The 56,021-nt window shown below is 66.6% G+C and carries 53 protein-coding genes and 1 riboswitch (2 of these 54 running past the window's edge); of the genes, 34 read left to right on the top strand and 19 right to left on the bottom strand.

Annotated elements, in window-relative coordinates:
* Positions 1-414: the beginning of a TPM domain-containing protein gene (locus ACMHYJ_RS05145; RefSeq protein ID WP_414245129.1), read on the bottom strand. 585 nt of this gene lie to the left of the window's left edge; the window shows 414 of its 999 coding nt (coding positions 1-414); it begins with the start codon at positions 412-414; the stop codon falls past the left edge of the window.
* Positions 411-1,031 (bottom strand): LemA family protein, encoded by a 621-nt coding sequence (locus tag ACMHYJ_RS05140; RefSeq protein ID WP_414245204.1) that lies wholly within the window; start codon positions 1,029-1,031, stop codon positions 411-413. The genes ACMHYJ_RS05145 and ACMHYJ_RS05140 overlap by 4 nt, the downstream gene beginning before the upstream one ends.
* A 371-nt stretch (positions 1,032-1,402) precedes the next feature.
* On the opposite strand from ACMHYJ_RS05140, the gene ACMHYJ_RS05135 reads away from it, so the two are divergent.
* From ACMHYJ_RS05135 to ACMHYJ_RS05110, 6 genes are all read left to right on the top strand, one after another.
* Complete coding sequence (locus tag ACMHYJ_RS05135) at positions 1,403-2,863, top strand: DEAD/DEAH box helicase (protein ID WP_414245128.1); 1,461 nt, start codon at positions 1,403-1,405, stop codon at positions 2,861-2,863.
* A gap of 31 nt (positions 2,864-2,894) precedes the next feature.
* A complete protein-coding gene (locus ACMHYJ_RS05130; protein ID WP_414245127.1) occupies positions 2,895-3,527 on the top strand; it encodes a LysE family transporter in 633 nt (210 codons plus the stop codon).
* A 17-nt stretch (positions 3,528-3,544) separates the two neighbouring features.
* The gene (locus ACMHYJ_RS05125) at positions 3,545-5,152 is read left to right on the top strand and encodes a peptide chain release factor 3 (RefSeq protein WP_414245126.1); all 1,608 of its coding nucleotides are present in this window, start codon (positions 3,545-3,547) and stop codon (positions 5,150-5,152) included.
* Positions 5,153-5,209: 57 nt separating this feature from the next.
* Positions 5,210-5,830, top strand: a complete 621-nt coding sequence (locus tag ACMHYJ_RS05120) for a hypothetical protein (RefSeq protein WP_414245125.1) — start codon at positions 5,210-5,212, stop codon at positions 5,828-5,830.
* A 37-nt stretch (positions 5,831-5,867) separates the two neighbouring features.
* A riboswitch (TPP riboswitch) is annotated at positions 5,868-5,959 on the top strand.
* A 50-nt stretch (positions 5,960-6,009) separates the two neighbouring features.
* Positions 6,010-6,789 carry a 3-oxoacyl-ACP reductase gene (locus tag ACMHYJ_RS05115; RefSeq protein ID WP_414245124.1) on the top strand — a complete coding sequence of 260 codons (780 nt, stop codon included), beginning with the start codon at positions 6,010-6,012 and terminating at the stop codon, positions 6,787-6,789.
* A gap of 9 nt (positions 6,790-6,798) precedes the next feature.
* On the top strand, positions 6,799-8,088 hold the full coding sequence (locus tag ACMHYJ_RS05110; protein WP_414245123.1) for an LLM class flavin-dependent oxidoreductase: 1,290 nt from the start codon (positions 6,799-6,801) through the stop codon (positions 8,086-8,088).
* 106 nt (positions 8,089-8,194) lie between these two features.
* Here ACMHYJ_RS05110 and bfr read toward each other — a convergent pair whose 3' ends face one another.
* From bfr to rpoN, 3 genes are all read right to left on the bottom strand, one after another.
* Positions 8,195-8,659: a bacterioferritin gene (gene bfr / locus ACMHYJ_RS05105; RefSeq protein ID WP_414245122.1), complete on the bottom strand. Its 465-nt coding sequence runs from the start codon at positions 8,657-8,659 to the stop codon at positions 8,195-8,197.
* A gap of 139 nt (positions 8,660-8,798) precedes the next feature.
* Positions 8,799-9,053 carry a bacterioferritin-associated ferredoxin gene (locus ACMHYJ_RS05100; protein WP_414245121.1) on the bottom strand — a complete coding sequence of 85 codons (255 nt, stop codon included), beginning with the start codon at positions 9,051-9,053 and terminating at the stop codon, positions 8,799-8,801.
* 79 nt (positions 9,054-9,132) lie between these two features.
* The gene (gene rpoN / locus ACMHYJ_RS05095; RefSeq protein WP_414245120.1) at positions 9,133-10,473 is read right to left on the bottom strand and encodes an RNA polymerase factor sigma-54; all 1,341 of its coding nucleotides are present in this window, start codon (positions 10,471-10,473) and stop codon (positions 9,133-9,135) included.
* Positions 10,474-10,491: 18 nt separating this feature from the next.
* Here rpoN and ACMHYJ_RS05090 point away from each other — a divergent pair, with 18 nt between their 5' ends.
* Both ACMHYJ_RS05090 and ACMHYJ_RS05085 read left to right on the top strand, forming a co-directional pair.
* Positions 10,492-11,046, top strand: coding sequence for a hypothetical protein (locus ACMHYJ_RS05090; protein ID WP_414245119.1), 555 nt, complete (start codon positions 10,492-10,494; stop codon positions 11,044-11,046).
* On the top strand, positions 11,043-12,149 hold the full coding sequence (locus ACMHYJ_RS05085; protein ID WP_414245118.1) for a PLP-dependent cysteine synthase family protein: 1,107 nt from the start codon (positions 11,043-11,045) through the stop codon (positions 12,147-12,149). The genes ACMHYJ_RS05090 and ACMHYJ_RS05085 overlap by 4 nt, the downstream gene beginning before the upstream one ends.
* Positions 12,150-12,425: 276 nt before the next feature.
* Here ACMHYJ_RS05085 and ACMHYJ_RS05080 read toward each other — a convergent pair whose 3' ends face one another.
* The 3 genes from ACMHYJ_RS05080 to ACMHYJ_RS05070 are packed head-to-tail and all read right to left on the bottom strand — an operon-like array spanning position 12,426 to position 16,623.
* Positions 12,426-14,192, bottom strand: coding sequence for an acetyl/propionyl/methylcrotonyl-CoA carboxylase subunit alpha (locus ACMHYJ_RS05080; RefSeq protein WP_414245203.1), 1,767 nt, complete (start codon positions 14,190-14,192; stop codon positions 12,426-12,428).
* Positions 14,192-15,862 (bottom strand): 5-oxoprolinase/urea amidolyase family protein, encoded by a 1,671-nt coding sequence (locus ACMHYJ_RS05075; protein ID WP_414245117.1) that lies wholly within the window; start codon positions 15,860-15,862, stop codon positions 14,192-14,194. The genes ACMHYJ_RS05080 and ACMHYJ_RS05075 overlap by 1 nt, the downstream gene beginning before the upstream one ends.
* Positions 15,859-16,623: a LamB/YcsF family protein gene (locus ACMHYJ_RS05070; RefSeq protein ID WP_414245116.1), complete on the bottom strand. Its 765-nt coding sequence runs from the start codon at positions 16,621-16,623 to the stop codon at positions 15,859-15,861. The genes ACMHYJ_RS05075 and ACMHYJ_RS05070 overlap by 4 nt, the downstream gene beginning before the upstream one ends.
* 71 nt (positions 16,624-16,694) lie before the next feature.
* On the opposite strand from ACMHYJ_RS05070, the gene ACMHYJ_RS05065 reads away from it, so the two are divergent.
* The 4 genes from ACMHYJ_RS05065 (at position 16,695) to ACMHYJ_RS05050 (ending at position 20,497) form a co-directional block, all read left to right on the top strand.
* Positions 16,695-17,366, top strand: a complete 672-nt coding sequence (locus ACMHYJ_RS05065) for a GntR family transcriptional regulator (RefSeq protein ID WP_414245115.1) — start codon at positions 16,695-16,697, stop codon at positions 17,364-17,366.
* Positions 17,367-17,645: 279 nt separating this feature from the next.
* On the top strand, positions 17,646-18,680 hold the full coding sequence (locus ACMHYJ_RS05060) for a TRAP transporter substrate-binding protein (protein ID WP_414245114.1): 1,035 nt from the start codon (positions 17,646-17,648) through the stop codon (positions 18,678-18,680).
* Positions 18,681-18,696: 16 nt separating this feature from the next.
* Entirely contained in the window at positions 18,697-19,206 is a 510-nt protein-coding gene (locus tag ACMHYJ_RS05055) for a TRAP transporter small permease (protein WP_414245113.1), read from the top strand.
* Positions 19,199-20,497: a TRAP transporter large permease gene (locus ACMHYJ_RS05050; RefSeq protein WP_414245112.1), complete on the top strand. Its 1,299-nt coding sequence runs from the start codon at positions 19,199-19,201 to the stop codon at positions 20,495-20,497. The genes ACMHYJ_RS05055 and ACMHYJ_RS05050 overlap by 8 nt, the downstream gene beginning before the upstream one ends.
* Positions 20,498-20,591: 94 nt before the next feature.
* Here the strand turns inward: ACMHYJ_RS05050 and ACMHYJ_RS05045 are convergent, their stop codons facing one another.
* A complete protein-coding gene (locus tag ACMHYJ_RS05045; protein WP_414245111.1) occupies positions 20,592-21,380 on the bottom strand; it encodes a siderophore-interacting protein in 789 nt (262 codons plus the stop codon).
* Between the two features lie 73 nt (positions 21,381-21,453).
* On the opposite strand from ACMHYJ_RS05045, the gene ACMHYJ_RS05040 reads away from it, so the two are divergent.
* The 6 genes from ACMHYJ_RS05040 to ACMHYJ_RS05015 all read left to right on the top strand — a co-directional run bounded on the left by ACMHYJ_RS05040 (position 21,454) and on the right by ACMHYJ_RS05015 (position 23,725).
* The gene (locus ACMHYJ_RS05040; RefSeq protein ID WP_414245110.1) at positions 21,454-21,894 is read left to right on the top strand and encodes a MarR family winged helix-turn-helix transcriptional regulator; all 441 of its coding nucleotides are present in this window, start codon (positions 21,454-21,456) and stop codon (positions 21,892-21,894) included.
* The gene (locus ACMHYJ_RS05035; protein ID WP_414245109.1) at positions 21,875-22,093 is read left to right on the top strand and encodes a BrnA antitoxin family protein; all 219 of its coding nucleotides are present in this window, start codon (positions 21,875-21,877) and stop codon (positions 22,091-22,093) included. The genes ACMHYJ_RS05040 and ACMHYJ_RS05035 overlap by 20 nt, the downstream gene beginning before the upstream one ends.
* Positions 22,094-22,346: 253 nt before the next feature.
* Positions 22,347-22,655, top strand: a complete 309-nt coding sequence (locus ACMHYJ_RS05030; RefSeq protein ID WP_414245108.1) for a transcriptional regulator — start codon at positions 22,347-22,349, stop codon at positions 22,653-22,655.
* A 4-nt stretch (positions 22,656-22,659) separates the two neighbouring features.
* Entirely contained in the window at positions 22,660-22,938 is a 279-nt protein-coding gene (locus tag ACMHYJ_RS05025; protein ID WP_414245107.1) for a BrnA antitoxin family protein, read from the top strand.
* A gap of 180 nt (positions 22,939-23,118) precedes the next feature.
* Positions 23,119-23,451 carry a type II toxin-antitoxin system RelE/ParE family toxin gene (locus tag ACMHYJ_RS05020; protein ID WP_414245106.1) on the top strand — a complete coding sequence of 111 codons (333 nt, stop codon included), beginning with the start codon at positions 23,119-23,121 and terminating at the stop codon, positions 23,449-23,451.
* Complete coding sequence (locus tag ACMHYJ_RS05015; RefSeq protein ID WP_414245105.1) at positions 23,438-23,725, top strand: helix-turn-helix domain-containing protein; 288 nt, start codon at positions 23,438-23,440, stop codon at positions 23,723-23,725. The genes ACMHYJ_RS05020 and ACMHYJ_RS05015 overlap by 14 nt, the downstream gene beginning before the upstream one ends.
* A 40-nt stretch (positions 23,726-23,765) precedes the next feature.
* Here the strand turns inward: ACMHYJ_RS05015 and ACMHYJ_RS05010 are convergent, their stop codons facing one another.
* Positions 23,766-24,812, bottom strand: a complete 1,047-nt coding sequence (locus tag ACMHYJ_RS05010; protein ID WP_414245104.1) for a hypothetical protein — start codon at positions 24,810-24,812, stop codon at positions 23,766-23,768.
* A 389-nt stretch (positions 24,813-25,201) separates the two neighbouring features.
* On the opposite strand from ACMHYJ_RS05010, the gene leuA reads away from it, so the two are divergent.
* Positions 25,202-26,905 (top strand): 2-isopropylmalate synthase, encoded by a 1,704-nt coding sequence (leuA, locus tag ACMHYJ_RS05005; protein ID WP_414245103.1) that lies wholly within the window; start codon positions 25,202-25,204, stop codon positions 26,903-26,905.
* A gap of 41 nt (positions 26,906-26,946) precedes the next feature.
* Here the strand turns inward: leuA and ACMHYJ_RS05000 are convergent, their stop codons facing one another.
* Together ACMHYJ_RS05000 and ACMHYJ_RS04995 are read right to left on the bottom strand one after the other, a co-directional pair.
* On the bottom strand, positions 26,947-27,264 hold the full coding sequence (locus ACMHYJ_RS05000; RefSeq protein ID WP_414245102.1) for a hypothetical protein: 318 nt from the start codon (positions 27,262-27,264) through the stop codon (positions 26,947-26,949).
* 73 nt (positions 27,265-27,337) lie between these two features.
* Positions 27,338-27,679, bottom strand: a complete 342-nt coding sequence (locus ACMHYJ_RS04995; RefSeq protein WP_414245101.1) for a DUF1840 domain-containing protein — start codon at positions 27,677-27,679, stop codon at positions 27,338-27,340.
* Positions 27,680-27,771: 92 nt separating this feature from the next.
* Between ACMHYJ_RS04995 and ACMHYJ_RS04990 the strand changes: the two genes are divergently transcribed.
* From ACMHYJ_RS04990 to ACMHYJ_RS04975, 4 genes are all read left to right on the top strand, one after another.
* Positions 27,772-31,479, top strand: a complete 3,708-nt coding sequence (locus ACMHYJ_RS04990) for a phospholipase effector Tle1 domain-containing protein (RefSeq protein WP_414245100.1) — start codon at positions 27,772-27,774, stop codon at positions 31,477-31,479.
* Between the two features lie 170 nt (positions 31,480-31,649).
* Positions 31,650-33,332, top strand: a complete 1,683-nt coding sequence (argS, locus tag ACMHYJ_RS04985) for an arginine--tRNA ligase (protein WP_414245099.1) — start codon at positions 31,650-31,652, stop codon at positions 33,330-33,332.
* Between the two features lie 5 nt (positions 33,333-33,337).
* On the top strand, positions 33,338-34,009 hold the full coding sequence (locus ACMHYJ_RS04980; protein ID WP_414245098.1) for an SPOR domain-containing protein: 672 nt from the start codon (positions 33,338-33,340) through the stop codon (positions 34,007-34,009).
* 111 nt (positions 34,010-34,120) lie between these two features.
* Entirely contained in the window at positions 34,121-34,741 is a 621-nt protein-coding gene (locus tag ACMHYJ_RS04975; protein WP_414245097.1) for a thiol:disulfide interchange protein DsbA/DsbL, read from the top strand.
* 60 nt (positions 34,742-34,801) lie between these two features.
* Here the strand turns inward: ACMHYJ_RS04975 and ACMHYJ_RS04970 are convergent, their stop codons facing one another.
* The gene (locus ACMHYJ_RS04970; protein WP_414245096.1) at positions 34,802-36,022 is read right to left on the bottom strand and encodes a trans-sulfuration enzyme family protein; all 1,221 of its coding nucleotides are present in this window, start codon (positions 36,020-36,022) and stop codon (positions 34,802-34,804) included.
* Positions 36,023-36,125: 103 nt separating this feature from the next.
* Entirely contained in the window at positions 36,126-37,202 is a 1,077-nt protein-coding gene (locus tag ACMHYJ_RS04965; RefSeq protein ID WP_414245095.1) for an MBL fold metallo-hydrolase, read from the bottom strand.
* A gap of 106 nt (positions 37,203-37,308) precedes the next feature.
* On the opposite strand from ACMHYJ_RS04965, the gene ACMHYJ_RS04960 reads away from it, so the two are divergent.
* The 6 genes from ACMHYJ_RS04960 (at position 37,309) to ACMHYJ_RS04935 (ending at position 45,891) form a co-directional block, all read left to right on the top strand.
* On the top strand, positions 37,309-37,734 hold the full coding sequence (locus ACMHYJ_RS04960; protein WP_414245094.1) for a MerR family transcriptional regulator: 426 nt from the start codon (positions 37,309-37,311) through the stop codon (positions 37,732-37,734).
* A 19-nt stretch (positions 37,735-37,753) separates the two neighbouring features.
* Positions 37,754-38,932, top strand: coding sequence for an isovaleryl-CoA dehydrogenase (locus ACMHYJ_RS04955; protein ID WP_414245093.1), 1,179 nt, complete (start codon positions 37,754-37,756; stop codon positions 38,930-38,932).
* A gap of 4 nt (positions 38,933-38,936) precedes the next feature.
* Positions 38,937-40,793, top strand: a complete 1,857-nt coding sequence (gene aceK, locus ACMHYJ_RS04950) for a bifunctional isocitrate dehydrogenase kinase/phosphatase (RefSeq protein WP_414245092.1) — start codon at positions 38,937-38,939, stop codon at positions 40,791-40,793.
* A 16-nt stretch (positions 40,794-40,809) separates the two neighbouring features.
* A complete protein-coding gene (locus ACMHYJ_RS04945) occupies positions 40,810-41,991 on the top strand; it encodes an acetyl-CoA C-acyltransferase (RefSeq protein ID WP_414245091.1) in 1,182 nt (393 codons plus the stop codon).
* A 167-nt stretch (positions 41,992-42,158) separates the two neighbouring features.
* Positions 42,159-43,760 (top strand): carboxyl transferase domain-containing protein, encoded by a 1,602-nt coding sequence (locus tag ACMHYJ_RS04940; protein WP_414245090.1) that lies wholly within the window; start codon positions 42,159-42,161, stop codon positions 43,758-43,760.
* A gap of 10 nt (positions 43,761-43,770) precedes the next feature.
* Positions 43,771-45,891, top strand: coding sequence for an acetyl/propionyl/methylcrotonyl-CoA carboxylase subunit alpha (locus ACMHYJ_RS04935; protein WP_414245089.1), 2,121 nt, complete (start codon positions 43,771-43,773; stop codon positions 45,889-45,891).
* 108 nt (positions 45,892-45,999) lie between these two features.
* Here ACMHYJ_RS04935 and ACMHYJ_RS04930 read toward each other — a convergent pair whose 3' ends face one another.
* Positions 46,000-46,908 carry a LysR family transcriptional regulator gene (locus ACMHYJ_RS04930; protein WP_414245088.1) on the bottom strand — a complete coding sequence of 303 codons (909 nt, stop codon included), beginning with the start codon at positions 46,906-46,908 and terminating at the stop codon, positions 46,000-46,002.
* A 30-nt stretch (positions 46,909-46,938) separates the two neighbouring features.
* On the bottom strand, positions 46,939-47,712 hold the full coding sequence (locus ACMHYJ_RS04925; protein ID WP_414245087.1) for an SDR family oxidoreductase: 774 nt from the start codon (positions 47,710-47,712) through the stop codon (positions 46,939-46,941).
* Positions 47,713-47,811: 99 nt separating this feature from the next.
* On the opposite strand from ACMHYJ_RS04925, the gene ACMHYJ_RS04920 reads away from it, so the two are divergent.
* Positions 47,812-48,114, top strand: coding sequence for a hypothetical protein (locus tag ACMHYJ_RS04920; RefSeq protein WP_414245086.1), 303 nt, complete (start codon positions 47,812-47,814; stop codon positions 48,112-48,114).
* 230 nt (positions 48,115-48,344) lie between these two features.
* Positions 48,345-49,961 carry a methyl-accepting chemotaxis protein gene (locus tag ACMHYJ_RS04915; RefSeq protein ID WP_414245085.1) on the top strand — a complete coding sequence of 539 codons (1,617 nt, stop codon included), beginning with the start codon at positions 48,345-48,347 and terminating at the stop codon, positions 49,959-49,961.
* Here the strand turns inward: ACMHYJ_RS04915 and ACMHYJ_RS04910 are convergent.
* Positions 49,895-51,142, bottom strand: a complete 1,248-nt coding sequence (locus ACMHYJ_RS04910) for an O-antigen ligase family protein (protein ID WP_414245084.1) — start codon at positions 51,140-51,142, stop codon at positions 49,895-49,897. The two genes, ACMHYJ_RS04915 and ACMHYJ_RS04910, sit on opposite strands and share 67 nt — an antisense overlap.
* A 46-nt stretch (positions 51,143-51,188) precedes the next feature.
* The gene (locus ACMHYJ_RS04905; protein ID WP_414245083.1) at positions 51,189-52,559 is read right to left on the bottom strand and encodes a DUF6056 family protein; all 1,371 of its coding nucleotides are present in this window, start codon (positions 52,557-52,559) and stop codon (positions 51,189-51,191) included.
* 63 nt (positions 52,560-52,622) lie between these two features.
* On the opposite strand from ACMHYJ_RS04905, the gene ACMHYJ_RS04900 reads away from it, so the two are divergent.
* The 3 genes from ACMHYJ_RS04900 (at position 52,623) to fabG (ending at position 54,793) form a co-directional block, all read left to right on the top strand.
* Positions 52,623-53,090 (top strand): DUF494 family protein, encoded by a 468-nt coding sequence (locus ACMHYJ_RS04900; protein ID WP_414245082.1) that lies wholly within the window; start codon positions 52,623-52,625, stop codon positions 53,088-53,090.
* Complete coding sequence (gene gluQRS / locus ACMHYJ_RS04895; RefSeq protein WP_414245081.1) at positions 53,068-53,979, top strand: tRNA glutamyl-Q(34) synthetase GluQRS; 912 nt, start codon at positions 53,068-53,070, stop codon at positions 53,977-53,979. The genes ACMHYJ_RS04900 and gluQRS overlap by 23 nt, the downstream gene beginning before the upstream one ends.
* A gap of 73 nt (positions 53,980-54,052) precedes the next feature.
* On the top strand, positions 54,053-54,793 hold the full coding sequence (gene fabG / locus ACMHYJ_RS04890; RefSeq protein ID WP_414245080.1) for a 3-oxoacyl-ACP reductase FabG: 741 nt from the start codon (positions 54,053-54,055) through the stop codon (positions 54,791-54,793).
* A 33-nt stretch (positions 54,794-54,826) separates the two neighbouring features.
* Here fabG and ACMHYJ_RS04885 read toward each other — a convergent pair whose 3' ends face one another.
* Positions 54,827-56,021, bottom strand: partial view of a GDYXXLXY domain-containing protein gene (locus ACMHYJ_RS04885; protein ID WP_414245079.1) — the end only. Its footprint extends 1,496 nt past the window's final position; the window shows 1,195 of its 2,691 coding nt (coding positions 1,497-2,691); the start codon falls outside the window, past its right edge; the stop codon is at positions 54,827-54,829.

Below are 56,021 nucleotides of genomic sequence, written 5' to 3'. Positions count from 1 at the left end.
CACGGCCCAGGTATCGAACACGCGGCGCGCGTATTGCTCGATTGTCTCCGGCCCGGTCGTGGGCACCAGCAGCACGAACAGTTGCGAGCCCTGTGTTTTTTCCCAATCGCGCAACTGGGTATCCAGATGCCGCAGCTGATCGGCGTCCAAAACACCGGCCAGATCCATGACCGGCGCGCGCCAGTCCGGCACCGCTACGATGGCCCCGGGCGCCGGTGATGCCGCCGTGTCGGCGCCGGGCGCCGACGGGGCCGCCGCCCAGGCGGACGCGGCGAGACACCAGGCCAGAATCGCGCACACCACCGCCCAGCGCCCCAGCCCCATCCAACCGGCCCGGGCGCGCCGGCAACGGCCCGCCACGAACCCCCGCGCCGATCCGCCGCCCGGCGCCGGACAAAGGGCCGCGCCGCTCATTGCGCCGCGCCTGTCGCAGGCAGGTCGAACTTGATCACGGGGTCTTGCATCACCGCATCGGCCTTGTCCAGCCCATATTGGGCCTTGGTCTGGTAGCCGAAAATCCGCGCCGTGATCAGGGTGGGAAATTCGCGGATGGTCAGGTTATAGGCCTGCACCGCGCCGACATAGCGCTCTCGCGCCACGGCGATGCGGTTCTCGGTGCCTTCCAGCTGCGTCATCAAGTCACGGAACAGGCCGTCGCTTTTCAGCTGCGGGTAGTTTTCCGACACGGCCAGCAGGCGCGACAGACTGGAACCCAAGGCGGCCTGCGCCTGCTCGAAGCGCGCCATCAAGGCGGGATCGTCCAGGTCGTCGGCGCCGATCTTGATCTGCCCCACCCGCGCGCGATCCTTGGTGACTTGTTCCAGCAGGCTGCGCTCGTTGACCATATAGGCGTTCACGGACGACACCAGCTTGGGCACCAGGTCGGCCCGGCGTTCGTATTGATTGAGCGCCTGCGACCAGGCGGCCTTGACCTGTTCGTCCTGCCGCTGGATTTCGTTGTAGCCGCAGCCCGACAACAGCAGCGCCAAGGCCGCCATCACCGCCAGATTGAAAAACCGTCCGATCATCAGAACCTCGTCCAAGGTGTTTTTGAAGGGGCCGCCCGCCCGATCGGCCGGTGGAATCCGTCCGGCCAAAGGGCTGCCCGCCGCACGCGACGCCCGCCCGAAGCCGGATCGGGGGCCGCATCGACGCATTTTAAAGACATTTGGCCGGCAAATTGCACTGTCCGCCGCCCGGCTCAAGCTATAATGCGATCCTTCGTGCAGCTTACCAGTCCGCTGCATCGTGTTTCCCGGCCCTGGTTCGCCGCTTGCCCCTGATTCAGGCGGCATGCCCTCTCCCAGGTTCAGCCTGGCAGCCATTTTCTGTTTTCATTCATTCGTCAGCCTAGATTGGTATCTCTCGACTTGAGCGATAGGCGGTCGCTGGAGTCATTCTGTTGGACAATTCCGTTACTTTTGCCTCGCTGGGCTTGGCAGAACCCTTGCTGCGTGCCGTGCACGACGCCGGCTACACCCACCCCACCCCCATCCAGGCGCAAGCCATCCCCCGCGTCATGGAAGGCGGCGACCTGCTGGCCGCCGCCCAGACCGGCACCGGCAAGACCGCCGGGTTCACGCTGCCCATCCTGCACTACCTGATCCAGCATCCCCTCGACAGCCGCCAGGCCGGACGCCCGCGTGTGCTGGTTCTGACCCCCACGCGCGAACTCACCGCCCAGGTCGAGGAATCCGTGCGCCTGTATGGCCAGCACACCCGCATCCGCTCGATGGTGATGTTCGGCGGGGTCAACATCAACCCCCAGATCACGGCCCTGAAAAAGCCGCTCGACATCCTGGTGGCCACGCCCGGACGCCTGCTGGATCACGCCCAACAGAAGACCCTGGATTTGTCCGGCGTGGAAATCCTGGTGCTGGACGAAGCCGACCGCATGCTGGACATGGGCTTCATCCACGACATCCGCCGCGTGCTGAAACTGCTGCCGGCAAAACGCCAGAACCTGCTGTTCTCGGCCACATTTTCAGACGACATCCGCGGCCTGGCCCAGGGCATTCTGCGCAATCCGGGCGAAGTCTCGGTGGCCCGGCGCAACACCACCTCCGAACTGGTCAGCCAGCGCGTGGTGATGACCGAACAGACCCACAAGCGCGACCTGTTGAGCCACATCATCCGCGAAAGCGGCTGGCACCAGGTGCTGGTATTCACCCGCACCAAGCACGGCGCCAATCGCCTGGCCGAAAAGCTGGTCAAGGACGGCCTGACCGCCGCCGCCATCCATGGCAATAAAAGCCAGGCCGCCCGCACCAAGGCGCTGTCGGGCTTCAAGGACGGCAAGGTCGCCGTGCTGGTGGCCACCGACATCGCCGCCCGGGGCCTGGACATCGACCAGCTGCCGCAGGTGGTCAACTTCGAACTGCCCAATGTGCCGGAAGACTACGTGCACCGCATCGGCCGCACGGGCCGCGCAGGCAGCACCGGCTCGGCCCTGTCGCTGGTGGATCAAACGGAAATCAAGCTGCTGCGCGCCATCGAACGCCTGACCAAGCAAACCATCGAACCCATCGCCATCGAAGGCTGGAACCCCAACGCCATGGTGACGGCGGATTCGGCCCCGGATGCCCGCGAGAAACGGGCCCTGGCCCGCCTGCAGGGGGATTTTCGCGGGGGCCGCGGCGACGCGCCGCGCGATGGCCGCCACCGCCGCCCGGACAACGGCGCCGCCCGCGACGGCCGTCCAAGCCGTCGCGACGGCGCGCGCCGCCCATCGGCGGATGCGGCACGGCCTGCCTCGGACGCCCGCCGCAGCGACACCCGCCGCACCCCGGAGTCCGCCCCCCGGCGCAACAGCCGGCCCCAGGGCGGCCGCGCCGCGGCCCTGCTGCAGCAGAAAGCGGATTAATCCCCCCCCAGACCGCACCCCGGAGCACCCCATGGCCCTGTCCACCTGGTTGGCTTTCTTCGCCGCCGCCTGGGCGATTTCCTTTTCGCCCGGGCCGGGGGCGATCTGCTCCATGGCCTCGGGCCTGAAATACGGCTTTCGCCATGCCTTCTGGACCATCATCGGCCTGCAGGCCGGCATTATCTGCCAGCTGTTCATCGTGGCCGTCGGGGTGGGGGCGCTGCTGGCCACCTCCGAGCTCGCCTTCACCCTCGTCAAATGGACGGGCGCCGCTTACCTGGTGTACCTGGGGGTCAAGCAGTTTCGCACCGACGCCGCCCCGGTGGCCGTGCAAGCCCGGCCCCACACCGGCGCACACCCTGTCCGCGACCAGCTGCTGCGCGGCTACCTGGTCAACATCACCAACCCCAAAGGCACGATGTTCCTGCTGGCCGTCGTGCCGCAGTTTCTGGATCTCGGCCGCCCCCTGGCGCTGCAATATGTGCTGATCGGCGCCACGCTGACCTTCACCGACCTGGTGGCCATGAGTTGCTATACTTCGCTGGCTTCGCAGATCTTGCGCCTGCTGCGGCGGCCCGGCCACATCCGCTGGCTCAACCGCGGCTTTGGTTCTGTCTTTATCCTGGCCGGCACGGTACTGGCCACTTTCAGCCACAAAAGCTGACCCACCTGATTATTTCCATGAGCCTGACCGCCGAAGTCGCCCGCCGACGCACATTCGCCATTATTTCCCACCCCGATGCGGGCAAGACCACCCTGACCGAAAAGCTGCTGCTGTTCGCAGGCGCCATCCAGATCGCCGGCAGCGTCAAGGCACGCAAAGCCAGCCGCCATGCCGCATCCGACTGGATGGAAATCGAAAAGCAGCGCGGGATTTCGGTGGCCTCGTCCGTGATGCAGATGGAGTACCGCGATTGCGTCATCAACCTGCTGGACACCCCGGGCCACCAGGATTTCTCCGAGGACACCTACCGGGTATTGACGGCGGTGGACGCCGCCCTGATGGTGATCGACGCCGGCAACGGGGTGGAGCCCCAGACCATCCGCCTGCTGCAGGTATGCCGCGCGCGCAACACGCCCATCATCACTTTCATCAACAAGCTGGATCGAGAAGTGCGCGAACCGCTGGAACTGCTGTCCGAGATCGAAGGCCACCTGGGCATGGACGCCATCCCGTTCTCCTGGCCGGTGGGCATGGGACGGCAGTTTGGCGGGGTGTTCGACATCCGCCACGACCACATGCGCGTCTTCCGGCCCGGGGCCGAACGCGACCGCCACGACGATGAAACCATCGACGGTCTGGACAACCCGGCGCTGCGGCAGCGCTTTGGGGACGCCTACGCCAAAGCCCACGAAGAAATCGACCTGATCACCGGGGCCGTCCCCGAATTCGATCCGGCCGCTTTCCTGGCGGGACGCCAGACACCCGTGTTCTTCGGCTCGGCCATCAATAACTTCGGCGTGCGCGAAGTCCTGGACGCCCTGGTCGAGCTGGCCCCCGCGCCCGGCCCGCGCCCGGCGCTGGAGCGCGCCGTCCAGCCCGACGAAACCAAGTTCACCGGGGTCGTCTTCAAGGTTCAGGCCAATATGGATCCCGCCCACCGCGACCGCGTGGCCTTTGTGCGCGTCAGTTCGGGGCATTTCCAGCGCGGCATGCGGCTCAAGGTGGCGCGCAACAACAAAGAAATCCGGCCCAACAACGTGGTGTCATTTTTATCGCAGCGCCGCGAAATCGTCGAAGAAGCCTACGCGGGCGACATCATCGGCATCCCCAACCACGGGGTGCTGCAGCTGGGCGACGTGCTGACCGAAGGCGAATCCCTGACCTTCACCGGCCTGCCGTTCTTCGCCCCCGAACTCTTTCAGGCGGTGGAAGTCAAAGACCCGCTGCGCACCAAGCAACTGCGCACCGGCCTGACCCAGCTGGGCGAGGAAGGTGCCATCCAGGTGTTTCGCCCGGAGGCCGCCGGCGGCGCCCTGCTGCTGGGGGCCGTGGGCCAGCTGCAGTTTGAAGTGGTCGCCCACCGCCTGAAAACCGAATACGGGGTCGAGGCCCGCCTGATGCCGTCGCGTTACAGTCTGGCCCGCTGGATCACCAGCAAAGACCCCAAGGCCCTGAAGAAATTCATGGATGCCAACCCCGCCAACATCGCCACCGACGTGGTCGACGCGCTGGCTTTCCTGGCCAGTTCGCCCGCCCAGTTGCGGGTCGCCCAGGAACGCTACCCCGACATCGAATTCCACGCCATGCGCGAACATGCCGGACGCGTTTTCGGCGCCGGGATCTGATGGCCGCATCCGATACAATAAGGCCATCGAAGCATTGACCGACCAAGGGTTGCCTTTATGTCCTGGCGTCTGATTATCGCCGTCTTGCTGCTTGCCGCCGGCGCCTCGGCCTGGGGCGGCCTGCGCCTGGGCGACTGGCTGATCATCCACAGCCCGTCCCAGGTGCAGCAAATGCCCGAAACCACCAGCACGCTGGGCGACACCCCGGTGCTGGACGCCAATGGCCGGCCCTTTGTGGCCTCGGCGCCACAGCCCTTGTCCAATGGCCGCCTGGGCGTCCCCAGCCAGCCGCCACCCGTCGATTGGCAGTTGCAAACCCACCCCCTGATGGAAGAAAACCGCCCCATCGCCCTGGCCACCACCACGATCACCATGGACGAAGCCATCGCCCTGGCCGCGCAGGGGCAGACCGACGACAACGGCCTGCAAGGCATCGCCAACATCGACACCCTGCTCAACAACCAGGTGGTACAGCCCGTCGACGTTCCCCCGCCGCCGCCACCGCCCGGCGACGTCCCCACCGACGCCAACTGGCAGGCGGCCTTCCAGGCCGAGCTGAAAGCCTGCGAAGCCCTGGGGTTCTTCTCGCGGCCCTCCTGCGCCTGGGCGGCCCGCAACAAATACTGCGAACCCAACCACGCCTGGGGCAAGGCCCCCGACTGCCCGGCCAAACGCTGACGCGCAGACCGCCGCGCGGTTCCATGCTATGGTATGGCCTGCAGACACGGGGTGCCCTTCGGGGCTGAGATAACACCCGCCGAACCTGATCCGGACCATACCGGCGGAGGAATGTCGCCGCATGCCGGCAATCGCCATGCATCCCGATGCGCCCCTGCCGTTTTCTACAGGGCACATCCATGGCAACTCATCATCCTTCCATCCCGCTGAACCAGCAAATCGTCCTGGTCACCGGCGGCGCACGCGGCCTGGGCGCCAGCCTGGTCGACGCTTTCCTGCGGGCCGGCGCACGCGTCGTCATCAACTACCACACCAGCCAGGCGGCCGCCCGGCAACGGGCCGACCAGGCGCCCGGCCAGGCCCTGGCCCTGCAGGCGGACATCCGCGACGCGGCGGCCATCCAGCGCCTGGCCGCCCAGGCCCAGGCCAGCTTCGGCGGCCCCATCACCACGGTGGTCAACAATGCCCTGCCCAATTTCCAGTTCAATGGCGACGCCCGTCCCACACTGGCGCAATTGTCCTGGGATACCCTGGCGGCCCAAATGGGGGCCGTGCAAGGCGCGCTGAACACCACCCAGGCCACGCTGCCCGGCATGGAATCCCTGGGGTTCGGGCGCATCATCAATATCGGCACCAACCTGTTCCAGAACCCGGTGGTGCCGTACCACGACTACACCGCCGCCAAGGCCGCCCTGCTGGCCCTGACCCGCACGGCGGCCCAGGATCTCGGCCCGGCGGGGATCACCGTCAACATGATTTCGGGCGGCCTGCTGCACACCACGGACGCCTCGGCCGCCACGCCCCAGGCCGTCTTCGACCTGATCGCCGCCAGCACCCCCTTGCGCCGCGTCGTCACCCCGGACGAACTGGCCGACGCCGCCCTGTTTTTCGCCTCGCCCTGGGCGCGCGCCGTCACCGGACAAAACCTGGTCGTCGATGGCGGCCTGGTCAAAAACTGACAGACCGCCATGAGCCCTCGCAGCCTGCACCTGAACGTTTTCCTGTTTGCCTGCGGCCACCACCGGGCCGCCTGGCGCGCCCCGGATTCCAGCGTGGATCAGCTGGGCGACATCCGCTATTACGAGGCCATCGCCCAGACGGCCGAACGCGGCAAGCTGGACGCCATCTTCCTGGCCGACGGTCATTCGGCCGAGCACCTGGAAGACGGCCCCCGCTGGTTTCTCGAACCCCTGACCACGCTGACCGCCATCGCCCGGGCCACCGAACGCATCGGCCTGATCGGCACGGTGTCCAGCACGTTCTACAGTCCTTTTCACGCGGCCCGTCTGCTGGCTTCGCTGGATCACATCAGCCACGGACGCCTGGGCTGGAACGTCGTCACCTCGATGTTCGACGCCGAAGCCCGCAACCACGGCTACGCGGCCATGCCGGATCATGCCCAGCGCTACGCCCGGGCCGAGGAATTCGTGACCGTGGCCAAGGCGCTGTGGGACAGTTGGGAAGCCGACGCCCTGCTGGGCGACCGCGCGGGCCGGTATGCCGACCCCGGCCGCGTGCACGCGATCCATCACCACGGCGATTTCTTCCGGGTGGACGGGCCGCTGACCGTCCCGCGCCCCCCGCAGGGGCGGCCGGTTTTATTCCAGGCCGGCGCCTCGCCGCAAGGCCGGGACTTCGCGGCGCGCCACGCCGAGGCCATCTACGCCGTGGCCCACGACCTGCCCGCCGCGCAGGCCTATTACCAAGACATCCAGCGCCGCGTCGGCGCGGCGGGCCGCGCCGACACCGTGCCCATCATGCCGGGGCTGGTGACCTATGTGGCCGCCGGCCAGGCCGAGGCCCGCGCCAAGCAGCAGGCGCTGGACGCGCTGCTGCCCGTGGCCGCGTCGCTGCGGCAGCTGGAATCCTTTATTTTCCAAGACTGCGGCGACTGGCCCCTGGACGAGGCCGTGCCGCCCCTGCCCGCGCTGGCGGACTTCCCCGGCCCCAAGGGCCGCTACGCCACCATCCTGCGCATCATCGAAACCGAACAGCCCACCGTGCGCCAATTGCTGGGGCGCCTGGCGGCGGGCGGGGGGCACTGCACCGTGGTGGGCACGCCCGACCAGATCGCCGACCACATCGAACATTGGTTCGTGCAGCGCGGCGCGGACGGATTCAACCTGATGCCGCCGTCCCTGCCCCACAGCCTGGACGATTTCATCGAACAGGTGGTGCCGATTTTGCAGCGGCGCGGCTTGTTCAGACGCGAATACCGGGGCCGCACGCTCAGAAGCCACCTGGGCCTCGACGAATAATCAGCGGATAAGCGCAAGACCTGTCAGGCGCTGGCGCCGCGCCCGCCTGCGCACCGCGCGCGCCAGCCCGGCCCGGCGCCCGACCAGGCGCGGGGCCGGGCGCGGATCACACCTGCGACTGCAGGTAATTGTGCAGCCCCAGCTGATCGACCAGGCCCAACTGGGTTTCCAGCCAATCGATGTGTTCTTCGGTGTCGTTCAGGATGGCCTGGAACAGATCGCGCGAGGTGTAGTCCTGCACGGACTCACAGTAGGCCATGGCTTCCTTGACGGTCGCCTGGGCGGCGGTTTCCAGTTTCAGGTCGCACGTCAGAATTTCGGGGACGTTTTCGCCGATCAGCAATTTATGTAAATCTTGCAAATTGGGCAGGCCATCCAGCATGAAAATACGCTGGATCAGCAGATCGGCGTGCTTCATTTCGCCGATGGATTCGTCGTATTCGTGCTTGCCCAGTTTTTCGTAGCCCCAATGGCGCAGCATGCGCGCATGCAGAAAATACTGGTTGATGGCGGAAAGCTCGTTTTTGAGCTGCTGGTTCAGATATCGGATAACCGTCTTGTCGCCCTTCATGGTGTGCTCCTGTCAAGCAGCCCACACATATTCGGGCTGCAAACCCATAGGCTATCAGGTAATCACACGCATAAAAAGGGGAACGCCCCGGGCGCAGGCAAAACCTGCGGCTGGGTGACGGGGCCGGGCACGGCCGGAATCAGGCGACGCGGCGGATTTCGGTGCTGGCCAGCAGGGGAATCTGCACCACCTGATCCGGGCCGACAGCCGACGAGGGCGCCGCATCGGTGGCGTACCGCCCACCGGGCAGATAGTCCGTGGCGGTCTCGGCGCATTGGCCGCAGCAGGTGGCGACCCCTAGCTGCGCCTGCAAATCGCCGAGATCCTTCGCCCCCTGGGCGATGGCCTCTTGGACATGACGCTCGCTGATCGCGTTGCATACACAAATATACATGCGAATCATTATCATGTTTTTTTTAGACGCTGGCAAGCTATTTTCACCGCGCTTCACAGTGCGGGCCGGCGCAGCGCTGTTACCGTTTTTTGCGCAAGCTGGCCGCCGGCACCCCCATGGCTTCGCGGTACTTGGCCACCGTGCGCCGGGCGATGCCGATGCCCTGCCCGGCCAGCAGTTCAGCCAGGCGCGCATCCGACCAGGGCTTCTCGGGCCGTTCATCTGCCAGCAGGCGGCGCATCAGGGCCTGCACCGCCTGGGCCGAGGCGTCTTCGCCCGCATCGGTCTGCACGCCCGTGGCGAAAAACTGCTTCAGTTCGATCACGCCCCAAGGGGTTTGCGCGTATTTCAAGCGCGTTGCCCGGGACACCGTGGATTCGTGCAGCTCCAGCGCCTGGGCCACATCGCGCAGCCCCAAGGGGCGCAGCGCCGCCCGCCCCTGATCGAGAAACGCCTGCTGGCGCTGCGCAATGCACTCGGCCACGCGCAGAATGGTCTGGCGCCGCTGCCCCAATTGCTGGATCAGTAAACGCGCCTGCTGCAAAGGCTCGCGCAGGCCCGGCGCCGGGCTATCCCCTTCGATCCGCGCCAGCAGGTCGGGGGCAATCCGCAGCCGGGGCTCAAGCGCCGGATTCAGGCTGGCCCGCCAGCCCTGATCCGTGTCATAGAACAAAATATCCGGCACCACATACGCGGCGACATCCTGCGCCCAGGCGCTGGTCGGGTGTGGATCCAGACGCAGGATCGCCTGCCGCGCCGCTTCCAGGGCCGCCCGGTCGCACGCCAGGGCGGCGCACAGCTTGGTCCAGCGTCCGGCAGCCAAATCGTCCAGGTGCCGCGTCAGCCGCAGCGCCAGCGCCAGCACCGGGGCCGGCCATTCAGCGGCCCGCGCCCGCAGCTGCAGACGCAGGCATTCCGCCAGATCGCGCGCGCCCACGCCCGCCGGGTCGAAAGATTGCAGCAAGCGCAAAGCGGCCAGCCATTCTTCGTCCGGCACGTCCCAATCCGTAGGCAGAACGGCCCGGTACGCCGCCGGGTCATAGTCCAGGCGGCCTCGGTCGTCGAGCTCGCCGATCAATAGGGAAACCAGCGACTGATCCCGAACCGACGCCCGGGTGGTGTGCAATTGCTGCAGCAAATGTTCCGCCAGAGTCTGCGCAGCGGGTGATTCTGGCATATCATCCGGTACTGTCCGGCTTGCGGGCCGCGCCCAGTGGCGGGCCAGCATTTCCGCCTGGACGGCCGCCGCATCGGGCACGGCCTCGTCGCGCTGCAACAGCGGGTTTTCCGCCAGGGCCCGGGCGATTTCCAGATCCAGTTCCTGGGACGAGCACTGCAGCAGGCCCAGCGCCTGACGCAGCTGCGGGGTCAGCGCCAACTGCTGGTGCTGACCCAGTTCCAGGGACGCTTGTGTACGCATATTCAACTCGATGACACCATGACTCAGGACACCTTCCAAACCCCCAGCCCCCAGGATTCCGCCTTGCTGCGCAAAATCCTGCTGCGATTGACCGCCCCCGCCAAACTCATGGCCAGCGCCGTGGCGGTCCTGGTGATCTGGGTCTGGTACAACCTGCTCAACCGCCTGTTGGCCTTCGGCGATGGCATTGATTATGCCGGAAACCACTTGGTCGGGGCCGAGGCCACCGCCTTGCTGCAGCGCTACAATCCTTATTTCTGGTGGGCTCTGGTGGCGCTGATCACCATCATGCTGGCCTGGCTGGTGTCCCTGGCCATCCGCCGCATCATGACCCACGCCCGCTTCAAGGCCGTGGACGAGGCCGCCTTCCAGCAACTGGCCCAGCAGTTATCGGCGCCGGCCCTGGACGTGCTGCTCTGGGCCTGGCAGCCCCAGGACGACCCCTTGCGCGTGGGCGACCTGCAACTGGCCCACGACGAACTGGGCCGGGGGCGCGCCAGACGCCTGCAGCAGGCCGCCCTGCAGCTGGCCACCCTGAAAAACGCCCGCAACCGCCGACAGGATCCCGCATGACCGCACCCGCCATCCACCCGACTTCAGCCCTGTCCGCCGACGACCGCGATTGGACACGGCACGCCATCACCATCCTGGAAGCCGATGGCCGGCGCTCCGCCGACACCCATCTAGTGAAACCGGATTTTCCGGGCCTGCCGGGCATTGATATCTACTTCAAGGACGAAAGCACCCACCCCACCGGCAGTCTGAAGCACCGTCTGGCGCGTTCGCTTTTTCTGTACGGCATCTGCAATGGCCGCATCCGGCGGCACACGACCCTGGTCGAAGCCTCCTCCGGGTCCACCGCTGTCTCCGAAGCCTATTTCGCCCGCCTGCTGGGCCTGCCCTTCACCGCGGTCATGCCCAAATCCACCAGCCAGCAGAAAATCCAGGCCATCGAATGCTTCGGCGGCCACTGCCATTTCGTCGATCACGCCCATGAAATCTACGCCGTGGCCCAGGCCATCGCCGACGACACCAGGGGCTATTACCTGGATCAATTCACCCACGCCGAGCGCGCCACCGACTGGCGCGGCAACAACAACATCGCCGACAGCATCTTCCGGCAAATGTCGGGCGAACCCAGCCCCGTCCCCCGCTGGGTGGTCATGAGCGCGGGCACGGGCGGCACCTCCGCCACCATCGGCCGCTTCATCCGCTACCGCAACCTCGACACCCGCCTGTGCGTGGCCGACGTCGAAGGCTCCGCCTTCTACGACGCGTGGCAAAGCGGCGACCTGAACATCACGGCGCGAGGCTCGCGCATCGAAGGCATCGGCCGCCCCCGGGTCGAGCCCTCCTTCATCCCCGGCGTCATCGACGAGATGATCCGCATCCCCGACGCGGCCTCCATCGCGGCGGCCCACGTGCTGTCTGCCCGACTGTTCCGGCGCGTGGGCGGGTCCACCGGCACCAATTTCATGGGGGTGCTCAGTCTGGCCGCCCGCATGCGCCAGCGCGGCGAAACCGGCTCCATCGTCACGCTGATCTGCGATAGCGGCGACCGCTACGCCACCACGTACTACAACGACGACTGGCTGCAGGCCCAGGGGTTCGACATCGCCGACTGGCGCGGCCGGATCGAGGCGTTCCTGGACAGCGGGGCGGGGGCGTTGCTGTAAGGGGGGCGGGGACAGCCCCGTCCCGGCATCTACGGCCGGACGGCCCCGGTCTTGGGGAAGGCCGCCCCGTCCGCCGCCGCGTGGGCTACACGGCGCGTCGGCTCGCTCAGGGCACTAGTGTCCTGTTTGGCTAATTCAAATACTCATCTTCGGTGCCTGGGCTCGCCATACTGCGTTGCAAATCCTCGCGATAGCACCGGCTATCGCTGCGGTTTGCGCCTTGTCTGACAAGCCCATGCATCCGAATCTGAATACACGAACTAACCAAACAGGACACTAGGCGTGCCGCACCCCTTCGATCCGCCCCAGCGGTGCGTCGGCCTCGACAAAAGCGCCCGCCGCCACCGCCTGGCGCAGCACGCCCGCGATGGGCGCCAGCACCTGCGCTTCCATCTTCATCGCTTCCATCACAGCCAGCACCTGCCCCTCCTCGACCGTCGCGCCCGCCTGAACCCGCCAGGACAGCAGCGTGCCGGCGATCGGCGCCGTCACCGTGCCGGGAGCGGCCTGGGACACGATATCCGAGGGACGGTCATCGACGTCGGAGGCCATGCCGCCCGTCACGACGCCAATCGCCGGCGCCACGCCCAGCATGTCCGCCGGCAGCCCCAGAGACACGCGGCGGCCATCGATTTCGACGAAGGTGCGCCGCAGCGGCGCACCTGCCTGCACCGGGGGCCTGGGCGCGTCGGCCAGATCGACGGCGAACTCCGTTTCGATCCAGCGTGTATGCACGCCAAAGCCTTGCTGGCCAATGAAATCGGCCTGGTCAACCACGGCGCGGTGAAAGGGCAGGACAGACGCGACGCCTTCGATCTCGAATTCCCGCAGTGCGCGGCGCGCGCGGGCCAGGGCCTGTTCCCGCGTCGCGCCGCTCACGATCAGCTTGGCCAGCAGGGAATCGAATACGCCCGGCACCCGCGAACCGGACACCACGCCGCTGTCGATGCGCACGCCCGGCCCCGAAGGCGGCGCGAAAAGCGCGACGAGTCCCGGCGTCGGCAGATAACCGCGCCCCGGATCTTCGGCATTGATGCGGAACTCCAAGCTGTGCCCACGCGGCGCGGGCGTGGACTCGATCGACAGCGGCAGGCCATCGGCGATGCGCAATTGCTCCACCACCAGATCCAGACCGGCGGTTTCTTCGGTCACGGGATGCTCGACCTGCAGGCGGGTATTGACCTCCAGGAAGGAAATGCGGCCATCACGCGCCAGCAGGAACTCGACCGTCCCCGCGCCGACGTAGCCGGCCCGGGCGCAGATATCGCGCGCGGCCTGGTGGATGCGGGCGCGCTGCTCGTTTGAAAGGAAAGGGGCGGGGGCTTCTTCGACCAGCTTCTGGTTGCGCCGCTGCAGCGAGCAATCGCGGTCACCCAGCACCACCACCCGCCCGTGGGCATCGGCGATCACCTGTGCCTCGATATGGCGCGGCCGATCGAGAAACTGCTCGATGAAGCACTCTCCCCGGCCGAAGGCCGCCGTGGCTTCGCGCACGGCGGATTCATACAGTTCGGCCACCTCGTCCAGCCGCCAGGCCACCTTCAGGCCGCGCCCGCCGCCGCCAAACGCCGCCTTGATGGCGATGGGCAGGCCGTGCGCCTCGGCGAAGGCCAGGGCTTCGATGCCGCTGGCGACCGGCCCCTCCGTGCCCGCCACCAGCGGCGCGCCCACGGCCTGGGCGATCCGCCGCGCGGCCACCTTGTCGCCGAGCGCCTCGATGGCTTCGGGCGGGGGGCCGATCCAGGCCAGGCCGGCTTCGATCACGGCGCGCGCGAATTCCGCCCGCTCGGACAAAAACCCGTAGCCCGGATGAACGGCGTCGGCCCCGGAGCGCTTGGCGACGGCCAGCAGCTTGTCGATGTTCAAGTAGGTTTCGGCGGGCCGGCGGCCCGCCAACGCCCAGGCCTCGTCGGCCTGGCGCACATGCAGCGCATCGGCGTCGTCGTCGGCGTACACGGCAATCGAGCGCACGCCATAATCGGCGCAGGCGCGCGCGATGCGCACGGCGATCTCGCCCCGGTTGGCGATCAAGACTTTACGGATCATGGCAAGATTTCCTTGAAGGGCCCGGTGGGCCGGAAGCGCAGGCGGGCGCCCACGGGAATTTGGGCGGCGCGATCCAGGTCGCGGCCGACGACCGCGCCAATCACCGGGTAGCCGCCAGTCAGCGGATGGTCGGCCAGGAACAGGACTGGCTGGCCGCTGGCCGGCACCTGGATGGCGCCGGCCACAGTGCCCTCGCTGGGCAGCTCGCCCTGGCGGCTGCGCGTCAGTGGCTCGGGCCCGGTCAGACGCATGCCGACCCGATCCGATTGGGGCGTGACCGTCCACTCCTGCTGGGCGAGCAGGTCGAGCGCCGCCGGGGAAAACCAGTCCGAACGCGGCCCCAGGACGATATCCAAAACAACGAGCGCGCCTCTCCGGGGCGGAGGCGGCGGTGCAGCGGCATCGGCCAGGACGGCGCTGGGGCGCACGCCGCCCGGGGCCGTGCCCACCCGCAACCGGTCGCCTGAACGCAGCGGTGCCGGCCCGATGCCCGCCAGCGTGTCGGTGGCGCAGCTGCCCAGCACGGGCGCCACGTCCCAGCCGCCCCTCACGGCCACGTAGCAGCGCACGCCGGCGCCCGGGGCACCGATCCGCAGTTCGTCGCCATCGTCGAGCGCCAGCGGCTGGCCCGAAGCGGCGGGAAGACGGACACCTCCCGCCGTCGTCAGATGGATCTGCGCCTGGGCGCCGGTGATGGCCACAACGGCCCGTCCTCGGCACGCCAGGCGCAGTCCGCCCAGGGCGTTTTCCAGCACGGGCGCATCAGCCGGATTGCCGACGATCCGGTTGGCGGCGCGCAACGCGCCCCGATCCAGCGCCCCGGACAGCGACACGCCCATGCCGGTCAAGCCGGGGCGGCCCAGATCCTGCACCAGGGTTTGCGTCCCGGCGGACAGCACTTCAAAGCAAGCCGACGGCGCGGCAGCGGCCGCAGGCCCCATGGACGCGGCCTTGACCGCGCCGTCGGCCGGCGGGCAGGCGTTTTCGCCAGGCAGACTATAAGCGGCACCGGCAGCTTCCAGGTCGCGGAAACGCACGCGAAAACCGGGTCGCACCAACGCTGGTTCGACCCGCTCCATGTCCCACATCCGCCAGGGCGTCACGCCCAGCAATTGCCAGCCGCCGGGGCTGTCGGAGGGATACACGGCGCTGAAGTCCCCCGCCACGGCCACGGATCCCGCAGGAACGCGCACACGCGGCGCGGCCCGCCGGGGGATGCCGTGGAAACAGGGATCGCCGCCCGCCAGGTAAACGAAGCCCGGCGCGAAGCCCGCGAAAGCCGCCAGGTAGTCGCTGCCGGTGTGGCGCTCGATCAACTCGGCGCGCGTCAGCCCGAGCAGCGCGGCGACCTCGTCCAGATCCTCGCCCTCATAGCGCACGGGGATCTCTACCAGCCGCGCATCGGAAGCGGCGAGCGGCGCGCCCGATGCGTCATCAGAGACAGCCGTCAAGGCGGCCGCAGTCCGCCGCAGCCAGTCGGCCACATCCCTCGCCGACAGCGCGGACGGGCGAAACAGCACCAGCAGCGTGCGCGCGGCGGGCACGACATCCTCCACACCGGCCGGCCGCCGGCCGAGCGCCTGGAACAAGGCCAGCGTTTCGTCCAGGGAGCGGAGTTCCGCCAGCACGGCGCCATCGCCGGCGGGCAGGCAGCGCGGCATGATCATGAAAGCCGCTCCCCGGCAAACGGCGCCAGGGTCACGCCAGCCGCCTCCAACCGCCGCCGCACCGCGCGCGCCATGGCCACAGCCCCCGGGCTGTCGCCGTGCACGCAGATGGAATCGGCCCGCAGGCGCACGCGGCTGCCATCGATGGCGGTGATTTCGCCCGTGCGAACCAGGTCGAGCATGCGCTCGGCGACCTGGTCGGGGTCGTGCAGCACGGCGCCGGCCTCGCGGCGCGACACCAGCGCGCCGTCCGGCGCATAGGCCCGATCCGCGAAAGCTTCGGCCACGACGCGCAGACCGCGGGCCTGCGCCCAGTCCAACAAGGGCGAGCCGGCGAGCCCCATCAGAACCAGGCCGGGGTCGAGCGCCAGCAGCGCGGCGATGACGTCCGACGCCTGGCGTTCGTCGCGCGCAATGGTGTTGTACAAAGCGCCATGCGGCTTGACGTAGGTCACGCGGGCACCCGCCGCCGCGGCCAGGCCCCGCAGGGCGCCGATCTGGTAGATCACGTCCGCCACCAGTTCGCGGCTGGAAGGATCCATGTTGCGTCGGCCAAAGCCCGCCAGATCGGGATAGGCCACGTGCGCCCCGATCGCCACGCCGCGCGCGGCCGCCGCGCGCAGGGTGTCCAGCATACCGGCCGGATCCCCGGCATGAAAACCGCAAGCCACGTTGGCGCTGGTGACGATGTCCAGCATGGCGGCGTCATCGCCCATGCGCCAGGCGCCAAAGCTTTCACCCAGATCGCTGTTCAAATCCATGTGCGTTCCTTATCATTGCAAAATACGCCGCAGATCGTTGAACGATCCTGGCTGAATTTTCGGGGCTTCTCATGCATACTCGCCATTATCCCAATCCCAGCGCCACGCTGAGTCTGACCGACACGGTGGCGGAAACCATTCGCCAGCAGCTCATCCACGGCCAGCTTCGGGCCGGGCAGCGTCTGTCCGAGGCAGGCCTGAGCGAGCAGCTGGAAGTTTCGCGCAACACCTTGCGCGAAGCCTTCCGAATCCTGTCCAAAGAGGGGCTGCTGCGCCACGAGCCCAATCGCGGGGTCTCGGTGGTGGTGCCCTCTATCGCCGACATCATCGACATCTACCGGGTTCGCCGCCTGATCGAATGCCAGGCACTGGCGCAGGCCTGGCCGCGCCATCCCGCCCACAAACGCATGGAACAGGCCATGGAACAGGCCCGCCGCATGCGCGACGCCGGCGATTGGCTCGAAGTCGGGTCGGCCAACATGATGTTCCATGCCGCCATCGTGGCGCTGGCCGACAGTGTGCGCCTGTCGGCGATGTTCGCCGACATCTCCGCCGAACTGCGGCTGGCCTTCGGCCTGCTGGACGATCCCGAATATCTGCATGCGCCCTTCGTCGACCTGAACAGCCGCCTGCTGGAATTGTTCGACCTGGGCGACACGGCAACGGCGGCGCGCAACCTGGAAAGCTACCTGATCCAATCCGAACGCATGGTGCTGTCCGTGTATTCCGCCCACGTCGACTGACGGCTCATCGCACCGTACCCCCCGGCGCCGCCCTTGCAGGCGGGCGCTTCGGCCTTTTTGTGGATTTCTCGTCATTATTGTTCAACAATTAAAAATATAAAATGAACGACTAGAGAATAAATCAACTACAAAACCAACATTATTGTTGAAAACCCTAATCGACTGCCGATTATGGATGCTCTATCTTTGTCACACGCCATTGCCAATGGCCGGTGTCTGAGACCGCACCGTCGCCGGCCTGCCGGGCAATGTTCCACGATCGTTTTCCAGGAGTCCTCCATGAAGCGCCGTACTCTCTTTGCCACCGCCCTGATCGCCGGCCTCGGCCTCTCCTTCCAGTCGCAGGCCGCCACACAGTGGGATCTCGCCTCGGCCTACCCCGCCTTCAATTTCCATTCGAAAAATCTCGCCCAGTTTTCCAAGGATGTCGATCAGGCGACCCAAGGGGATCTGAAGATCACCGTCCACTCGGGCGCATCCCTGTTCAAGATGCCCGAAATCAAGCGCGCCGTGCAGGGCAACCAGGCCCAGGCGGGCGAATTCTTCATGGTCAGCTTCCAGAATGAATGGCCGGTGTTCGGCCTGGACGGTCTGCCCTTCCTGGTCAGCAACTACGACGAAGCCTGGAAGCTGTACCAGGCCCAGCGCCCGCTGCTGGAAAAGAAGCTGGATCAGCAAGGCATGGTGCTGCTGTATGCCGTGGCCTGGCCGCCGCAGGGCATCTACACCAACAAGCCAATCCAGTCGGCCGCAGATCTCAAAGGCCTGAAATGGCGCGTGTACAGCCCGACCACGGCGCGCATCGGCGAATTGATCGACGCACAACCGGTCACGGTTCAAGAAGCCGAACTGTCCCAAGCGCTGGCCACGGGCGTGGTCGACGGCCTGATCACCTCCAGCGCCACCGGGGCGGACAACAAGCTCTACGAAAACCTGAAGCACTACACCAACGTCCAGGCCTGGATTCCCAAGAACGCCGTGGTCGCCAACAAGCGCGCCTTCGAGTCATTGAGCCCGGCCACCCAGGAAGCCGTCCGTCAGGCGGCCGCCGCCGCAGAAAAACGCGGCTGGGAAGAATCCCGCAAGGTCGACGAGGACTCCATCGCCAAGCTCAAGGAAAACGGCATGCAGGTCGACGAACCCACCCCCCAACTCAAGTCCGAACTGGTCGAAATCGGCCAGACCGTCATCCGTGAATGGCTGAATACCGCCGGCGCCGAAGGCAAGGAAGTCCTGGACGCCTCGGGCCGGATGCGCGCCCTCGGCCAGGGGGCGAACGCCCGCATGATCCAGCAAGCCACGACCGCCAACTGATCCCCCGGAGCCCGCCATGCGCAAATTCCTCGATGGCCTATACACCGGCAGCGGCTGGATCGCCGGCCTGGGCATGATCGGCGTGCTGCTGATGGTCAGTTATTCCATCGCAGGCCGCCTGGCCGGCTTTCCCGTGGGCGGCATCGATTCCTACGCCGGCTACCTGATGGCCGGCGCGGGATTCATGGCCCTGGCCAGCACCTTGAAAAAGGGCGAACACATCCGCGTCACCCTGGTGCTGGGCATGCTCAAGGGCGCCAAGCGGCGGGTGCTGGAACTCATCGCCCTGGCCATCGCCGTGCTGCTGTCCAGTTTCCTGGCCCTGTATTCGGCCCGCCTGGTCTGGCAGTCCTGGGATTTCCAGGACATCTCCACCGGCATCGACGCCACGCCCCTGTGGATCCCGCAGATCTCCATGGCGCTCGGCACCCTGATCTTCTTCATCGCCTTCCTCGACGAGTTCTGCCTGGAGCTCCTCGGAAAGCGCGTTTCGGCCCAGACTGGCGAGGAACCGCATCATGAGTGAAATCACCGTCGGCATCATTCTGATCGTCGTCTTGCTGACCCTGTTGAGCGGCGGCGTCTGGGTCGGCCTGACCCTCGCGGGCGTGGCCTGGTTCGGCATGGAACTGTTCTCCAGCCGGCCGGCCGGCGACGCCATGGCCATGACCATCTGGAGCAGCGCCAGCAGCTGGACACTGACCGCCCTGCCGCTGTTCATCTGGATGGGCGAAATCCTCTACCGCACCAACTTGTCGGAAAACCTGTTCCGCGGCCTGGCGCCCTGGGTCAACCGTCTGCCCGGCCGCCTGCTGCACACCAACGTGCTGGGCTGCACGATCTTCGCCTCGGTCTGCGGTTCCTCGGCCGCCACCTGCGTCACAGTGGGCCGCATGAACCTGCCCGAACTGCGCAAACGGGGCTACCCCGACGCGCAGATCATCGGCTCGCTGGGCGGCCCCGCCACCCTGGGCCTGCTGATCCCGCCGTCGATCATCCTGATCGTCTACGGCGTGGCGGCCGAAACCTCGATCGCCAAGCTCTTTATCGCCGGCGTTGTGCCCGGCGTGCTGCTGGCGCTGCTGTTCGGCGGCTGGATCGCCGGCTGGGCGCTGCTGCATCCCGACCGCGTGCCGGAATCAGCGGAAGGCCACCTGCCCCTGCGCGACAAGCTGCGTGAATCGCACCAGCTGATTCCCGTTGTGCTGCTGATCCTGGGCGTGGTCGCCAGCATCTATACGGGCATCGCCACAGCCACCGAATCCGCCGCTATCGGCGTGATCGGCGCCTTCCTGCTGTCGGCCTGGCAAAAGTCCCTGAACTGGCAGTCGTTCCGCGATTCCCTGCTGGGGGCGACACGCCTGTACTGCATGATCGCCCTGATCCTGTCGGGTGCCGCCTTCATGACGCTGTCCATGGGCTACATCGGCCTGCCCCGCCAGTTGGCCGAGTTCGTCGGCGGTCTCAATCTGTCGCCCGGCATGCTGCTCGTCGTCCTCGGCATCTTCTACATCGTGCTGGGCTGCTTCCTGGACGGTATTTCCACCATCGTCCTGACCATGGGCGTGGTGCTGCCCATCATCCAGGCGGCCGGTATCGACCCGATCTGGTTCGGCATCTTCCTGGTCATCACCGTGGAAACCGCCCAGATCACACCGCCGGTGGGGTTCAACCTGTTCGTGCTGCAAAGCATGACCGGCAAAGAGATCACCTACCTGGCCCGGGTCTGCGCTCCCTATTTCGGCCTGATGATGCTCATGCTTTTCATCCTGTGGTATTTCCCCGAACTGGCCACCTGGCTGCCCGGCCATATGTAGCGCAACCGGCCCCGTCGAGAACCCGCGCGCGGCGGGCTCCCGACCGCCGGGGCCAGGACGATGCGGCGCGCATCGGCGGAAAATACGGCACACCTCAACCGCCGGCGCCGATCTCCTCATGGTGCCCCGCCTCTCCCTGTTTCCAGTACGAGGCAATCCGCATGCGGCGGGGATCGGCGCCTGGCTTGGCGAGCAACTGCTTGCGCAGCGCGGCCATGGCACGGTTCTCGCCGGCGGCCCAGATGAAGCCAGCGCCCTGCGGAATTTCCAGCGCGTCGGCCGCCTCGGCCAGCGAATCCACCCATTGCAGATCCAGATCCGCAGCGCTGCGCCAAGCGCGCCGGTCGGCCGGGTCGCTCAATTGCACCCGCACCACGGCGCGTGTCCCCGCAGGCAGTTCCGCCAGGCGGCGCTCGATCGCCGGCACAGCTGTCTCGTCGCCCAGCAGCCAATGCCATTGCAGATCGGCGGGCAGCAGCATGCTGCCGCGCGGGCCGGCCAGCCCCAGCCATTGGCCGATCGGGGCGCCAAGCGCCCAGTCGGCCGCCGGCCCCGTGCCGTGAATCGCAAAATCCATCAGCAGCGTCTGGCCAGCCGGATCGAAACACAGCGGCGTGTAGTCCCGCATGACGGGGCGCGGCGCCTCGACGTGCGGCCGGCCATCGACCATGGTGGGGAGATTGGGCTTTTCCAGTCCCGCCTGCGGCAGGATGAGTTTGACGTGATCGTCGAAACCCGCGCTAACAAAATCATGCAATTCCGGGCCGCCCAGCGTCAGGCGGACGAAACCCGGGCTGACGGACTCGCGCGCGAGCAATTGCACATGCCGGGCGCGGAACGGATGGCGCACGCGCTGGATGAGGTTCTTTTCTTTCGTAGACATATCTCTGTGTTCGTTGTTAAAGTCTACTATTATTGTTCTTTTAAGTTGACTTAGTCAACTATATGGATTTGCCATGAACCCATCACAGTCCATCGAGGTCTTCGACCGGCTGCACGAATTGCTGCACCGGTTCCGCGCATGCATGCGCAAAGCCATGGAAACCGTGCATCCAGATCTGACCTTGAACGAAATGCGCATCCTGATGCACGCGGGCCGACAGCCGGGCCTCACGCAAAGAGACCTGGTGGAACACAGCCACGCCGACAAGGCCCAGATGGCGCGCCTTCTGGCCCATCTTGAGGCACACGGCTGGCTGACGCGCAGCGCCAGCGAAAGCGACAAGCGTGTGCGCTGCCTGCGCCTGAGCGCGCAGGGCGAAGCGCTTTTCGCGCAACTGCGCAGACGCCAGGAATCCGTGGCGGCCGACCTGCTGCGGGACTGTCCGCCGTCAGCGCAGACGCAGCTGCTGACGCTGCTGCGGCAGGCGTGCGACAGTGCCGAAAACCAAACCTGAATCCGCGTCATCAGCCTGCGCAAGGCCAACCAACGAGAGGTACGCCGCCATGAACAAAACGCCTGAAGCGCCCGTCAAGGTGCAAGTCACCATCCGCTTTGATCCAGACGTTCTGGAAGGCTTGCGGACCACCGGCAAAGGATGGCAGACCCGCGCAAACGACGTCCTGCGCGAATGGCTGCGGGCGCATCGGGTTTGACCGCTCACATCCCAACAAACTCTGGCAATACAGCCTGGCCGATGCGTAGCTGACTCGGCCCGCTTGCATGCCCATTTGCCGATCTGTGCACAAGTCCCAAAAAGCGTCGTCGCACCAGTCTTTCGCGCCGCCCATGGGACTGGGCGGCCAGAGACCTGTGGGGATGTCCTGGCCGAACCGATCGAAATCCTCCCACCCAATGTACTAACAATTAATTCTTGCCTACATGATTTATTGTTAATACAATCAATTCATGCTTACCGTCATCGAAACCCCTATATTTCAGCATTACGCGAACGCCGTTTGGGGTGATGGTGAGCGCGAAGCATTCATCGACTGGATTGCACAGAATCCCGAGGCGGGGGATGTCATCCCTGGCGCCACTCCTCTGCGCAAAGTCCGATGGAGCCGCGCAGGCACCGGCAAGCGTGGCGGCGTGCGGGTCATTTACTACACGACGCTGGCCGACGGAACGGTCAGCCTGTTGATTGTGTATCCCAAATCGACCACTGATAATCTTTCACCAGCATTCCTAAAGGAACTGCGCAAACTTGTGGGGTGACACCATGCCCAATACCAACGAACTGAGCCAATTTGAACGCGATCTGCTGGAGTCTGTCCGGCAGGCCAAAAGCGGCGAGCATACCCGTGTACACACGCCCGAAGCAATCCAGGCCCGCCGTCGTGGCCGGCCAGCGGGCTCCACAGCCACTGTACACAAGATTCCTACGACCATCCGCCTTGATCCCGACGTTCTGGAAGGCTTGCGGGCCACCGGCAAAGGCTGGCAGACCAGGGCGAATGACGCGCTGCGCGAGTGGCTACAGGTGCATCGCCGTCCATAGGAAGGCTTGCTATGCTGCCTTGCTGTCCAAAAAAGCGCCTCTAGGGGCGCTTTGTGGTTTGGGGCTGGGCGGGCATCAAAGAAAAAGGCGATACCGAAGGATCGTCCTCATTCCCACCTCCGTTCCTTCAGCGCCACGCAGCCCTTGTCTGTTTGATAACATATTTGTTATTATTCTTCCATGCCCTACACCATCCACTACTACAGCGAGACCGTGCAGGCTGACATCATGGCGCTGCCCGATACCCTGCAAGCACGGTACATCAGTCTCGCCGACCGGATGGAGGCACACGGCCCAAACCTGGGCGAGCCGCACACCAAGCCATTTGGCAGCGGCCTGTTTGAGTTACGTCTGAAAGGGGCGGAAGGAATTGCCCGGGTTTTCTATTGCACGCTGGTCGGCCGGCGAATCGTGATGCTGCATAGCTTCATCAAGAAGACCGACAAGACGCCGCCCGCAGAGCGTCGTACTGCGGAAAACCGACTGAAAGAGGTTAAAAATGCTCACTCATGAACAACTGAAGGCACAAATGCTGAACAAGCCCGCCGTGCGCGCCGAGTATGAGCGAATCGAGCGGAACGAAATGCCTATGCTTGACCTCATCCTCAAGGCCCGATCCGAAGCCGGGCTGACTCAAGCACAGGTTGCCGAACGCATGGGAACAAAAGCTCCCGCTGTCGCCCGACTGGAAAACTCGCTGATTACTGGCAAGCACTCTCCATCGGTCGCCACATTGCAAAAATACGCCGCCGCGCTGGGCAAGAAGCTGGAAGTGCGGCTGGTGTGAAGCTCAGGTGCTTTTGGGCTGGATGGTCGAGTCGAGAAACTCAGCGCTTGCGCCACCAATACACAGCCACACCAACGATCAGCGCAATCCCCAAGTACCCCAGCAGCGGATACACCGTCCCCACCAGCGTCGTGAAGCCGGCAAAACTGAGCCCCAGCCCCACGAAGGTGGATACAATGCTGATCACCCGGAATTTCGGCGTCGCCGGCTCGGCAAAGCGCGCGCTGAAGGCAAAAAACATCCCCACCGCCGTGCTGTAGATCATGCAGCACAACGACACCATCATCAGCCAACCCAGCCAGGGGTTCAGCGTCTTGGCCAGCAGCACCGTCGGCATCTCCGCCCCCTGAATCTGATCCAACGTAGAAAACAGCCCAATGTTCAGCAGCAGGATCAGCACCCCCAGGCCCACACCGCCCAGGATGCCGCCCCGGGTGGTATTGCGCAGATTGTTGCTGCTACCCGACAAAACCGCCAACAAAGGAAAGCCCACCGCGATGTTGAACGAGGCATACAGCAGGCCGCCCATGAACCAGTTGGGCGCCGCCCGGTCGGTCTGGGCCAGCGCCAGCGTGTTCAATTCTTCGATGCTCGTATCACTACGCAACAGGGCATAGATCACCAGCACAATCACCAGGGCCAGCAGCAAAGGGGTCACCGAGCTGATCAAATCCACGATGCGCTGCACATGCAGGCACAGCGTCAGCGACACCAGCACGGTCATGAACAGCCCGCCCGCCAGAAGGGGCAGGCCGAAGTGCTCGCGAAACAGCGAGCCCGTCCCCGCCAGCATGGCCACGCCGACCCCGAATAAAAAGAAAATCAGCGCCAAATCGATGATGGAGCCTGCGCGTTCGCCGAAAATGGCCTTGAGCACCACCTTGTGCGAATGCGCCTGCAATTGCGTGCCGATGCGCGCCACCTGCATCCCCAAGAACGCAAAAAGCAGCCCGGCCACCAGAGTGCCCGCCACCCCCCACAGGCCAAAATTCGTGAAAAACTGCAGGACTTCCTGCCCCGAGGCGAACCCGCCGCCAATAATCACGCTCATGTAGGCCGAAGCCAACTGCAGCACCTGTCTGTTCATAACGCTCTCCGCAGGCCGCCGACACCCCGGCGACAAACCTGACACCATGTTGAATGCAAAATACGCGCGCATTGTGCCTATTTTTCCGACATTTGGCACTTGCAAAAAACCCATAAATATGTTCGACTTACACATTATGAACATACTCAACGCACTTGTCCCGTCCAGCCCGCAGTCGCCTGCGGCCGGGTTCGTGCGTCTGCCAGGGGCCGCGCCGCACGGCGCGCCTGCGCGTCTTTCCATTGCCTCGTCGGGCCTGCTACACCTACCGATCGGTTGCCGGGCCTAGCGCCGCGTGGCAGTTCGGCAGCCTATTGCAAGCCACAGTTTCGCCATCCCGCGATCCCCTTTAGTCCGCGATCCGGACTTCGCCCAAGACAGGTATCCTCATGATCAAGAACCCCGCTTCCAAATACACTCCGTTCGTCCCGTTCGCCCAGGATTACAACCAACGCACCTGGCCCAGCCGGCGCATCGCCACGCCACCCATCTGGATGAGCACCGACCTGCGCGATGGCAACCAAGCCCTGATCGAACCCATGAGCGTGGATCGCAAGCTGCGATTCTTCGATCAACTGGTCAAAATCGGCTTCAAGGAAATCGAAGTCGGCTTTCCTTCCGCATCCCAGACCGACTACGACTTTGTCCGCAAGCTGATCGACGAAAACCGCATCCCGGATGACGTCACCATCATCGGCCTGACCCAGGCGCGCGACGACCTGATCCCCCGCACCGTGCAGGCGCTGGCCGGGGCCAAACACGCCATCGTCCATATGTACAACGCGTGTGCGCCCGCTTTCCGCAAAATCGTCTTCAACATGAGCCGCGACGAAGTGCGCAACGTGGCCGTCGAGGGCACCAAGATCGTCAAGGCCGAAATCGCCAAGCACCCGGAAACCCACTGGCGCTACGAATACTCGCCGGAAGTCTACAGCACGACCGAACCCGATTTCGCCCTGGAAGTCTGCAATGCCGTGGTCGATACCTGGCAGCCCACGGTCGAAGACAAGATCATTCTCAACCTGCCGGCCACCATCGAGGCCACCACGCCCAACCTGTACGCCGACCAGATCGAATGGATGCACCACAACCTGGCGCAGCGTGAAAAAATCGTCCTCAGCGTGCACCCGCACAACGACCGGGGCACCGCCGTGGCCGCCGCCGAATTCGCCGTCATGGCCGGGGCCGACCGCATCGAAGGCTGCCTGTTCGGCAATGGCGAACGCACCGGCAACGTCGATCTGGTCACTCTGGCGCTCAATCTGTACACGCAGGGCATCCATCCGGGGCTGGATTTCTCCGACATCGACGAAGTGCGCCGCTGCGTGGAAGACTGCAACCAGTTGCCCATCCATCCGCGCCACCCCTATGCGGGCGACCTGGTCTTCACGGCCTTTTCCGGTTCGCACCAGGACGCCATCAAAAAAGGCTTCGCCATCCAGAAACCGGACGCCGTCTGGGAAGTCCCCTACCTGCCCATCGACCCTGCCGATCTGGGCCGCAGCTACGACGCCGTCATCCGCGTCAACAGCCAGTCGGGCAAAGGCGGGGTGGCCTACCTGCTGGAACAAGAACACGGTCTGGTGTTGCCGCGCCGCCTGCAGATTGAATTCAGCCGCGCCATCCAGCGCGTCACCGACGAAACCGGCAGCGAAGTCACGCCCCAGGCGGTATACGACATCTTCGCCCGCGAATATCTGGAACGCGACACGCCTTGGCAGCTGGTGCGCCACCGCATCACCGGCAGCCCCAAGACCACCGGCCAGAAACAGTTCATGATCGAAGTCGAAATCCAGGCCGACGGCCAGACCCGCAACCTGTCCGGCCAGGGCGACGGCGCGATTTCCGCCTTTGTCGACGCCCTGGGCATCGAAGCCCGCATCATGGACTACCAGGAACACGCCATCGGCACCGGCACAGACACCCGCGCGGCATCCTATGTGGAAATCCGCATCGGCGACGAAGCCGGCGGCTATGGGGTAGGCATCCACGAAGACATCGTGACGTCGTCCTTCCTGGCCATCCTCAGCGCCGTCAACCGCCACGCCGCCAGCGGCAAGGCGCTGCCCATCCGCAGCTCGGTGGCCGCCTGAGCCAAAAGCCGGGCCGCAGCCGTGGTGACGCGGTTGCGGCCTCAGTACGCCACGGCCAAGCCGGGCAAATCCACAGTGACCCGCGAGGCTTCCAGCGCCCGCACGGCCTGCGCGGCGAATTCGTCGGCCAGGCCGGGCTGCGCCTGGAAGGCCGGATACCCCAGCGTATCGGCCACCCCCAGGATTTTGTCCAGCAGCAAGACCTTGCCGCTGACGCGCAGGGGTTCGCAGCCCAGGGATTCCCAGCGCTGATCGAACCACTGCCGCGCCGCCGCCGCCAAGGCTTTGTCCGGCGGCGCGTCGACGGCGATTTCCAGGGATCGGTGCGCATTGAAGATGATCGTGACGTGTGATTGCATGCTGGATTCCTGAAAGAAAAAACGGGGCCAACCCCCCATTTCAAAAAGCGGGGGTTTGGCCCCATGTTCTGCATTACCAGATGGGCGCCGGCCCCCAGGTGACGTCTTCGCCTTTTTCACGCGAGAGGCGCAGCATGGCCAACAGGGGCCAGGCGCGGCGGCGCATGCCGACGTGCTGGTCGATGGGGTGTTCGGCCGCGTCGTCGTGCTGGGTGGAATCATCCCGGCTGTGGTCGGCGGCGATCAGGGATTCGATCCCCGCAATGGCCGCATCCAGCTGATCGCGGGTGATGACCCCGCGCTCGGGGAGTTCGGGCGTGTCGAACTGCTTGCCCGCCGCCAACAGAACGGGCAGCGCATGCTGGCCAAACATCAGGACTTCGGCGGCCGATTTGGACTGGAACAAAATGAGCATGGTGGGTTTCCCGCAGTGGACATAAACATACACTAACCGAAGTTCGGCCCTCTGCCAAGCAGGACAATCGCCTGTCCAGACAGGAGTCCGCCATGCACAAAACCCTGGTTTTCCTCTTGGCCTGCGGCCTGCTCGGCAGCGCATGGGCCAACCCGATTCCCCACCACCAGGCCGCGCTGACCTGCTCCGCCCCGGGCGACCACGCAGCCACGCCGCCCTGCGGCGCCCGCGCCAGCCTGGGCCCCAGTCCCGAGCCCGGCCCGGACACCGGCATCAGCAACCCCATCCATGCCGTCAGCGGAGAAAAATTCCTGCGCGACATCGACCTGCCGGAAGCAATCCAAGGCGACCGACCCGCCTTTGTCCGCCTGTACCGTTCGGGCGACCGGCGCAGCGGCCCGCTGGGCGTGGGCTGGACGCTGGAATACGACATCATCCTGCGGCCCACGGCGACGGGCTACACGCTGCACCTGGCCGATGGCCGCACCCTGGACTATGGCCCGGACGGCCGCGCCAGGCGCTACCTGGACGGCCAAATCGTGCGCGCCGGCGACGACCCGCCCCGCCCCCGGGCTGGCGAGATGCCCCCAGCCCAGCCCGCCAGCCCGCGCCGGGACGCCTCATGGCGCTGGCAAGGGCCCGATGGCCGTCAATTGGATTTCGACGCCCAGGGCCGGCTCTCGGCCGTCCGCACCCCCGGCCGCCCCGTCATCCACATCGAACGCAACGCCGCAGGCCCGTTCCAGGGCCTGATCCGGCAAATCCGGCAAGACGGCCGGCATCTGCGCCTGCGCTATGCCCGGCAAGGCGGCCAGCCCCTGCTGCAAGCGCTGCACACTCCCCTGGGGACATTCCGCTATACCTACCGGCCGACGCCGCCGGCCCCGGGCCGGGATCGCCCCGGCACCTGGCAACTGATCCGCGTGGAACGCCCCGACGGCATGCGGCGGCACTACCAGCGGGATGCCGTCTACCAGGCGGGACACATCCACGCCATTACCGGCATTCGCTTGAGCCATCCAAGCGGGGCCGATTGGCAAGCGCGCAGCTGGACGTATGATCCGCAAGGCCGGGTCATCGAGGCCCGTCCGGGCACACGGTCGCCAGACACGCCACTGCTGTCCCTGGCGTATCGGGACTCAGGCGTCCAGCTGCACCAGGGCCGTGAAGAACAGGTGCGGGAAAACCACCTGTGGCAAGCTGCCACCCAAGCCGACGGCCTGCAAATCTGGCGCTACCCGGATGGGCGCATCGGCCGGCTGCGCGACCCCGGCGGCGGCTGGCCGGGCCTGGTGCTGGACTATGCCCCCGGCGGCGAACGCCGCCGTTGGACGGACGCGCTCACCGGCTCGACCCGGGTGCTGCGCGATCCGCAAGGGCGGCTGAACGGCCTGGCCTACGCCAATGGCGACCGGTTGGACATCCAACTGGACACCACGGGCCGCCCGGTATCACTGACGCACCACCAGCCGGGTCAAGCGGCGCTTCCCGTGCGCATCCAGTGGCGCGGACGCCGCCCCGGACGCCTGACGCATCCGGCGGAAACGGAATTCATGGACTGGAACGATCAAGGACGCCTGCAAAGCCGCCACGTGCGCCGGCCCTTGCCGGAAGGCGGTGTTCTGCAATACCGGGAGCACTTCACCTATGACACCACGGGCCGCCTGCTGCGGCACGGCCTGCCCGAAGGGGGCGCGCTGCACTACCGCTGGCAGCCCGGCGGGGTTTTGCGCAGCATCCACTGGGAAGACCCGCAGGGCACGCGGCATCCCGTCATCGAGCACGTGGCCGGCTTGGCCGGATACCGCTACGGCAATGGCCTGCACCTGCAAACCCGCCGGGCCGATGGCCGCGCCGACACGCTGGTGCTGAGTCGCGCCGGGCAGCCGTTATGGGGGGAACACCGGCGCTACGACCCGCAAGGCCGCATCGCGCAACGCCTGCTGCTGGCCGCCGACGGACAGCCCGTCAACCTGGCGCTGGCCCACGACGCCCAGGGCCGGCTGGCGGGCCTGGCCGACGGGCGGCACACCCGCTGGCTGGCCTGGGCCGCCGACGGCAGTCTGGCCGGCCAGCGGCGGCGCCCCCTCGCGCGGCCCACTAGCCAGCCCGATAGCCCGAGCGGGCAGCCATCCGCCGCAAACCGCCCACCCTCGGAGGCGGGCGCCCTGCCCGCGCTGCGACGCGACCCGGGGGGCTTGCCGCTGGCCATCGGCACCCGGCGCCTGCACTACCAGGCCCTACGCCGCCTGAGCGCCGTCTTCGATGGCCCGCGAGAACTGGCCCGCTACACCCATAATGCCCGGGGCCAGCAAATCCGCCAACAGAACCGCAGCCACACCATCGAGCGTTATTACCTGGACAACCGCCTGGTGGGCCGCTGGGTGCGCCCCCGGGCCGCGCCGTCCGCCGCCAGCGTGGCCGCCCACCCGTCATTCGGCATCAGCGAACGCTACATCTATGCGCAGGACGCGCCGGTGGCGCGCCTGCGCTACGACCCGTCCGGCGCGCCCCAGCTGGATTTCATCCACAGCGATTTGATGGGCGCCCCGGTGCGGGTCACAGATGCCCGGGGCGGGGTGCGCTGGACGGCCGAATACGACGCTTTCGGCCGCCTGGTCGCGCAAACCGGCGACCTGCCGGTGGTCTTGCGCCTGCCCGGCCAGGATGAAGACCCCGCCACCGGCTGGCACGACAATGTGTTTCGCACCTACCTGCCGCAGCGCGGCCATTACCTGGAGCCCGACCCGCTGGGCCCCCTGCCCGGCCAACAGGCCCTGGGCTATGCCGCCCAGCGCCCCCTGCTGCGCACCGACCCGCTGGGCTTGATCCTGCTGGCCTTCGACGGCACCCGATATGGCCGGGCCAACGAGAGCAATGTCTGGAAGCTGGCCCAGGTCTACGGCGACGGCGAGCGCTTCTACCACGCGGGGCCCGGCAACAACCTGTATATGGACTGGGATGCCGTCACTGCCGCCAGCAGCGGCCAGATTCTGCGCAACCACTGGCAGTCCCTGATGAATGCGCTGCAGCGCGCCCAAGGGGCCGCCGACCCCGTGCCGATCGACATCCTGGGATATTCACGCGGGGCCGCGCTGGCGCGGGATTTCGCCAACCGGATCGCGCAGCACACCCGCGACGGCTGGTTTTCCTACGACGACCCGCTGCGGGGCGCCATCGGCCTGTGCGTCGATCTGCGGTTCCTGGGCCTGTTCGACACCGTGGCCCAATTCGGCCTGCTGGGGGCGGCCAACGCAGGCTACGACCTGAACATCAGCGATGCCTGGAGCCGGGTGGCGCATGCCGTGGCCACCCATGAAATGCGCAGCCTGTTCCCGCTGGTGACGGCCCGCGGAGCGGCCAACACGATCGAAGCCCCGTTCATCGGGGCGCACGCCGACATCGGCGGCGGCAGCCTGCTGGACGACAGCGGGCAGGCGCAGCCCCGGGGAGACTTATCCGACGTGGCCCTGAACTGGATGGCTTGGCAGGCCATGGCGGCCCAGGTTCCCATGGGCCCGCTGGCCGCGGCGGATCGACAGGTCACCCACCCGCTGCTGCACGATGAAAGAATCCCCGCCCTGCGGCTGCTGGACGCCGACCGCGACCTGCAAGACGCCCAAACCCGGTCGCTGGGGCCGCAGGGGGCCGATGCCCGGCTGGGCGCCGGCCAACGGGCGCTGTTCGAGACCTTCATCCAGCGCCTCGGCCATTGGGAACTCAATGCAGGCAGCGTGGTGGGCCGGGTGGACATGACCGGCTACGACGCCTGGCTGGCCACGCAGAGGGATGGGGATTAGGGGGCTTTGCGCCGGCCCCCGGGCCGGCCCGCAAGCAGCCGCGCCCCGCCGCCGAACGGGCGGGGCCCACGAACCATCGGCAGGCGCTCACCCACGAAGCCAGCCAAATCAGGCTATCATTTCAGGTATCCCTCGCGGCCCCGGCCGCCGTCATCGCTCATCATTTCGTCATGCTGCCACAGCACACCACTACCCTTGTCTCCCTTCTGCAATCCGCCCTGGACACACTGCTGCCCGGGCACACGCTGGACATCACACTAGAACGCCCCAAAGTCGCCGCCCACGGCGATGTGGCCTGCAACGTCGCCATGCAGACGGCCCGCAGCGCCCGCCGCAACCCACGCGAACTGGCCCAGGCCATCGTGGACGCCGTGCTGGCCCAGCCCGCCGCGGCCGGCCTGATCGCCCAGGCCGAAGTGGCCGGGCCGGGTTTCATCAATTTTCGCCTGACCACCGCCGCCCACCAGGCCGTGCTGGATGCCATCGCCACGCAGGGCGGCCGATACGGCCACCGCGCCCCCGGCACCGACCGCATCCTGGTCGAATTCGTCTCGGCCAACCCCACCGGGCCGCTGCACGTCGGCCACGCCCGCCAGGCCGCCCTGGGGGACACCATCTGCCGCCTGTTCGCCACCCAGGGGGCGCAGGTGTCACGCGAGTTCTACTACAACGACGCGGGCAACCAAATCCATAACCTGGCCGTCAGCGTGCAGGCCCGGGGCCGGGGCATCCCGCCCGACAGCCCCGATTTCCCGGCCGACGGCTACAAGGGCGACTACATCGCCGACATCGCCCAGGACTACCTGGCGCGCGCCACCGTGCAGGCCAGCGACGGCGACCCCATCCAGGCCAGCGGCGATCTGGACGACCTGGACGCCATCCGCCGCTTCGCCGTGACCTCCCTGCGCCGCGAACAAGACCTGGATTTGCAAGCCTTCGACCTGCGCTTCGACAACTACTATCTGGAAAGCTCGCTGTACACCAGCGGACGGGTGGATCGCACCGTCCAGGCCCTGATCGACGCGGGCCACACCTACGAACAGGGCGGCGCCCTGTGGCTGCGCACCACCGAACTGGGCACGGGCGACGACAAAGACCGCGTGATGCGCAAGTCCGAAGGCGGCTACACCTATTTTGTGCCCGACGTGGCCTACCATGTCGACAAATGGGAACGCGGCTACCGCCAGGCCATCAATATCCAGGGCACCGACCACCACGGCACCATCGCCCGGGTGCGGGCCGGCCTGCAGGGCCTGGGGCTGGGCATCCCGGCGGATTATCCCGCCTATGTGCTGCACAAGATGGTGCGCGTGATGCGCGACGGGGCCGAAGTCAAGATCTCCAAGCGCGCCGGCAGCTACGTCACCCTGCGCGATCTCATCGACTGGGTGGGACGCGACGCGGTGCGCTTTTTCCTGGCGCAGCGCCGGGCGGATTCCGAATTCGTCTTCGATATCGACCTGGCCCTGTCGCACAGCGAAGAAAACCCGGTGTACTACATCCAATACGCGCACGCCCGCATCCACTCGCTGCTGCGCCAGCACGACAGCGCCGGGCAGGCGCAGGCCGCCAGCCCGGCGCTGCTGACCGCCGCCACCGAAATCACGCTGCTGCGGCGTCTGGCCGAATACCCCGGCATCCTGACCCAGGCGGCCCACGAACTCGCCCCGCACCAACTGGCCTTCTGGCTGCGCGACTGCGCGGCCGACTTCCACGCCTGGTACAACGCCGAACGCATCCTGGTGGACGACCCCGCCCTGATGGCGGCGCGCCTGCGCCTGGCGCAGGCCACCGCCCAGGTCATCGCCAACGGGCTGGGCCTGCTGGGGGTCAGCGCCCCCGAACGGATGTAAACCGCATGGCCACCCGCAAGAAAAAATCCGGCGGCAGCTGGTTTAGCCTGGTGCTGGGCATGGTGTTGGGCGTGGCCGCCGCCGTGGCGGTGGCGCTGTTCGTCACCCAGGCGCCCATGCCCTTCAAGGACAAGGCCAGCCGCACCGATCCCAGCACCTTGCTGCCGGACGTCCAGAACGCGCCCGACCCCAATATCGCCCTGTACGGCGCGGATGGCCCGGCGGGCACGCGCACGCCCGCCCAAGGCGGCAGCGGCATCACCCCGCCCGGGGCCGCCCCGGATCCCACACCGGGGCCGGCGGACGCCATCAGCCAGATCATCGCGGGGTTGGATCAGCCCGGTCAGGCGGCCGCCCCGGCCGCCGCCGCGCCGCCCAAACCGCTGGTGATCCCGCCGCCCGCGCCGCCGCCCCCGCCGCCCGCCAATCGGCCGGCCGCCAACACGCAAACCACCTATTACCTGCAAACCGGCGCGTTCCGTTCAGCCACCGAGGCCCAGTCCATGCTGGCCCGCGTCGTGCTGCTGGGCCTGCCGGTGCGCATCGAGACCGGCGAATCCAACGGCGCCCCCATCAACCGGGTGCGGGTCGGCCCCTTCAAGGGGATCGACGACATGAATCGCGCCCGCACGAAACTGGGCGACGACAAGATAGAATCGACCGTGGTGCGCAACTGATGCCGCCGCGCAAGCCCAATGACAACCCGATGCCCGTCTTCAGGAACAATCCGGCCGCGCCAGGCCTCTAACGGGGAAATATCCCTTCCCACACGTTTCAACGGAGTCTCCATGACCGCTTTGATTTCCCGCTTCGCCTCCAGCCTGCTGCTGGGTTTGGCCGCCCTGGCCATGGCGCCCGCCCAGGCCGCGCCCTTCGACACCCTGGAACCGATCCAGCCCTCCGACACCCCGGGCAAGGTTGAAGTCCTGGAGTTCTTCTCCTACACCTGCCCCCACTGCGCCAAAATCGAGCCCCTGGTCGAAAAATGGCTGCCCACCCTACCCGACACCGTGGTCTTCAAGGGGGTGCCCGTGGCCTTCAATGCCAGCATGAAAGACCTGCAAAAGCTGTACTACGCCCTGGAAGCCATCGACCGCATGGATCTGCACGCCGCTGTTTTCCAGGCCATCCACGACCAGCGTGAAAACCTGTTCGAGGCCAAGGACATCATCGACTGGGTGGCCAAGCAGGGGGTGGATCGCCAGGCCTTCACCGATACGTTCAATTCCTTCGGGGTGCAAACCAAGGTCACCCGCGCCGACGAGCTGGCCAAATCCTACAAAATCGACGGCACGCCGTCCTTTGCCATCGGCGGCCAGTACGTGACGTCGCCGTCCCATACCGGCAGCTACCAGGGGGCCATCGACGAGGCCGACAAGCTGGTCAAGCAGGTGCTGGCCGGCCAATAAGCGCCCCGGGACGTCCGCCGCCTGCGGCGGCCCCCCATCGCACCAGGCTCAAGACAGCGGCTATGCCGCCGCGAACGCCCGGGCCAGATCGGCGGTCAGGTCGGCGGGGTCTTCCAGGCCGATGTGCAGGCGCAGCACGGTGCCCGCCCGCATGCGCTCGGTGGCGATCCGCGCCCAATAGCCGTGCGACGCCAGAGCGGCGGGCTCGACCTGGGTGACCAGGCTTTCGTAGCCGCCCCACGAATAGCCAATGCCAAACAGCCGCAGGGCGTCGATCACGCGGCGCACCTGGGCCTCGGTAAAATCCACCGCCACCGACAGCAGGCCGTTGGACCCGGTGGCATCGCGCCGCCACAAGGCATGGCCGGCATCCTGCGGCCAGGCCGGGAAGAAAATATGCGACACCTGCGGCTGGGCCGCCAGCCACTGGCACACGGCCAGGGCGTTTTCGGCGCAGCCCCGCATGCGCAGGCCCAGGGTGCGCGCCCCGCGCAGCGCCAGCCAGGCGTCGTCGGCGCTGACCGTGCTGCCCAGGGCATAATGGGTTTGATGCAGCTTGGCGACCAAGAGCGGGTCGCGCGCGACCGCCGCGCCCAGCATCAGATCGGAATGGCCGCCCAGGTATTTGGTGCCGGCAATGATCGAGATATCCGCCCCCAGCCCCAGCGGCTGGTAAATGTAGCCGGAGCCCCAGGTATTGTCGGCCATGACCACCAGGTCGTGATCGTGCGCCCAGCGCGACAGGGCGGGCAGATCCAGCATTTCCATCAACAGCGAACCCGGGGATTCCAGATACAGCACCCGGGTTTCGGGGCGCAGGGCCGCCTGCAGGCTGGCCAGATCCGGGCGCACGAAATCCATGGCGATCCCCATGCGCGACAGAATGGTCTGGTGGAAATAGCGCACCGGCCCATAGACGCAATCCACCGCCAGGGCGTGATCTCCCTGGCTCAGGCAGGCCATCAGGGCCATGCTGATGGCCGCCATGCCGGACGGCGCCAGAAAGGCCCGCTGGCCGTCTTCCAGGCGGCACAGCAGGGATTCCAGCGCCGCGTGGGTCTCCAGGCCGACCCGGCCATACGTGGGCGCGCGTTCGCCGCGCTGCTTGGCGGCCTGGGCGGCGTCCAGCTTGTCCATGGAGGCAAAACGCACCGTGCTGGTGCGCATGGACGGCAAGGCCACCGGCCCGGCCCCGGTGACGGGATCCAGCGGGGCCTGACCGATGTGTTGCAGCGCGGTGTCCAGCCGCGGATCGGCCGCCCGAGTCGCTTCATGTGTCATGTTCAGTATCCGTTATCAAACAAAAACAAACCCTGCGCCGCCCGACCCGTGCCGCTTGCCAGGGCCGGCAAAGCGGCGGGACACACGCGCTTGTCTACCCGAATCAGGCCCGGCAAAAGCGGATGATCCCATCGTCGTCCAGGCGGCGCGTCAAATCACCCTGGAAGTATAGGGCGTGCAGGTGGGCGATGGCTTCGCCCATGGCAAAACCCAGCTGGTGCATGTCCAGCTTCCGGTGGAACAGCACGGGCAGCAGGTCATGGGCGCTTTGCGGGCGATCGCACGCCGCCAACACCTCGGCCAGGCGTTCGGCGTGGTGGGTTTGCTGCTGGGCGATGCGGGCATGCAAGCCCCGGAATGGCCGCCCGTGCGACGGCAGCACCAGGGTCTGCGCCGCCAGATCGTCGTAGGCCTTCAGGGATTCCAGATACAAGGGCAGGGGATTGGCCTCGGGCTCCAGGTCGAACACGCTGATGTTGGTGGAAATCCGCGGCAACACCATATCGCCGGAAATCAGGACATCCAGCGTGGGACACCACAGCGAGATGTGTTCCGGCGCATGCCCGTAGCCGGCGATCAGCCGCCAATCCCGCCCGCCGATCTCCAGGGACTGGCCGTGCAGCAGCCGGTGATATTGCCTGGGGACGTCGGGCACCAGGCGGGCGTAGTAATCGTGGCGCTTGCGGATCAGGGCCTGGGCTTCGGGGTCGATCAGGCCATGCAGGGCAAAATGCCGGGCGGCGGATTCGCCCGCCGGGCCACTGCCCTCGATGGCGGTATCGGTGGCGGTCGAGCCGGTCCACAGGCGCGCCAGGGCGTAGTCGCTCATGCTCATCCACAGCGGCGCCTGCCAGCGCTGGCACAGCCAGTGCGCCAAGCCCACGTGATCCGGGTGCATGTGGGTCACCACCACCCGCAGCACGGGCAACCCATCCAGCGCCTGATCGAACGCCGTTTCCCAACAGGCGCGCACTTCGGGACGGTCGATGCCGCAATCCACCACCGTCCAGCCATCCCGCCCGCCGATCCGGTCGCGCAACAGCCAGAGATTGATGTGATCCAGGGCAAAAGGCAGCGGCATGCGCACCCAGCGCACCCCATCGGCCAGCGTCATCGCCTGGCCGGCCTCGGGCTGGGTATCGCCCCAGGGATATTCCAGCACTTGTTCCTGCGGGTTCATGCAAGGTCTCCTTTCTATGAATCTGCGTATTATGTCAGAAGCCGTACTTTACGTTAACGTAAACTAGAGGCATAATAAAACTTTCCTCCCGACCGCGACACCGCCCATGCGCCCCACCACCTGGACCATCTCCGAACTCTCCCGGGAATTCGGCGTCACGCCGCGCACCATTCGGTTCTACGAAGACCAGGGCATTGTCAGCCCGACCCGCGAAGGCCGCAACCGCGTGTATTCCCCGCGTGACCGCACCCGCCTGAAACTGGCCCTGCGCGGCCGCCGCCTGGGCCTGCAGCTGGCCGAAATCGTCAACCTCATCAATCTGTACGACCGCAGCCACGCCAGCACCACGGCCCAGCTGCAACACTATGCCCAGGTGCTGGAAGCCCACCACCAAAAGCTGGAACAACAGCGCCGCGACCTGGACGAAACCCTGGAAGAACTGCACCGCCAGCAGGCCGATTGCGCGGCGCTGCTGCGCAGCCGCCAGGACGCCGACCTCGCCACGCAAGACCACCCGGCCCTTGCCAAATAACCTCCCAGGAGACCCCACCATGGATTTACCCGGCCTGAACTTCGATCTTGGCTCCGACTTGGACATGCTGCGCGATGCCGTGCGCGACTTCGCCCAGGCCGAAATCGCCCCGCGCGCCGCCGCCGCCGACCGCGACGACCAATTCCCCATGGATCTCTGGCGCAAATTCGGCGACCTGGGCCTCTTGGGCGTCACCGTGAGCGAAGCCTACGGCGGGGCCAACCTGGGCTATCTGGCGCACATGATCGCCATGGAAGAAATCTCGCGCGCCAGCGCGTCCATCGCCCTGTCCTACGGGGCGCATTCCAACCTGTGCGTCAACCAGATCCACCGCAACGGCACCGAGGCGCAAAAACAGAAATACCTGCCCGGGCTGATTTCCGGCGCGCAGATCGGCGCCCTGGCCATGAGCGAGCCCGGCGCCGGGTCCGACGTCGTCAGCATGCGTCTGCGGGCCGAGAAAAAGGGCGACCACTATGTGCTGAACGGCACGAAAATGTGGATCACCAACGGGCCGGACGCCGACACCCTGGTGGTCTACGCCAAGACCGACCCCGAGGCCCATCAGCGCGGCATCACGGCCTTCATCATCGAAAAGACCTTCCCCGGTTTTTCCGTGGCGCAAAAGCTGGACAAACTGGGCATGCGCGGTTCGCACACCGGCGAACTGGTCTTCCAGGATTGCGCCGTCCCCGCCGAAAACGTGCTGGGCGAAGTCAACGGCGGGGTGCGCGTGCTGATGAGCGGCCTGGACTACGAACGCGCCGTGCTGGCCGCCGGCCCGCTGGGCATCATGCAGGCCGTGATGGACATGGTGGTGCCCTATGTGCACGAGCGCCGCCAGTTTGGCCAGGCCATCGGCGAATTTCAGCTGATCCAGGGCAAGCTGGCCGACCTGTACACCACGCTGCAGGCCAGCCGCGCCTTTTGCTACACCGTAGGCAAGAACCTGGATCGCCTGGGCAGCCAGCACGCCCGCCAGGTGCGCAAGGACTGCGCCGGGGTGATTTTGTACTGCGCCGAGAAAGCCACCTGGATGGCGGGCGAAGGCATCCAGATCCTGGGCGGCAACGGCTACATTAACGATTACCCTAGCGGCCGCCTATGGCGCGACGCCAAATTATACGAAATCGGCGCCGGCACCAGCGAAATTCGTCGTATGCTGATAGGCCGTGAACTATTCAACGAAACGTTGTAATTCCATGCGCGACGACGGCGACCACCAGCACATCCAACCCGTCGCGCCTCGGGGGCAGTCCCCCGAGGCCGTGGCACGCATCATCCTGGCCGGGTTCGACCGCCATTATTCGCTGTTTCGCTATGGCGCCCAGCGCGCCAAGGCCCTGTTCGAGTCCGGCGACTGGCACGGCATCCAGCAGCTGTCGCGCGAACGCATCGAATACTACGACACCCGGGTGCGCGAATGCGCCGTGGCGCTGGGCCAGGCGCTGCGCGGCACCACCCCCGCCCAGACCGCCCCGGGCCTGGATCTCACCGCCGAACAATTGGCGTTCTGGCAGGCCGCCAAAGCCTGCTACATCGGCCTGCTGGGCGCCCACCTACAGCCCGAATGCGCCGAGACCTTCTTTAACTCGGTGTCCTGCCGCATCCTGCACCGCAATTACTTCAACAACGATTTTCTGTTCGTGCGCCCCGCCGTGGCCACCGACTACCTGGACGGCGCGCAGTCGGCCTACCGATCCTACTACCCCATCACCGAAGGCCTGATGCCCAGCCTGATCCGGCTGGTGGCGGATTTCGGCCTGGCCGCGCCCTACCACGACCTGCCCCGCGATGCCCGCCGCATGGCCTTCATGGGCCTGCGCCACCTGCGCCGCAGCCTGCCGCGCGGGCTGGGCAAGCGCCTGGCCCCCGACTGCCAGCTGCAGGTGCTGAACACCCTGTTTTTCCGCAACAAAGGCGCCTACATCGTGGGGCGGCTGGTCAACCAGACCACCATCCACCCCTTCGCCATCGCCCTGCTGCACACGCCCTCGGGCCACATCCAGCTGGACGCCCTGCTGCACACCAGCGACGACCTCAGCACCCTGTTCAGCTTTACCCGGGCGTATTTCCTGGTCGACATGGAAGCCCCGGCGGCCTACGTGGATTTTCTGTCCACCCTGTTCCCGCGCAAACCCAAGGCCGAGATCTACACCACCATCGGCCTGCAAAAACAAGGCAAGACCCTGTTCTACCGGGACTTCCTGCACCACCTGGCGCATTCGCGCGACAACTTCGACTACGCCCCCGGCATCCAGGGCATGGTCATGACGGTATTCAACCAGCCCTCCTACCCCTATGTCTTCAAGCTGATCCGCGACCGCATCGCCAAAGAAGGCATGGACAAGGACACCGTGCGCCAGAAATACCAGCTGGTCAAAAAACACGACCGCGTCGGGCGCATGGCCGACACCTGGGAATACTCGCAGGTGGCCCTGCCGCGCAACCGCTTCTCGCCCCGCCTGCTGGCCGGCCTGCGGGCCGAAGTCCCCAGCCTGCTCGAAGAAACCGACGACCTCGTCGTGCTCAAGCACGTCTACATCGAGCGCCGCATGACGCCGCTCAACATCTTCCTGACCAGCGCCTCGGACACCGCGCTGGAAGCCGCCGTGCGGCAATACGGCCTGGCCATCCGCGAACTCGCCGCCGCCAACATCTTCCCCGGCGACATGCTGTACAAAAACTTCGGCGTCACCCGCCTGGGGCGCGTGGTGTTCTACGACTACGACGAAATCCAGCGCATGACCGAAATGCAGTTCCGCCGCATCCCCCCGGCCCCCAACGAAGAAGCCGAAATGGCCAGCGAACCCTGGTATCCCGTGGGGCGCAACGACGTCTTCCCCGAGGAATTCGAACGCTTTCTGCTGGGCGACGCCCGGGTGCGCCAGGCCTTCCTGAAGCATCACGCCGCGCTATTGGATGCACAATGGTGGCAGGATTGCCGCCACCGGGCGGCCCAGGGCCGCATCGAAGACATTTTTCCCTACGATTCAGCCAGGCGGCTGCATCCCCTCAATCCGGCCGATTCCATCCCGGAACCCGCCACGACGTCTTAACGACAAGGAGCACACCATGTCCGATTCCATCGTCATTGTTTCCGTCGCCCGCACGCCCATGGGCGGCATGATGGGCAGCCTGTCCGGCCTGGCCGCTCACGAACTCGGCGCCGTCGCCATCCAGGCCGCCGTCGAACGCGCCGGCATTCCCGGCGAAGCGGTCTCCGAGGTCATCATGGGCAACGTGCTGCAAGCCGGCCAGGGCCAGGCCCCGGCGCGCCAGGCCACCCTGGGGGCCGGCCTGCCCAAGGGCACCCCCGCCAGCACCCTGCACAAGGTCTGCGGCTCGGGCCTGAAGGCCGTCATGCTGGCGCACGACATCATCAAGGCGGGTTCCGCCGACGTCGTGGTGGCCGGCGGCCAGGAAAGCATGAGCAACGCCCCCTACCTGCTGCTGCGCGGCCGCCAAGGCTATCGCTATGGCCATTCCACCGTCTACGACCACATGGCCCTGGACGGCCTGGAAGACGCCTACCAGCGCGGCACGGCCATGGGGGTCTTCGCCGAAGACTGCGCGTCCAAGTACCAATTCAGCCGCGAAGCACAAGACGCCTTCTCGCTGGAATCCCTGCGCCGCGCCCGCCAGGCCACCGAAGACGGCAGTTTCCAATGGGAAATCGCCCCGGTCACCATCAAGGGCCGCAAGGGCGACACGGTGGTGGACAAAGACGAGGCCCCCTATAAGGCCATGCCGGAAAAAATCCCCACCCTCAAGCCCGCCTTCAAAAAAGACGGCACGATTACCGCCGCCAATGCGTCGTCCATTTCCGACGGGGCCTCCGCCCTGGTCGTCATGAGCGAATCCAAGGCCAAGGCCCTGGGCGCCCAGCCCCTGGCCCGCATCGTCGCCCACACCCAACACGCCCAAGAACCCGAATGGTTCACCACCGCCCCGGTGGGGGCCATCCAGAAGCTGCTGGACAAAGCCGGCTGGGCGGCCCAGGACGTAGACCTCTACGAAATCAACGAAGCCTTTGCCGTAGTCACCATGGCCGCCGAGAAAGAACTGGACATCCCGCACGACCGGGTCAACATCCACGGCGGGGCCACCGCCCTGGGCCACCCCATCGGGGCCTCGGGCGCCCGCCTGCTGACCACCCTGATCGGCGCGCTGCGCAAGACCGGCGGCAAGCGCGGCATCGCCTCGCTGTGCATCGGCGGCGGCGAAGCCGTGGCCCTGGCCATCGAGATGGTCTGATCCGCCGCAGGGCCATGGATCACTCCCCGCGCCCAGGCTGCGGCACGCACCGGCCGCATCAATAACCATTCACCCCCCGGCCGGCCTACCCGGCCCGCCGGGGGCCGGAACACCCAGGGGCATGGCTCGCGCCATTGCCCAGGGGATTCTTTTATCCAGGAAAACCCATGCCGGTCATCGAATCCCGCGTCAATCCGCGATCACAGGAATTTCAGGACAACGCCCAGGCGATGCGCCAACAGATCGACGATCTGCGCGCCCAACTGGCCCGCACCGCCCAGGGCGGCAGCGAATCCGCCCGCGCCCGCCACTTGGCCCGGGGCAAATTATTGCCGCGTGAGCGCGTCGAACGCCTGCTGGATCCCGGCACGCCTTTCCTGGAGCTCTCCCCCATGGCGGCGCACGACGTGTACGACAACGCCTCGCCGGGGGCGGGCCTGATCACCGGCATCGGCCGGGTGGCCGGCACCGAATGCGTCATCGTCTGCAACGACGCCACCGTCAAGGGCGGCACCTACTACCCGCTGACGGTCAAAAAACATCTGCGCGCCCAGGAAATCGCCCAGCAGAACCACCTGCCGTGCATCTACCTGGTGGATTCCGGCGGGGCCAACCTGCCCAACCAGGATGAAGTCTTTCCCGACCGCGACCACTTCGGGCGAATTTTCTATAACCAGGCGGTGATGTCGTCCCTGGGCATCGCCCAGCTGGCCGTGGTGATGGGTTCCTGCACCGCCGGGGGGGCCTATGTGCCCGCCATGAGCGACGAATCCATCATCGTGCGCAACCAGGGTACGATCTTCCTGGGCGGCCCGCCGCTGGTGAAAGCCGCCACCGGCGAGGAAGTCTCGGCCGAAGACCTGGGCGGGGGCGACGTGCACACCCGCCTGTCGGGCGTGGCCGACCACCTGGCCGAGAACGACACCCATGCTCTGCGCCTGGCGCGCGAGGCCGTGGCGCGCCTGAACCGCCCCGCCCCGGCCCTGCCCGCCACCTGGGCCGAACCCCTGCACGATCCCCAGGAGCTGGACGGCATCATTCCGCAGGACACGCGCAAGCCCTACGACGTGCGCGAAATCATCGCCCGCATCGTGGACGGGTCGGATTTCGACGAATTCAAGGCGCGCTTCGGCGCGACGCTGGTGACCGGCTTCGCCAAAATCTACGGCATGCCCGTGGGCATCATCGCCAACAACGGCATTCTGTTTTCCGAAGCGGCCCAGAAAGGCACGCACTTCATCGAACTGTGCTGCCAGCGCAACATCCCCCTGGTATTCCTGCAGAACATCAGCGGCTTCATGGTGGGACGCAAATACGAAAACGAGGGCATCGCCCGCCACGGGGCGAAAATGGTCACCGCCGTGTCCACCGCCGCCGTGCCTAAATTCACGGTGCTGATCGGCGGCTCTTTCGGGGCGGGCAACTACGGCATGTGCGGCCGCGCCTTCGGCCCGCGTCTGCTGTTTTTGTGGCCCAACGCGCGGATTTCCGTGATGGGCGGCGAACAGGCCGCCAGCGTGCTGGCCACGGTGCGGCGCGACAACATCGAACGCAAGGGCGGCCAGTGGCCGGCGGCCGAAGAAGACGCCTTCAAAGCCCCCATCCGCGCCCAATACGAACACGAAGGCCATCCCTATTACGCCACGGCGCGGCTGTGGGACGACGGCATCATCGCCCCATCCGACACCCGCCGCGTGCTGGGCCTGGGCCTGGCCGCCGCCCGCCACGCGCCTGCCGAAGCCACCCGCTTCGGCGTGTTCCGCATGTAAGGAAACCACCATGTTCAATTCCATCCTGATCGCCAACCGCGGCGAAATCGCCTGCCGCATCGCCGCCACCGCCCGGCGCATGGGCATACGCACCGTGGCCGTCTATTCCCAGGCCGACGCCCAGGCGCGCCATGTGCAGGCCTGCGACGAAGCCGTGCCCATCGGCGGGCCGGAGCCCAAGGACAGCTACCTGCGGGCCGACGTCATCCTGCAGGCGGCGCTGCGCACCGGCGCCCAGGCCATCCACCCGGGCTATGGTTTCCTATCCGAAAACGCCGATTTCGCCCACGCCTGCGCGGATGCCGGGCTGGTGTTCATTGGCCCGCCGGCCCAGGCCATTGCCGCCATGGGCAGCAAATCCGCCGCCAAGGCGCTGATGGATCAGGCCCGGGTGCCGCTGGTGCCGGGCTACTACGGCGAGCGCCAGGAGGCCGATTTCCTGCAGGATCAAGCCCGCAAGATCGGCTATCCCGTGCTGATCAAGGCCAGCGCCGGCGGCGGCGGCAAAGGCATGCGCATCGTCGAATCCGACGAGGCCTTCGCCGCCGCCCTGACCTCTTGCCAACGCGAAGCCGCCAGCAGTTTCGGCAACCCCCTGGTGCTGGTCGAACGCTATCTGCAAAAGCCCCGCCACATCGAAATTCAGGTCTTCGCCGATACTCGCGGCCAGTGCGTCTACCTGTTCGAGCGCGATTGCTCGGTGCAGCGGCGTTTCCAGAAAGTGATCGAGGAGGCCCCCGCCCCCGGCATGACGCCCGAGCGCCGCGCCGCCATGGGGCAGGCCGCGGTGGCCGCCGCCCAGGCCGTGGGCTACGTCGGCGCGGGCACGGTGGAATTCATCGCCGAGCCCGACGGACGCTTTTATTTCATGGAAATGAACACGCGCCTGCAGGTGGAACATCCCGTCACCGAAGCCATTACCGGCCAGGACTTGGTGGAATGGCAGCTGCGGGTGGCCGCCGGCGAACCCCTGCCGCTGCGCCAGGATCAGCTGCATATCCAGGGCCACGCCATCGAAGCGCGGGTGTACGCCGAGAACCCGGACAACGACTTCCTGCCCAGCATCGGCCGCCTGGACGTGCTGCAGTGGCCGGATCACACCGCGTTCCGGCACGGCCCCGTGCGGGTGGATGGCGGGGTGCGCGAAGGCGACACCATCACGCCGTACTACGATCCGATGATCGCCAAGCTGATCGTGCACGGCCGCGACCGCGAAGAAGCCCGGCTGCGCATGCTGCATGCCCTGGCGGCGGCGCGCGCCACCGGCCTGCAGACCAATATCGACTTCCTGGGCCGGCTGATGGCCGACCCCGCCTTTGTCTCGGCGGATCTGGACACCGGCCTGATCCCGCGTGAACACGACCGCTTGTTTCCACCGGCCAGCGCCACGCCCGACCTTGTCCTGGCGCTGGCCGCCGCCGCGGTGCTGTGCGCCGATGGCAGCGGCCCGGCCGACCCGGCGGCTACCGCCAACGGGCCGCTGCCGGGGGCCGCCGACGGCCGGCAGGCCGGCCCCTGGCAGTTGGCAGACGGCTGGCGCGTGGGCGGCGTCTACCAGCGCACCCTGGTGTTCCAGGGCAAGCTGGCGGAACGCACGGCGCAGGTACAACGCCAGGGTACGCAATGGACGCTGGCGCTGGACGACCAGCCCGCCCAGCCCTTCGACTGGCAGGCCGGCCCCCCGCCCGTGGGCGATGACGCCTTGTCCCCTTCGCACACGCGGGGCACCGGCCGCCGCCAACGCCTGCGGGTTCGCCTGGGCAACGGCAGCGCCGAACACCCCAGCCAGGAATGCAGCGGCGACGCCTTCTTGCACGGCCTGCGGCTGGATCTGTATACCCGGGGCCAGCGCCACACGCTGCAGTGGCAAGACCCCATCCGCCTGGCCACCGGACAAGCGGACGACGCGGGCGGCGGGTTGACCGCCCCGATGCCCGGCAAAATCCTGTCCGTGGCGGTCGCGGCGGGCGACGCCGTCACCCAGGGCCAGCCGCTGGTGGTGATGGAGGCCATGAAAATGGAACACACCATCGACGCCCCGCACGACGGCATCGTGCAGGACGTGTTCTACGCCGAGGGGGATCAGGTCGCCGAAGGCGCGATCCTGATCGCGCTGGACAGCGAAAGCTGAACGCCGCCGCGCCACGGGCCGGGACGGCCGGCGGCGCGCCGACATGCGCGGCCGGGGCGCTGCCCGCCCCGCAGACACGACCGCAACAACCAGCCCCCGGCGCGCCCGTCATGCTTCCAGGGTTGGCCCCATCAACGCCGCGAACCAGTCCATGAAGACTTCCAGCCGGCGTGAGCGCTGGCGCCGATGCGGATACAACAGCGACACCGGCATGGGCGCGGCACGGTGCGCGGGCAGGACTTCCACCAGCGTGCCCGCATCCAGCAGATGCTGCACGTCGAAGCGGGGTATCTGGATCAGCCCCAGGCCCGCGCGGCAGCAAGCAATGTAGTTTTCGGCATTGTTCGTCACCACTTGGCTGGGCATGGCCAAGACATGCTCGACGCCATCGGCCGCCCGGTATGTCCAGGGCAATTCACGCCCGGTCGTGGGCGACGCATAGCCCACCATCCAATGCCCCCGGCCCAGGTCGTCCGGCTGCCCGGGCACGCCCCGGCCCTGCAAATACGCGGGGCTGGCACAGTTGATCAGCGCGATCCTGCCCAATGGCCGAGCGGCCAGGCCGGTGTCCTGCAAAGCGCCGACCCGCACGACGCAATCGACGCCTTCCCGCACCAGGCCCACGGCGCGATCGCTGGAACCCAACGCCAGCCGCAGACGCGGATGCCGCCGCAGCAGCATCGGCAGCGCCGGCGCAATCAGCCGGCGGGCGATGCGGCTGGGCACGTCGACCCGCAACAGGCCCGACACCTGACGCCGGCCGGTCTGGAACATCTGGTCGATGTTCTCCGCCTCGGTCAGCAGCGGGCGCACGCGCTCAAGCAACTGCGCGCCATCCGGGGTCAGGCGCACCTGGCGCGTGGTTCGGTGCAGCAGGCGGACGCCCATCTGGGCTTCCAGCCGCTGCACGGCAGCGGACACGGAGGCACGCGGCAGCTCCAGCGCGTGCGCCGCCTGGATGAAGCTGCCCATTTCCGCGACCTGGATAAAAACGCGGTACTGATCGAATCTGTCCACCGTATCCCCTGACGATTGCGCGCAGCCACGTCACTTCGTCGTATAGCCGCCGTTGATCAGAATGGTCTGCCCGGTGACCCACCAGCCGTCGCTGACCAGGTGACGGATGAAGGGCACCACATCCTCGATGTCCGTCAGGCCGGTCTTGGAGAACGGCGACAAGGCCGCGGCGGTCTTGTGATAAGCCACCGCATCGGCGCCCTCGGCCGGATAGAAGAACGGCGTATCCATCGGCCCCGGCCCGACCGCCGTCACCGAAATGCCGCGCGCGCCGAACTCCTTGGCCGCTGCGCGAGTGAAGTGTTCCACCGGCGCCTTGGTGCCGGCATAAGCCGCATAAAACGGCGTGAAAGCGCCCAGCAACGACGTCACCAGGGTCAGAATTTTGCCATGATCCTGGACGTGCTTGCCGGCTTCTTTGAGGAAAAAGAATGCGATCTTGCCATTGACCGCGCTCATCTCGTCGTACTCGGCCTCGCTGACCTCGGTGATCGGTTTCTTCAGCACCTTGCCAACCGTATTGATGGCAATGTCCGGCCGGCCCACGGCGGCGATGGTATCGGCGAACAGCTTTTCAACAGCGCCCGCCGTGGTGAGGTCGGCCTGTATCGACACGGCCCGCGCACCCGCCGCCTCGACGGCGGCCACCGTGGCATCGGCATCGGCCCGGCTGGCGGCGCTGTTGTAGTGGATGGCCACCGCCTGGGCGCCGTGCCGGGCCAGATCGCGCGCGATCAGGCCGCCGAGGTTCTTGGCGCCGCCGGCGATCAGGACGACTTTGCCTTGGATGGAATGGTCTGCCATGGAAATTCCTTGGTGAATTGAACACCGCCCCAGCTTAGTCCCGGGACGGCACGGAATAAACCACCCGGCCCTGGATGGATCATCCAGGAAAACGATCCAATGGGCCGCCTCGCGCATGGCGGCCAGCCGGGCGACCCGGCCAGCCATCTGTTCCTGATCCGCGCGGGCCTGCTCAAGGTCTCCGCCATCAGCCGCAACGGCCTGCAACGCACGCTTTGGCTGATGGGAACGGGCAGCGTGCCGAGGGAAGCCGCCTGGTTCGACAACACCGTATCCGGCCGCCTGAAGACCGCCCTGGTCACTTTGTTCCGCCCACCCTCGGCAGCGCGCTATTCCCTGACGGCTTCATCCTCGCCATCGGCTTCGCCGGACGTCCTGGATATCCTGCCGGTATACCGCTGACGCAAGCAACCCCGCGTGCCGGACGGCCACGCGGGCGGTGCCGTCCGGCACCACCAAGCCAAGCAAAAAAGTCAAACCAGGTCAAGCAGACTGAGTGTTTCTATTTTTACAAAAGGTTATAGTGACTCCAAATCCCATGGAGACAGCATGGGTTCGGTTCACGTTCACCGGAGGTAACAATGAGAAAAAACACGCCTGTCACACAAAAAATACACGCTTACCCCACCACCATGACCCTGATCTCCATCACGGACACCAAGGGCAGGCTGACCTACTGCAACAAGGACTTCGTCGACGTCAGCGGCTACACCCGGCAAGAACTGCTGGGCCAACCACACAACATCCTACGCCACCCCGACATGCCCGAAGAAGCCTTCCGGGATTTCTGGGCGACGATCCAATCCGGCAAAATCTGGAGCGGCCCCATCAAGAACCGGCGCAAGAATGGGGACACCTACTGGGTTCGCGCCAACGCCACCGGCATCCGAGAAAACGGCCAGACCATCGGCTACCTGTCGGTGCGCACCGCGATGCCGGATCCGGCCATCGCCGCTGCGGAATCCCTGTTCGCCACCATGCGCGCCGAGGCTGCCGCAGGCCGGCTGCTGCACCGCTTTCAAGGCGGCGAAGTCCTGACCACCGACCTGGCCTCCAGGCTGGCGCGCCTGTTCAGGCCGAATTCCAAGCGCCTGTCCGTGCTGCTGCCCGTCCTGGCCGCCGCCGGCCCGATGGCGGCGACCGGCGCGGGCCTGCCGTGGTGGGCCCAGGGCCTGGCGGGCGTCGTGTGCGCCGGGTTGGCTTGCCTGGGCATCCGGCGCACCTATATGCGGCCCGTCCGGCGCGTGGCCAACCTGACCCGCAAACTGGCCAGCGGCGACCTGGCGGAATTCATCAACCCGGACGAATTCCGCGACATTCGCCGTCTGATCCTGCCCATCAATCAGCTGGCCCTAATCATCCGCACAGCCATGGTGGACGTCCGGCAGTTTCTATCCACCGATGCGCTGGACTTATCGCAACACAGCGACGACATGGTCAAACGCGCCGAACAACAGGCCACCAGCCTGGGCCAATCGGCCGCCGCCATCGAGCAAATCAGCGGCACGGTTCGGCAAACCTCGGATACCACGCGCACCGGCACCGAAATCGCCCAGGAAACCATCGACGCGGTCAGGCGCAGCCAGGAAGCCATCCATAAGCTGTCCGAGATCATGCACCGCATCACCGAATCCTCGCAGGACATCAGCCGTTTCACGCAGGTCATCGAATCCGTGGCCTTCCAGACCAATATCCTGGCGCTGAACGCGTCCGTCGAGGCCGCGCGCGCCGGCGAACACGGCCGCGGATTCGAGGTGGTCGCCACGGAAGTCCGGGCGCTGTCGCAGCGGACCTCCGACGCCGCGCGGCAGATCCGCGACCTGATCGCGGAATCGCACGACCGCATCCAACAAGGCAACGAGCGCAGCCGGCTGGCCGAATCCAGCATGGAGGCCGTGGAGCAAACCGCCCAGCGCCAAGTGGACATCCTGCGGGAAATCCATCTGGCGGCCCAGGAAGAATCCACCAGCCTGCAGGAAGTCAACATGGCCTTGCAGCAGTTGGATCAGATCACCCACACCAACACGCGACTGGCTGAAGAACTGGCCCGAATCGCAAACAACCTGGAAGACAACGCCCAGGTATCCGCCGACAACATCAAGATTTTCAAGCTGGATCCCAGCGACAAGACCCATGCCCACGCCGACGCGGTGGCTTTACGGCGCGCGTACAAACAGTCTGTTCAAGGCTTGCCGGCGGGTTCGGACGACATCGAAAGCCCGGCGAACAACGCCATGCACATGGCATAAAACGACACGGTCCGCATGCCTCGGAACATGGTTTCAGTCAGCCCGAACACCATGAATCCCAGGCAAACCGCCAGACCCATCGCCGCCGCCGCCCGTTGCGCCACGGGCGGATCGCCCAACAGGCGCCGGCCGAAGCAATACGCCGGCCCCAGATAGACCAGCAGCAGGGCCAGCCCGCCGGGATAGCCGAAACTGGCCAGGTACAGCATCAGGTCGTTATGCGGCTCGCCCCAGCCCTCGGCCACGTAGGACGACACCGTGCCTGCGGGCAGGGATTCGCTTTGCAGGTAGTCGTTGAAATGGCGCTTGGATCCGGTGCCCGCCAGCGGGCGTTTATCCAGCATGTCCAGGGACGCCCGCCACAACTGCAGACGGATGCAGATGGAGCTGTCCGTCGTGCGCTGCGCGCCGGCGCAGTCGGCGGCTTCCTGGTAAGCCAGGACGACCCGCCCGCGCAAGCTGTCGCTGGCGCCCAGAAAAACGCCGACCAACAGCAGGCCGGCCAACACGATCCCCAGCAGGCGCAGGGGGCGCTTGGGCGGCGCGAACAGCACGGCGGCAATCACCACAAACACGGGCATCGCCATCCAGGCCGTGCGCGTCAAGGTCAGGGCCACCCCGGCCAGGGACAGGCCCGCCACCGCCAGCTTCAGGCCGGTTTCCGCCCGCCGCCACGCGGTCAGGCGAACCGGCACCAGCAAAACGCACAACATGGCCAGCAAGGCCAGCAGGCTGCCATAGCCCACCGCGTTGTAGACCGCCGTAGTCTGCGGCCGGTCGGGGGTCTGCAGCGCGAGATAAAACACGAACCCCGTGGCCGCCACAGCGGCCAGCACAAACCCCCATAAGGATTTTTGCAGCGCTTGCGCGTCCAGGCGGCCATATGCCAGCAGCAACACCCAGAACCCCAGAAAAAACCGCAGGCTGGCTTCCAGATCGACGCCCTCGATGCGCCCATGGCCCAGCCCGGACGACAAGACCGCCAGCAGGGGCGCCGCCATGCACAACAGCATGCCGCCATGCGCCCGGCTGAACGCCATGGCCCCGGCAAACCGCTGCCGCGCCAACAGCCACAAGGCCGCCAGAACCGCCGCATAGAACAAGGGGCTGGGAACCGCCTGGCTGCCCATGATGGCGACAGGCATCAGGGCCGTCAGGAAAATCAGTATGGTTCGTGTCATGCCAAAACTCCGGCCGGGCCGGCCCTCATTGAATCCCGAGCCCCTTTCAGGGCATGCGACGCGGGGGGTGGCCGAGGCGATAGGGGCCCTGCACCGGGTATTCCGTAATCTGGATCTCGCTGCCATAGTAACGCGCCATGGCCGCGCCATTGAAGAACACATCGAACCCATCCCGGCGATTCAGCATGCCGGAAAAATAATATTGGGGAATTTCCACCCGAGCCTGCCCGCTTTCGATGGCGTCCCGCACCAGGGCCACACGCACCGCGTCCTGCTGCGCCGCGCCATGGTATGCCCGGACGACGAGCGCGTAAGACACGACCCACTGCAGCGCGCACGCCCCAAGACCGGCCCCCAGCGCCACGCGCCACCGCGCCGTGCCGGCACGCACCGCGTAGTGCCCCAACAGGGACGCGGCCACCAAGGCATACATGAACCCGCCCTGCAACGCCCGCTTGGGAAAAGCCGGGGCCTGCACCAGGATCAGATTGGCCAGGACAGCCAGGCCGATCAAGCCGGCCACCCATCGGCCCACATCCCGCGGGCGGCGCACACACGCCATCCCCAGAAGCAGCAGCAGATACACCTCCCAGTATTTCATCATCGAATCGGGCAGCCGGCGGGCCAAGTGGTAGGCCACGCGCCACCACAGCGGCTCGGCGTACCATTCCTGGTTATCGGCCACCAGGGCGCGCACGCCATTTCCGGGCGCCAAGACCAGGACGGCGACCCCCGCCGCCATGCAGGCCAGCCATACCCAGGGCCAGGCGCCGCGCTGGCCGCCACGCCAAGCCCGCCAGGCCAGGAACACCAGCAGCAGCCAGGTCGTCAGGGCCGTGTTTTCATTGGTGCACCCCGCGATCACGGCAAACACACATCCGCCCAGGGCCCATGCCCAGGTCAGCCGGCGGCCCGCGGCCTGGCGCTGCAAAGCGGCCAGAAACACCAGGGCAAAGCCGAAATTGAGCACATTGGTCCAGAGATAATTGGCCGCCCCCACAATCCAGAACGTGGTGTGCCCCAGCTGCGGGTTATTGACCCAGTACAGCGCGAAGACCAGTAAAAAGACGCGCGCGTCCGGCGCCCAGGAAACGCCCCCCAGCAGGCGCAGCCCCAGAACCGACAGCACCCACACCAGGGCCGTCAAGGCCAAGGCATTGAAGACATCCGCGCTGTGCGAACCCAGCCCCAGCACCAGGCTGGACAAGGTGTCGGCCACCAGCCGGCCGCTCCAGCCGTTGTAATGGGCCCACACGGCATCCCATGACACGCCTTTCAGGAAATAGCTGTAATCATCGGACGACATGGGCGCCAGCCAGTTCACCACCAGCCCGGCGCAGAAAACGAAAATGCAGGCCGGCAGCAGCCACCGGTTACCGCCCCGCTGGAACCGGACGGCGGTTTTAATGCGATACATCGGCGTCATAATGGACGGGGATTGTATCAAGGTACAATGGAACGCTATCTGGGCGGAATCATCATGTACGATATCCTGGTCTACCTGTTCGAAAACTACTACACCCCGCAGGCCTGTCCACGCGCCGACGTGCTGGCCAGCAAGCTGGCCGCCGTGGGGTTTGAACACGACGACATCCACGACGCCCTGGCCTGGCTGCGCACCCTGGCCAGCACCACCGAACACTGCCTGCCGCTGGCCATCACGCCGACCACCCAGCCGCGCGCCAGCCGCATCTATACCGACCACGAATACGCCGCGCTGGGCACCGAAGCCATCGGCTTCATCAGCTTCCTGGAACACACCGACAACCTGCCCCCGGCGCTGCGCGAAATCCTGATCGAAACCGCTCAGGCGGCGGATCACTCGCCCTTGTCCCTGGCCGAAATCAAAGTCCTGGCGCTGATGGTTCTCTGGAGCCAGGAGGCCGAAATCGACCACCTGGTCTTTGAAGAACTGCTGGCCGACGATGAAGGCCGTCCGTCCCACTGATCCGCCGCGCGACCCGTCCAATCCGCCCACCCCCTATGTGGGCCGCTTCGCTCCCAGCCCCAGCGGCCCGTTGCACGCCGGATCCCTGGTGGCGGCCCTGGCCAGCTATCTGGATGCGCGGGCGCACCGGGGCCGCTGGCTGGTGCGCCTGGAAGACATCGACGCGCCGCGCACCGTGCCGGGCGCGGATCGGATCATCCTGCGGCAGCTGCAGGCCCTGGGCATGCACTGGGACGAACCCCCCGTCTGGCAAACGCAGCGCCACGCCTTCTACCGGCAGGCCTTCGATCAACTGCTGGCCGCCCGGCGGACATACCCCTGCCATTGCCGTCGCGGCCAGCTGCCGCCCGGGCCCTATCCGGGCACATGCCGCCCGCAGCCGGGCAAGCCGCCCCCGCCGGCGGACGCGCCCGCCGCCGACGCACGGCGACCCGCCTGGCGCTTCATCGCCGCCCCCGGCGTGGAACATTTCCGCGACCGCTGGCTGGGCCCCCAATCACAGGATGTGGCCGGCGAAGTGGGTGACTTCATCATCCGCCGCGCCGACGGCCTGTGGGCCTATCAGCTGGTGGTCGTGGTGGACGACGGCCTGCAGGGCATCACCGACGTCGTGCGCGGGGCCGATCTGCTGGATTCCAGTGCGCGCCAGCGGCAATTGGCCCGCGCCCTGGGCCTGCCCTGCCCGCGCCTGCTGCATGTGCCGCTGCGGCTGGACTCGCAGGGGCGCAAACTTTCCAAGCAAAATCACGCGCCCGCGCTGGACACCCGCCAGCCGCTGGCCGCCTTGCAACAGGCCTGGGCCGACCTGGGTTTTGCGCCTTTGACGGCGCACAACACCCCGGCCTTCTGGGCCGACGCCACCGGCCAGTGGGCGCGGCGCTTTGCCTGACACACACATGGGGTTACGCTTTCCGATCTTCGCCGCAAACCCCGCACCCCTCCCTTGAAACCCAGGAGTCCGAATGAAGCTACAGAACAAAATCGCGTTGATCACAGGCGCAGCACGCGGAATCGGCGCCGCCACCGCGCTCAAATTCGCCCAGGAAGGGGCCACGCTCGTCGCCTGTGACATCCACGAAGACATATTGCAAGACACCCTGCGGCACTGCCGGGATGCGGGCGTGGACGCCATCGGGCTGGCGGCCAATGTCACCAGCCGAGCCAGCATGGACACAGCCGTCCAGGCCGCCCTGGCTCAATTCGGGCACATCGACATCCTGGTAAACAATGCCGGCATCACCCGCGATGCCCGCCTCGAAAAAATGACGGAAGATCAGTTTGACGCCGTCATCGACGTCAACCTCAAAGGCGTCTTCAACGCCGCCCAAGCCGTGCTGCCCGGCATGCTGGCACGCGGCAGCGGGGTCATCCTGAACGCCAGTTCCATCGTCGGCCTATGCGGCAATTTCGGTCAGACCAACTATGTCGCCGCCAAGGCCGGCGTCATCGGTTTCACCCAAACATGGTGCCGCGAACTGGGCCCCAAAGGGATTCGCGTCAATGCCATCGCGCCCGGCTTCATCCAGACTCCGATGCTGGACAGCATCCCGGACACCGTACTGACCCGCATGCGCGACCAAGTGCCGCTGCGCCGCCTGGGGCAGCCCGAAGAAGTCGCCAACCTCTACGCCTTCCTGGCCAGCGACGAGGCCAGCTACATCAACGGCGCCGTGATCGAAGTGACGGGCGGGCTGCGGCTTTAACAAGCCTGATCCACAAACCAAGCGCGGCGGGCGCTATCGAAGCGCCTGCCGATCCATCCCCAACAAACCCGCCAGCAATGCGGTGCCGTCATCGGCAACGCGCAGCACGCCATAACGGGCGGCGGCGTAGCGGTCGCCCTGACCTTCCGGGAAAAACCAGCTGCCCGCGCCAAAATCGCTGACGCCATCCGACCAGCGCACCGCCAAAGCCACCTGTTTGGCATCGGATCGGCAAGCCGGCACCACGGGCATCTCCGGGGTGGAATTTTCCCGGACGGAGTTTTCCCGGGCGCCATTCGACAACACCTGCAATTGCTGCAACTGCCACACCCCCTGGGCGTCCGGCCGCAGCAGCAGGCAGCCCCGCCCGCCGGCCCGCACGCGGGCGGCCTCCGGGCGGCGCAGCCAGTCATCGGCCTGGCGGCGCACCGCGTAATCCAGGGCCATGTAATCCCCCTGCATCAGGGATCGGGGGTCGACCGGGGCCAAGGCCAGGATCAGCACACGCCCCTGGGACAGAATCATCTCGTGGCGCTGCACCTGGGCCTGCACCACCCCCAGCACCAGGACGCCGCCCGCCAGCACGCCCCAGGGCCGGACACGGCCCGGCCAGCCGGCCTTGGCGCGGGCCGCCAGCGAGGCCGACGGGCCACCGGCCCAGCCGCCCGGCGATACGCCCGGCTTGGCGCGCCCCGACGGCCCGTCGGCCGCCCGCAGCAACACGCCGGCCACCCCAGCCAGCCACAGCCCCGTGCCCGCCAGCACGGCGGATTTACCCAGCAGCGTCAGCCCGCCCACAGGCACCTGGTAATAAACAAACAAACCCGCCAGCAGCAGCGGCAAAGCCAAGCCCTGCGCCACGCGCACGCCAGACAGGCGCCCCAGCACCAGCCAGGCCAGGGCCACCGACACCGCCGGCATCATCAGCCAGCCCAGGCCCGCCAGACACAGCGCCAGGGGCACGGCCACCCGCAGCCCGCCAGGCAGCCGGGGGCGGATACTGGCCATCCAGGCGGCCAGCAGCAACCCCGGCAACAGGGCGCACAACAACAAGGCCCCCTGGCCGGCCAGCGGCCAAATCCGCCAGGGGGCCCGGGCGACACCGCCCAGCAGCAAAGCCACGACCGCCGCCGCGCCCATCAAGGCCCAGGCCAAGGGATGCCAGAACACCGCCCGAAGACGAAAAACCCGAAACCCGGCCCCGCCTGGCCCGCCATCCAGGCACGCC

The sequence above is a fragment of the Castellaniella hirudinis genome (assembly GCF_047468865.1).
Taxonomy (GTDB): Bacteria; Pseudomonadota; Gammaproteobacteria; order Burkholderiales; family Burkholderiaceae_B; genus Castellaniella; species Castellaniella hirudinis_A.
This window is presented reverse-complemented; position numbering and strand designations above follow the sequence as displayed.

Coding starts and splice junctions, on each gene's coding strand:
- ACMHYJ_RS05130 (WP_414245127.1), top strand. CDS start 2,895: ATGGCCCTGTCCACCTGGTTGGCTTTCTTCGCCGCCGCCTGGGCGATT.
- ACMHYJ_RS05125 (WP_414245126.1), top strand. CDS start 3,545: ATGAGCCTGACCGCCGAAGTCGCCCGCCGACGCACATTCGCCATTATT.
- ACMHYJ_RS05120 (WP_414245125.1), top strand. CDS start 5,210: ATGTCCTGGCGTCTGATTATCGCCGTCTTGCTGCTTGCCGCCGGCGCC.
- ACMHYJ_RS05115 (WP_414245124.1), top strand. CDS start 6,010: ATGGCAACTCATCATCCTTCCATCCCGCTGAACCAGCAAATCGTCCTG.
- ACMHYJ_RS05110 (WP_414245123.1), top strand. CDS start 6,799: ATGAGCCCTCGCAGCCTGCACCTGAACGTTTTCCTGTTTGCCTGCGGC.
- bfr (WP_414245122.1), bottom strand. CDS start 8,659: ATGAAGGGCGACAAGACGGTTATCCGATATCTGAACCAGCAGCTCAAA.
- ACMHYJ_RS05100 (WP_414245121.1), bottom strand. CDS start 9,053: ATGTATATTTGTGTATGCAACGCGATCAGCGAGCGTCATGTCCAAGAG.
- rpoN (WP_414245120.1), bottom strand. CDS start 10,473: ATGCGTACACAAGCGTCCCTGGAACTGGGTCAGCACCAGCAGTTGGCG.
- ACMHYJ_RS05090 (WP_414245119.1), top strand. CDS start 10,492: ATGACTCAGGACACCTTCCAAACCCCCAGCCCCCAGGATTCCGCCTTG.
- ACMHYJ_RS05085 (WP_414245118.1), top strand. CDS start 11,043: ATGACCGCACCCGCCATCCACCCGACTTCAGCCCTGTCCGCCGACGAC.
- ACMHYJ_RS05075 (WP_414245117.1), bottom strand. CDS start 15,862: ATGATCATGCCGCGCTGCCTGCCCGCCGGCGATGGCGCCGTGCTGGCG.
- ACMHYJ_RS05070 (WP_414245116.1), bottom strand. CDS start 16,623: ATGGATTTGAACAGCGATCTGGGTGAAAGCTTTGGCGCCTGGCGCATG.
- ACMHYJ_RS05065 (WP_414245115.1), top strand. CDS start 16,695: ATGCATACTCGCCATTATCCCAATCCCAGCGCCACGCTGAGTCTGACC.
- ACMHYJ_RS05060 (WP_414245114.1), top strand. CDS start 17,646: ATGAAGCGCCGTACTCTCTTTGCCACCGCCCTGATCGCCGGCCTCGGC.
- ACMHYJ_RS05055 (WP_414245113.1), top strand. CDS start 18,697: ATGCGCAAATTCCTCGATGGCCTATACACCGGCAGCGGCTGGATCGCC.
- ACMHYJ_RS05050 (WP_414245112.1), top strand. CDS start 19,199: ATGAGTGAAATCACCGTCGGCATCATTCTGATCGTCGTCTTGCTGACC.
- ACMHYJ_RS05045 (WP_414245111.1), bottom strand. CDS start 21,380: ATGTCTACGAAAGAAAAGAACCTCATCCAGCGCGTGCGCCATCCGTTC.
- ACMHYJ_RS05040 (WP_414245110.1), top strand. CDS start 21,454: ATGAACCCATCACAGTCCATCGAGGTCTTCGACCGGCTGCACGAATTG.
- ACMHYJ_RS05030 (WP_414245108.1), top strand. CDS start 22,347: ATGCTTACCGTCATCGAAACCCCTATATTTCAGCATTACGCGAACGCC.
- ACMHYJ_RS05025 (WP_414245107.1), top strand. CDS start 22,660: ATGCCCAATACCAACGAACTGAGCCAATTTGAACGCGATCTGCTGGAG.
- ACMHYJ_RS05020 (WP_414245106.1), top strand. CDS start 23,119: ATGCCCTACACCATCCACTACTACAGCGAGACCGTGCAGGCTGACATC.
- ACMHYJ_RS05015 (WP_414245105.1), top strand. CDS start 23,438: ATGCTCACTCATGAACAACTGAAGGCACAAATGCTGAACAAGCCCGCC.
- ACMHYJ_RS05010 (WP_414245104.1), bottom strand. CDS start 24,812: ATGAACAGACAGGTGCTGCAGTTGGCTTCGGCCTACATGAGCGTGATT.
- leuA (WP_414245103.1), top strand. CDS start 25,202: ATGATCAAGAACCCCGCTTCCAAATACACTCCGTTCGTCCCGTTCGCC.
- ACMHYJ_RS05000 (WP_414245102.1), bottom strand. CDS start 27,264: ATGCAATCACACGTCACGATCATCTTCAATGCGCACCGATCCCTGGAA.
- ACMHYJ_RS04995 (WP_414245101.1), bottom strand. CDS start 27,679: ATGCTCATTTTGTTCCAGTCCAAATCGGCCGCCGAAGTCCTGATGTTT.
- ACMHYJ_RS04990 (WP_414245100.1), top strand. CDS start 27,772: ATGCACAAAACCCTGGTTTTCCTCTTGGCCTGCGGCCTGCTCGGCAGC.
- argS (WP_414245099.1), top strand. CDS start 31,650: ATGCTGCCACAGCACACCACTACCCTTGTCTCCCTTCTGCAATCCGCC.
- ACMHYJ_RS04980 (WP_414245098.1), top strand. CDS start 33,338: ATGGCCACCCGCAAGAAAAAATCCGGCGGCAGCTGGTTTAGCCTGGTG.
- ACMHYJ_RS04975 (WP_414245097.1), top strand. CDS start 34,121: ATGACCGCTTTGATTTCCCGCTTCGCCTCCAGCCTGCTGCTGGGTTTG.
- ACMHYJ_RS04970 (WP_414245096.1), bottom strand. CDS start 36,022: ATGACACATGAAGCGACTCGGGCGGCCGATCCGCGGCTGGACACCGCG.
- ACMHYJ_RS04965 (WP_414245095.1), bottom strand. CDS start 37,202: ATGAACCCGCAGGAACAAGTGCTGGAATATCCCTGGGGCGATACCCAG.
- ACMHYJ_RS04960 (WP_414245094.1), top strand. CDS start 37,309: ATGCGCCCCACCACCTGGACCATCTCCGAACTCTCCCGGGAATTCGGC.
- ACMHYJ_RS04955 (WP_414245093.1), top strand. CDS start 37,754: ATGGATTTACCCGGCCTGAACTTCGATCTTGGCTCCGACTTGGACATG.
- aceK (WP_414245092.1), top strand. CDS start 38,937: ATGCGCGACGACGGCGACCACCAGCACATCCAACCCGTCGCGCCTCGG.
- ACMHYJ_RS04945 (WP_414245091.1), top strand. CDS start 40,810: ATGTCCGATTCCATCGTCATTGTTTCCGTCGCCCGCACGCCCATGGGC.
- ACMHYJ_RS04940 (WP_414245090.1), top strand. CDS start 42,159: ATGCCGGTCATCGAATCCCGCGTCAATCCGCGATCACAGGAATTTCAG.
- ACMHYJ_RS04935 (WP_414245089.1), top strand. CDS start 43,771: ATGTTCAATTCCATCCTGATCGCCAACCGCGGCGAAATCGCCTGCCGC.
- ACMHYJ_RS04925 (WP_414245087.1), bottom strand. CDS start 47,712: ATGGCAGACCATTCCATCCAAGGCAAAGTCGTCCTGATCGCCGGCGGC.
- ACMHYJ_RS04920 (WP_414245086.1), top strand. CDS start 47,812: ATGGGCCGCCTCGCGCATGGCGGCCAGCCGGGCGACCCGGCCAGCCAT.
- ACMHYJ_RS04915 (WP_414245085.1), top strand. CDS start 48,345: ATGACCCTGATCTCCATCACGGACACCAAGGGCAGGCTGACCTACTGC.
- ACMHYJ_RS04910 (WP_414245084.1), bottom strand. CDS start 51,142: ATGACACGAACCATACTGATTTTCCTGACGGCCCTGATGCCTGTCGCC.
- ACMHYJ_RS04905 (WP_414245083.1), bottom strand. CDS start 52,559: ATGTATCGCATTAAAACCGCCGTCCGGTTCCAGCGGGGCGGTAACCGG.
- ACMHYJ_RS04900 (WP_414245082.1), top strand. CDS start 52,623: ATGTACGATATCCTGGTCTACCTGTTCGAAAACTACTACACCCCGCAG.
- gluQRS (WP_414245081.1), top strand. CDS start 53,068: ATGAAGGCCGTCCGTCCCACTGATCCGCCGCGCGACCCGTCCAATCCG.
- fabG (WP_414245080.1), top strand. CDS start 54,053: ATGAAGCTACAGAACAAAATCGCGTTGATCACAGGCGCAGCACGCGGA.